Raw genomic sequence first — 57,671 nt, 5'->3', positions numbered from 1 at the left:
CGCCCGACGGTCGATGGCTCGCCACCACCGAGATCGAACGCGGTGCCGCCTCGCTGTTCATCTTCGATCTCGCGCACCCTGAGCGCCGGGTGCTGGTGGTGGGCGCCTCCGTCTCGCAGATGGCGTGGCTGCCCGATAGTGCGACCTCGGTGTATCGCTACGGCAACGACCTCCTCACCGCGACGCTGCAGGTGAGTGACCGCGTGACGATCGCGCGCCGCGACACCTTGGGTGTTGGCAAGTGGGCGTCTATTTCGCCGGGCGCACTGGCGAACGTTGGATCGACGCTGGCCACGATCGACGCCAAGACCGGTACACTGTTGGGATCGGTCTCGCCGGCGGGCTCGAGTATCGCCGTCGTCGTGGTGACCGACTTCCTCGACGAGTTGCGGCGGCGCCTCGCGCTCACGAAAGGGCAATAGCTTCACCATTCGCTTTCGTACCCCATGACCGACCTCTCCCGCCGCACCTTCACCCAGCTCCTCGGCGCCGCTGCCCTCACCGGCGCGCTCCCTTCCGCGCTGTCTGCCGACACTCCGCTCATGCCCGAGACTCCGAGCACCCCCGCCGACGAACTCACATCGCTCTCCGCCACCGAACTCGCGGCGCGCATTCGCCGCAAGCAGGTCTCGGCGCGTGAAGTGCTCGACGCCCATCTTACGCGCATCGACCGCGTGAACCCCAAGGTCAATGCCATCGTCACGCTGGTCCCCGACATGGCGCGCGCCTGGGCCAAGGCGGCCGATGAGAAGCAGGCGCGCGGCGAGGCGCTTGGGGTCCTGCACGGATTGCCGGTTGCCCATAAGGATCTCGTGGACACCGCCGGCATTCGCACCACGAAGGGGTCGAAGCTCTACGCCAACAATGTCCCCACCATCGATGCGCTCATCGTGAAGCGCATCCGCGCCGCCGGCGCGATCACGCTCGGCAAGACCAACACCCCCGAGTTCGGCGCCGGCTCCAACACCTTCAACGAAGTGTTCGGCCCCACGCGCAATGCATTCAACCTGAACAAGACCGTGGGTGGCTCGAGCGGCGGCGCCGCGTGTGCGCTCAATTGCAACCTCGTGCCCATCGCCGACGGCAGTGACACCGGCGGCTCACTGCGCAATCCGGGCGCGTGGAACAACATCGTGGGCTTCCGTCCCTCGCCGGGGCGGGTGCCCGATGATGACGGCTCGTGGAGCCCGCTCTCCACGAGCGGCCCGATGGCGCGCAGTGTGGAAGACGTGGCGCTCTTTCTGTCGGCCATCGCCGGCTTTCACGCTGGCGATCCCACCGCGCTGACCGATGATCCGGCACTCTTCCGCAAGCCGCTGGCGGCGAGCATGAAGGGGAAGCGCATCGCGTGGTTCACCAGCATGGGCGGCATTCCCTTCGAGCCCGAGATCACGCGCGTGGTGAATGCGAACCGTCAGGCGTTCGTGGACCTCGGCTGCCTCGTGGAAGACGCCGAGCCCGATTTCAGCGGCGTGGACGAGGCGTTCCCCACGCTGCGACACCTCTCGTATCACGCGAGCTACGCCAAGCTCTCGCGCGAGAATCCCACGATGTTCAAGGAGACGGTGAAGTTCGAGATCGCCGAGGCCGAGCGGCAGACGGCCGCGGATGTCGCGAAGGCCAGCGCCCGGCAGAACCAGATGTGGCGACACGTCACCCAGTTCTTCGGGAAGTACGACGCGTTCGTCTGCCCGGTCACACAGGTCGAGCCGTTCGACATCACCACCGAGTATCCGACCGTGGTGAACGGCGTGAAGATGCCCACGTACATCGACTGGATGCGAAGTGCCTGGTACGTGACGTTCATGCAGTGCCCGGCCATCAGCGTGCCGGGGGGCTTCAGCGCGAACGGTCTGCCGGTGGGGGTGCAGATCGTGGGCAAGCCCCGCGGCGACTGGGCGCTGCTGCAGCTGGCGCATGCCGTGGAGCAGGCGACGGGCCACGGGAAGCGGCGACCGACATTCTGAAGGGTCGGCGCCTCCCATATTCCCAGCAATATGGGTATATTTCTCACATGAAGACGACCATCGAGCTCCCGGACGACCTGTATCGCCGAGTGAAGGCCAAGAGCGCCCTCGAGGGGAAAACGGTGCGCGAGGTGGCCACCTCGCTCTTTCAGCAGTGGGCCGATGGGACGCTGCCCCAAGGGCAGTATCCCGAAGGATCCGCAGAGGAAGCCGACCGTCTCCGGCGAGCGGAAGAATGGATGGCGTCGTTCCGGGCCCTGGGCCGTGAGATGGGGGATGCGGCGACTGAGGGAAGCGTCGTCGAGCAGCTCTTCGAAGATCGTCGCGCCCGTGACGTCTGATGGTCGATCGCATGGCACCGACCGTCACGCTCGACGCCTCCATCTGGATCGCCGCGCTCCGCCTCAATGAACCGGCACACGAACTCGCGGATCAGCTGTTGCTGTCACTCCTGAAGCAGGGTGCGCAGTTCGTGCAGCCGACGCTCTTCGCGATCGAGGTGGGGGGCGCGATGCGTCGGCGCACGGGCGACGTCTCGCGTGCCCAGCGGGCCGTCGACCGCATCGCCTCGCTTTCGGCACGGCTCGTGGTCATCGATGAGCGCTTGGCTGCCGACGCCACATCGGTTGCGGTGCAGGCGGGCATTGCCGGTGCGGACGCGTGCTACGTCGCGACCTCGCGTCAGCATCGGACGACCTTGCTGACGCTCGACGATACGCTGATCGGTCGCGCCGCTGCCTTGGCCGACGTCTGCCACCCTCGCACGTGGCTCGAGCGCTCGACATGACTCCCGCGAACCAGAGCTCGGCGTGATCATCGACTTCGGCAACGGCCAACCGTCGCTCTCGCTGCTCCCGGTCGATGCGCTGCGCACCGCGGCCGATCACTTTCTCGCGCAACGCGACGCGGCATGGCTGCAGTATGGCGCCGATCAGGGGGAGACCGGCTTTCGCGCGGCCCTCGCGGCGTTCCTCACGCGACGCTACGGCGTGTCGGTGCACGCCGATGCCTTGATGACCACCACCGGCAACTCGCAGGCGCTCGACCTCATCTGCACGCGCTTCACCAAGCCGGGCGACACGATCTTCGTCGAAGCGCCCACGTATTTCCTGGCGCTCGATGTCTTCCGCGATCACGGGCTGCACGTGGTGGGCATCCCCATGGATGGCGACGGGATGCGTCTCGATGCGCTGCACGAAGCGCTCGCGGTGCATCGGCCGGTCCTGCTCTACACCATTCCGTCGTTTCAGAACCCGACGGGTATCACGCTGTCCGCCGAGCGACGGCAACCGATGCTCGAGACGTGTGCGGCGCATGACGTGCTCGTGGTGGCCGACGAGGTGTATCAGCTGCTCGATTTCGGCGCGCCGCCGCCGCCACCGCTCGCGACGTATGGCATCGGTCGCGTGCTGGGGCTCGGGTCGTTCTCGAAGATCTGTGCCCCCGGGTTGCGACTCGGGTGGATCCACGGCGACGCCGCGCTGCTCGATACGCTCATGATGTCCGGACTCGTGCAGAGTGGCGGCGGGCTCAATCCGTTCACGTCGGGCGTGGTGACCAGCCTGCTCGAACTCGGGCTCGCGGATGCGGGCCTCGATGCGCTGAAGCAGGTGTACGCCCGTCGGACCGCCGTGCTGTGTGAGGCGCTTCGCGACATGCTCCCCGATGCGCGGTTCCTGGTGCCACAGGGAGGCTACTTCGTGTGGGTAGAGCTCCCCGCTGGCGAGTCAGCCGTGGAGCTGTTGCCGGTCGCGCGTGAGCTGGGGGTCACGTTCCATCCGGGCACGCGCTTCGTGAATCGCGAGCAGTTCGCCGATACGATGCGGCTGAGCTTTGCGCACTACGACGTGGAGGTGCTCGTCGAGGGCGTGCAGCGATTGGCGCGCGCGCGCCGGTCGGCTTGATCAAGGGGTCAGCGATCAAGGGGTCAGAGTCGTTGATCGGTGACCGATCAACGACACTGAACCCGTTATAGCCGCAAAACCGCGAACCCCAAAGCCACCCCCACCGCCCCCAGCCGCGCATCGAGCGTGAGGAACGTGAGCTCGGCGGGATCGGGCGTGAGATAGAGCGCGGTGGCGAGATGCAGGCAGTCGGCGCCGCGGACATAGCCGGCGGCGAGGACGCGCTCGATTTCGGGGCGGAGGGAGCGGGTGGGCAGCACCGGCCAGACGCGATCGAGCATGATGAACTCGACCGGCATCCGCTCGCGCCGTGCGGCACTGAGAACTTCCGCTTCGAGCAGCACGGACGAGTGCAACTCGTCGAAGGCGGCCAGACGCCCTCGTTGGTCGGTGTCGTTCTGCTGCCCGAAGATGCGCGCCAGGACCACTGAACTGTCGACATACGCGAGCTTCACTCCCGCTCCTCCAGGAATCGCTCGAGTGCACCCGGGATGTACGGACGCGGCGGCAGGTCGAGGAGATCTTTGGGCGACCCCTTCCCCTCCAGGATCTGCCCCGTCGCCTTGAGCTCCGCGATTCGCTCCGCCAGCGTCTGCTTCCGCGGCGGCTTGGGCTCAATGGGCCTGAGCTCCGCCACCGGCTGCCCATGCACGGTGATGGTGTACGACGCGCCGCCCTCGCGCACGGCGCGCACGAGCGCGGAGAGGGTCGCCTTGGCCTGATAGAGCGAGATTTCTTCCGACATACCGTGAATTCTAGTCAGATTTTCTGGTCTGACTAGTCTGACCATATCGAATTCACTGGCCGTTCATCCCATCGCACGACAACTTGGCACGAGTGAATGACGCCCCTTCCCGCCTGACGGCGGCCCTCGGCGAGCGCTACCGCATCGACCGCGAACTCGGCGGCGGAGGCATGTCGCGGGTGTACCTCGCCCACGACATCGCGCTCGATCGCGCCGTCGTGCTCAAGGTGCTCTCGCCGGATCTGGCGGGCGAGATGAGCGCCGAGCGCTTCATGCGGGAGATCCGGCTGGCGGCCTCGTTGCAGCAGGCGAACATCGTGCCGCTCCTCTCGACGGATGTCGCCGCAGACATGCCGTACTACGTCATGCCGTACGTGGATGGCCAGTCCCTGCGACACCGGCTGCAGAGCGGCACACCCATTCCGCTGACGGAGGCCGTCGGCATTCTCCGCGATGTGGCGCGCGCGCTCGGCTATGCGCACGCGCGCGGCGTCGTGCACCGGGACATCAAGCCCGACAACATTCTGCTCTCGCACGGCACCGCCATGGTGGCCGACTTCGGCATCGCCAAAGCCATACGAGCCGCGCGGACCGGAGCGCACCCGTCACCGACGTCGTCGGCCGATGACGCGGTGACCCTCACCCGCGTGGGCAGTTCGCTCGGCACGCCGGCCTACATGGCGCCCGAGCAGATCACCGGCAGTGAATCGGTGGATCAGCGGGCGGACCTCTATGCGTGGGGGTGTCTCGCGTTCGAGCTGCTCACGGGCGCCCCACCGTTCACCGGCACCGTGCAGCGGGTGCTGGCCGCCCATCTCGCCGAATCGCCATCGGCGCTCACCACGCTGCGACACGACGCGCCGGCCGGTCTCGCGCGGGTCGTGATGCAATGTCTCGCCAAGGACCCGGCGCAGCGCCCCGCCGATGCGGCGGCCGTGCTGGCCGCGCTCGAGGAGACCACCACGAGCGAACGTCCTGCTGTTTCGGGACGGGCCCGCATGGTGTGGGTGGCGACGGCGCTGCTGGCGGTCAGCGCGGTCGCGTGGTGGCAGCTTGGTCGAGCCCCTACCAGCGCATCGGGGCGCGAAACGAAAGCCGACGCCGCCGCGGCGACGCGCGCCTCGGTGGCGGTGCTGCCCTTCACCGAGATTGGTGGCTCGGACAGCGCCTATTTCGGTGATGGGATCGCGGAGACCCTCATCAGCGCTCTGGCCAGTGTGCCCGAACTCGATGTGGCGGCCCGCACGTCGGCCTTCTCCTTCCGCGGCAAGAATGAGGACGTGCGCGAGATCGCCAGGCAGCTGGGAGTCGCGACCGTCCTGGAAGGCAGTGTCCAGCGAGCCGGCGACCGTCTCCGCATCACGGCGCAATTGGTGAAGGCCGGCGACGGCGTCTCGCTCTGGTCGCAGACCTTTGACAAGACGGCCGCCGACATCTTCGCGGTGCAGGACGAGGTCGCGCAGGCGGTGATCGGCGCGCTGCGTGGCAAGGTCATTGCGGCGAATCAGCGGACGACGACGTCAACGCGTGACCTGGCGGCGTACGAACTGTATCTGCAGGCGCGGGCGCTGGCCGCACGACGGGGGACGCGGGATCTGATCGAAGCCATCGGGCTCTACCGGCAGGCGATCGCCCGTGATTCGCTGTACGCGCAGGCGTGGGCGGGACTGTCCGAGGCGTACATTCTGCGGGCGTTCTACTCTGATGTCCCACCGGTGGAGACGTTCGCAGCGGCCCGCAGCGCGGTGAACCGGGCGTTGGCCATCGATTCGCTGCTGCCCGAGGGCGTGCTCAACCTCGGCTACCTCAAGCTCGTCCAGGACTGGCGCGCCCATGAGGCCGACAGCATCGTGCGACGCGCGATCACGCTCGCGCCCGGCAACGCGACCGCCCACAAGTGGTTCTACGATATCCGTTACGTCTACGGCGACTCAGCGGGCGCGCGCGAGGCGATCCGGCGCGCGTTCCAGATCGATCCGCGATCGGCCGTGATTCGCGCCAACATGCATCAGATCACCATCCTTGCAGGTGATACGACCGAGGCAGCGCGCTGGGCCGACAGCGTACGGCAGATCGACCCCGACCAAACGCTCTTTCAGCGCGATCGGAGTCTGCGGGCGGCGATGGCCGGCGATTCGACGACCTTCTTCGACGCCCAAACTCGGTTGGAGCGCCGCGTCGACAATTTTGGCGCGCCGCTCGCCGAACTGCGAAGTGCCTGGCAGGTCGGCGGTGCGCGGGCGGCGGCGTTGCGGCAGGTCGCGACCTTCACGCGCGCCCAGCGATGGCTCGATGTGGCCCGCTGGCATCAGGTCACAGGTGACCGCGACGCCATGTTCGCGGCGCTCGCCGAGGTCCGTAAGCGGCACGACGCCTTTGCCGCGTTCCTTGGCGAATTCTGGCTGGTCTCCAACGACCCCCGCTGGGCCGCGCATCGCGCCGCCATGGGGCTCCCTTGTGGTTGCCGCGCTGACGCAACCGCGAAGACCGACGGCACCGTCCGTGACTGACCGGCCCATGTTGGCTGAGCGCCTGACCGCCGCCCTCGCTGACCGTTACCGCCTCGACACCGAGCTCGGCGTTGGCGGCATGGCCACCGTGTATCGTGCGCACGATCTCAAGCACGACCGCGCGGTCGCCATCAAGGTGCTCCGCCCCGAGCTCGCCAATGCCGTCGGCGCCGAGCGGTTTCAGCGCGAGATCCAGCTCGCCGCGCGGCTGTCGCACCCGCACATCCTGCCGCTCTTCGATTCGGGCGGCGTGGGCGACACGCTGTACTACGTGATGCCCGTTGTGCGCGGCGAGTCGCTGCGCGACCGGCTCGACCGGGAAAAGCAGCTGCCGGTGGCCGACGCCGTGCGCCTCGCGCGAGAAGTCGCCGCCGCGCTCGAGCACGCGCATGCGCAGGGCGTCGTGCATCGCGACATCAAGCCGGAGAACATCCTGCTGCAGGATGGGCACGCGCTGCTCATGGACTTCGGCATCGGCAAGGCGCTGAGCGAAGTCGCCACCGACACCATCACGCAGGTCGGCATGACGGTGGGAACGCCGGCGTACATGAGTCCCGAGCAGGCGGTTGGTGACCACGTCGACGGGCGCAGCGATCTCTACTCGCTCGCGTGCGTACTCTATGAGCTGCTCGTAGGGGAGCCGCCATTTACCGGCGCGACGGTGCAGGCGGTCATCGCGAAGCGCTTTGTGCAGACGCCCGCCGATGTCACCGCGTTGCGTGAAGGCGTGCCACGCGCCGTCGGTAAGGCGTTGCAGCAGGCGTTGCAGCGCAGTCCAATCGATCGGCCCGCGATCGCCGATTGGCTGCAGCAGCTTGGCACGGCGACCACCGCCGAGGTGGCCGCGCGCTCGGCGCCACCGCGATCGATTGCGGTGCTCCCGTTCACGAACCTGAGTCCCGATCCGGAGAACGCGTACCTGGGTGATGGCATCGCCGAGGATATCATCGGCCTGTTGTCACGCGTGGAGGGGCTGCACGTCGCCGCCAAGATCTCCGCGTTTTCGTTCAAGGGGAAGCAGGTCGATCTCCGGACCATTGGCGAGGCCCTGAATGTCTCGGCGGTGCTCGAGGGGAGCGTACGCAAGGCCGGCAATCGTGTACGCATCACCGTGCAGCTCATGAGCGTCGCCGATGACTATCAGCTCTGGAGTGATCGGTACGATCGCGAGTTGGTGGATGTGTTCGCGCTGCAGGATGAGATTGCCACCGCGATTGCGGAGCGGCTACAGCTGACGCTGGTGCCGCGGGAAGCACCACCAGCAAAGGCCACAACGAGAGAGGTTGAAGTCTACGAGCTCTGCGTGCGCGCGAGAGCGCTCATCACGCAGCGTGGCTTCGCGGTGTACGAAGCGGTACGCGTACTCGAGCGCGCCCTCGAGGTTGCCCCCGAGGATCCAACGGCGCTGGGTCTCATGGCTGCCGCGAGCCGCCTGCAGTTTCAGCAAGGCGTCGATCGAACGGATGTGCTGCTTCCGCGAGCAATGGCCTTTGCCAAGCGCGCCTACGCGATCGCGCCGACCAATCCGGAAGCACTGGTGGCGTATGGCGGCATGCTGACGTTTGAGAGTATCCGAAACCGAGTCGAGGCGGGGCGCCTCTTCCGAGAAGCACTGGCGATTGATCCGCGCTATTCGGAGGCTCGCACGCTGTATGCCGGATGGATCCTCATTATGGGCGGCGATGGCGCGCAGGATGACGAGGGCGCCGCTGAACTGCGCCGCGCGACCGTTGAGGATCCCCGCAACGTGGCCGTGCTCGGCATCTCCGCCGCCCTGCTGGCGCTGATCGGAGCGCACGAGGAGGCGCTCGCGCTCGCGCGCCGGGCACTCGAGGTGGATCCCACGGCGTTCGTCGCGCATTGGACGGCCGGGTTTGTGGCGCACTGGTCCGGTGCCACACAGTTCGGGCTCGACGTGCTCATTCCTCGCATCGATCGGTTCGGTCGGAATCCTTGGTTGGTCCACACGCTGTGCGGGCTGTATGTGCAAGCGGGCGATCGGGCACGCGCAGAGGCCGCGTACGCTGAATTGCAGGCTCGCGCCCAACTGCAGCTGATTCCGTCCTACTCGCTCGCCTGTTGCGCGACGTATCTCGGTCGTATCGACGAGGCGATGGATCATGCGTTCGAGTCGGTCCGCAAGCGTGACGCCATCAACAGTTTCGCGTTTCACCGACATCCCGGGCTCGAGCCGATCTTCGCCCACCCGCGCTACCCCGAGCTCCGCGCGCTCATGTAGCCGAGTAGACTCGGCCGCCTCGCCGAGCGTAGCTTGGCGGTGCGAGATGATGACGGGCCGGTGACGCAGCGCCGTAGCGTTGCGGCCATGACCCGAACCCGCACACAACGCCGGAGGCCCGCTATGGTGGCCGCGCCTGTTGGAATGACCGCCGAGCAGCTCGTCGGCTACGAGATCCCCGGCAAACGGGTGGAGCTCGTCCGCGGTGTGCTCGTCGTGCGGGAGCCGGCGAGTTTCCGCCACGGCGACATCGCGGCACGACTCGCCGTCGCGCTCCGTCAGCATCTCGTTCGCGAGCGCGACGCCAACGGCTGGTCGCAGTCGCGCGGGCGCCTCGCGATCGCCGATCCCGGCTTCACCCTCGAGCGGCACCCGGACACCGTTCGCGCACCCGACGTGGCGTACGTCTCGCGCGAGCGCTTCAGCGGCCCCTTCCCCGACGGCTTTCCCGAGCTCGCCCCCGATCTGGCGGTCGAGGTGCGCTCCCCGGGCGACCGCCCCGGCGAACTGCTGGCAAAGGTGGCCGACTTTCTCTCGGCCGGCACCCGCGCGGTGTGGGTCGTCGTGCCATCGCACGAGCAGGTGCACGTCTATCGCGCCGATGGCGCCATCGCGGTGCTCGGCGTGGCCGACCACCTCATCGACGCCGAACTCCTGCCGGATTTCGATCTGCCGGTCGCCGAGCTGTTCGCGGACGACTGAGTCGTTCGGCGATTGCCGCGCGCGAGCGGGCGGCGATGTATTCGGCAGCGGCGGGCTGACGCATAGGCCGACGCCTACCGCTACGCTGGCCCGAGTACCTCGGCAAAGAACGCCTCGAGCTCCAGCACGAATGGCGTCTCCGCACCGGCGGGCTGCCAGTGCAGTGCCTCCGCGTGGATGCTCGGGCGGTCGTCTGCTGGCAACCATTGCTCCACCAGGCGCGCGTCGAGATCCACGATCCAGTATTCGATGCCGGCGCGCTGATACCGACCGCGCTTGACCACCCGGTCAAACCGCGCGGTACTCGGCGACAGCACCTCGATGAACAGCAGCGGATGCCCGCGCTCCTCGTCCGTGCGCGGGCGGCGCCCGTCCACGAGCGGAACGACGTACAGATCCGGTTGGACCACCGTATGGAGATCGAGCACCCAGTCAGAGGGGGCGCTGAAGAGAGCGCCGACGCCGGATTCACGTACCCAAGGTCCCAACGCCAACGCCAGCTCCATGACCGCCGACTGATGCGGGGTACGCGGCGATGGACTCACCAGCAGCTCCCCGTCCACGCATTCATACCGGTGCGTCGGATCGTCGGGCAGCGCCTGCACCTCAGCGGCCGTCCAGAGTCGGTGGTCAAGCGCGGGCATGGCCATAGTCTGCCGAGGGAAAGGGGTGAGCGGCAAGAGGGCATGACCGACGATAGGCCTACTGGTCCGGCCGAGTGTCATCAAATCGTCGCGCATCGTGTCATTCCAATGCGAGACACCGGCGAGACACCGTGAAATCGAACCACGCAGCGGCCGCGCGTCCTGCGGTGCATCTTCAGCCGTCATGAGTACGCTCACCCGCCTCACCACCGCCCTCGCTGACCGCTACCGCGTCGACCGTGAACTCGGCGCCGGCGGCATGGCCACCGTGTACCTCGCCCACGACCTGCGCCATGGCCGCGATGTGGCCATCAAGGTGCTGCACCCCGATCTCGGTGCAGCGCTGGGCGGCGATCGCTTTCTGAGCGAGATCCGCACGACGGCACAGTTGCAGCATCCGCACATTCTGGGATTGCTCGACAGCGGCGCGGTGGATGGGCTGCTGTACTACGTCATGCCGTATGTGCGCGGCGAAACGCTGCGGGCGCGACTGACGCGCGAAACACAGCTACCGGTTGCCGACGCCATCGCGATTGCCACCGCCGTGAGCGATGCGCTCGCAGAGGCGCACGCGGCCGGCATCGTGCATCGCGACATCAAGCCGGAAAACATCCTGCTGCAGCAGTCCGCCAACGGCAGTCATCCGCTGGTGGCCGACTTCGGTATTGCACTCGCCGTGCAACAGGCCGGCGGTGCCCGCATGACGCAGACGGGGCTCTCGCTCGGCACGCCGCAGTACATGGCGCCCGAGCAGGCGATGGGTGACAAGGTCATCGACGCCCGGGCCGACATCTACGCCGTGGGCGCGGTGCTCTACGAGATGCTCGCCGGCGAGCCGCCGTACACCGGCGCGAACGCGCAGGCGATTGTCGCCAAGCTGCTCACCGAGGCGCCGCGTTCGCTGATGGTCGTGCGCCCAGCCGTGCCGGAACAGGTCGACGCCGCCGTGCTCACCGCCTTGCAGAAGCTCCCGGCCGATCGGTTCCCCACCATTCAGGCGTTCAAGGCTGCGCTGCTCGGAGAGCAACGCACGCCACGCCCGATCGCCGGAGCGAGAACGCCAGCCGCGCGTGGGAGCGCGACGCGCTGGCTGCCCATCGCCGCCCTCATGGCCCTCGCGGCCGGGATCGGTGGCTGGTTCGTTGGCCAGCGCACGTCGAGCGCCGACGGCACGTCACGCGTGGAGTTCGCCTTCAACGCCGGGCCGCGCGCGTCGGCCAAGGCGCTGATTGCGATTGCGCCCGATGGGCACGCCGTGCTGCAGTCGATCGTGGATTCCGTGAAGGGGCGCCTGCTTGTCCAACGGTCGATGGGGTCATCCGCGATTGTGCCGGTCCCCGGCTCCGAAGGTGGGATCGCGCCGACCTATTCGCCCGATGGGAAGTGGATCTTCTTCAACCGCGACGGCGCACTGTTCAAGATCCCCGTTGAGGGCGGGTCCGCGACCATGATCGCGGAGCACGCCAACACCGCACTCAGCACGATCGGGCCAGACGGATACATCTACTTCTCTGGCGAGGCCTCAAGCGGTCTGTCGCGCCTGAAGGAGGGCGGCGCGATGGAAGTGGTCTCAAAGCCCAACGCCGCGCGCCATGAGTTCGGTCACTGGTATCCCTCGCTGCTGCCCGACGGAAAGACGCTGCTCTACGGCGCCTACTCGGCACCAGTCACGCGCTCGAGCATTCAGGCGCTCGATCTCGCCACTGGCAAGGTGACGGTGATCGTGGAGAACGCACTCTTTCCGCGGTATGTCGCGCCGGGCTATCTGCTCTTCGGTCGCGGCGGGGCGATCTTCGCCGCCCCGTTCGATGCGGCGTCGCTCAAGCTGACCGGTCCGCCCACGCCCGTGGTGGAGGATGTGTTCTCACTGCAGACCGATGGCTCGGTGGCCTTCGACGTGTCTTCGCGTGGCGACCTGGTCTACATCAAGGCCAGTGAGTTTGATGAACGATCGCGAGTGGTCTGGGTGGCCCGCGACGGCACGAATCGCGAAGCCTTCTCGGATCTGGCGGCGTGGGCCGATCCGCGCCTGTCACCCGATGGGCAGTGGATCGCCCTGACACGCACGCAGCCGGAACCGTGGTCGCTCTGGCTCTTCGATCGCCGCCGCGGTTCACTGAGTCAGCTGAGTGCGTTCAACGGGGCCGCGTTTGCGCCGGTGTGGGCACCAGACAGCAAATCGCTGTTCCATGCGCTCGAGACTCCGGCGTATGATCTGGCGCGCATCGCAATCACGGGCACGACGGTCGACACGCTGCTGCGTTCCGGCAGTGATAAGCACCCGACCGGCATCGCCCCGGATGGCTCGACATTGCTCTACACCGAGGTCGAGAAGGGCGACCACGCGTGGACCCTGGATCTCGCCACGCGGAGGTCGCAGGCGCTGGACAAGACACACAGCCTGCAGCTCGGGAGCGTCTTCTCTCCCGACGGGGTCTGGCTCGCCCTCTCCGAGAAGCAACCCGACGGCCGCACGCAGGTCATGGCGCGACGTCGCGATGGCACGGCGCGGGTGCAGGTCTCCATCGACGGGGGTGATCAGCCGCGCTTCACGCGCGGCGGTCGCGAGATTGTCTTTCGCAAGGGTCGCGATGTCTTCGCCGCCGATTTCGATCCGGCGAGCGGGACGCCGTCGCGGCCGGTTCGCCTCTTCTCCCGCAACACGGCCGGACGGATCAACGACCAGCGTACGACGGGGTACGACGTCACCCCCGATGGCTCGCAATTCCTCATGATCGAGCCGCTTGAGCGCGTGGGTGCGCTGCCCTCGCGCGTCATTCTGGGGTGGCGCGAGGAGCTGATGCGCCGGGTGCCGCGACCGTAGCCCACGCCGGGGGCCCACCCGCTGCGGATTGGCGTCGAACCGTGCATCTTGATCCCGCATGAGCACTCGGGATCGTCTCGCCACCGCCCTGGATGGCCGCTACCGCGTTGACGCCGAACTTGGCGCGGGTGGCATGGCGACGGTGTTTCGCGCCCAGGACCTCAAGCACGACCGGGTGGTCGCCATCAAGGTGCTGCGGCCGGAGCTCGCCTATGCGGTAGGGTCGGACCGTTTCCTGCGCGAGATCGCCACCACTGCGGCGCTGCGACACCCGCATATCCTGCCGCTCTACGATTCGGGCGATGCCGACGGATTGCTCTACTACGTCATGCCCTTCGTGGATGGCGAAACGCTGCGCGATCGGCTGCGGCGCGACGGGCGCCTCCCGGTGGCACTGGCGCTGCAGTTCGCGCGCGAGATCGCCGACGCGCTGGGCTATGCGCACGAACGGGGCATCGCGCATCGGGACATCAAGCCGGAGAACATCCTGCTCGAGCGCGGGCATGCGGTGGTGGCCGACTTCGGCATCGCGCGCGCCGTCGCCGCCACCGGCAGCGAACGCCTGACGCAGACGGGCTTCGCGGTCGGGACGCCGCTCTACATGAGTCCCGAGCAGGCCGTGGGCGACACCAACGTGGACGGCCGCAGTGATCTCTACTCGCTCGGCTGCGTACTCTACGAGATGCTCGCCGGCGAGCCACCGTTCACCGGCGAGACGGTGGCCCAGATCACGCAGCAGCATCTCATCGGCGCGGTGCCGCGCCTCTCGGCGGTGCGGCCGGAGGTCTCTCCCGGCGTGGATGCCGCCATCACGCAGGCGCTCGCCAAGGATCCATCGGCGCGCCCGTGGCCGGCTGCGCAGTTCGTGGACACGTTCGAGGCCACGACGTCACAACCGTCGGCACCGTTGCCTCGCCCCAGCACGCGCGGACACGCCCGTCGCCTCGTCGGGATGGTCGCCGCGGCGGCGATCCTGCTGGGCGGTGCCGCCGCGTGGTGGAAGTCGCGAACGCGCACGCTAGCCGCTCCGGCGGCCCCCGGGACGCCGATTGGTCGCATCGCCGTCATTCCGATGGACAACCAGACCGGCGATACCGCGCAACGCTTCTTTGCCGATGGCATGACGCGTGAAGTGATTGGTGTGCTGGCCGACGCCGGTGTCCGCGTACTTGGTTATCGCGCCGTCGCGCCGTACCGCAACTCGACCAAGCCGATTCGCGAGCTGGCGAACGAGCTCGGCGTGGATGCCATCGTGTCGGGGGCCGTCCTGCGCGGCGGCGAGGTCGTCTCGCTCTCGGCCGAACTCATCGACGCCCGCAGCGATGAGACCCTCTGGTCGCGCACGTTCGAACGACCGGCGCGCGACGTGGTCACCCTGCAGCGCGAAGTGGCGCGAGAGATCGCGCGGGGCATTCGCGCGGGGCTCACGCCTGACCAAACGCGCCGGCTCGCCGCCGCGCGTCAGGTCGATCCGCGCGCGTATGCGCAATATCTGCTCGGTCAGGAAGCGGCAGCGTTGCGCACGGCGGACGGGCTGCGGAAGGCCGTCGATCACCTGAGTCGATCGCTGGCCATGGATTCCACCTACGCTCCCGCATGGGCGGGGCTGGCCATCGCGCACGCGTATGCGCTCATCTATCAGACGGCGCCGCGTGACTCCGCCTATCGCACCACCATGCGCGCGGCCGATCGTGCCCTGACACTCGATCCCGACTTGGGCGATGCCTTCTATGCGCGAGGCGTCGCCCGGTTGCACGACCGGTGGGAGTTTGCCGATGCCTTCGCCGACTTCGCCGCCGCCGACGCGCGTCCGTCGTCGTCGCTTGGCGTGGGCATGGCGGTGTGGGCCATGTGGGAATCCGGTGACAGCACCGCGATCTCGCGCGCACGGCGGCTGGTCGATCAGGAGCCCACCACCGCGCAGTGGCGCAGCGATCTGGCATGGGGGCTCTGGTCCTCGAACCGCGCCGCCGAGGCCGTGCAGTCTGCGCGTACCGGCATCGCATCCGACACCACGTTCTACGAGATCTTCGACATCCTCTCGCTCGCGCTCGCCGGTCAGGGGCAGCATGCCGCCGCCGACAGTGCGCACCGCCGCGCGGTGCGCGTCGCCGGGGGGGACTACTGGGTGCGCCTCGTGAATGAAGGATTCCTGGCGTCCTACCGCGGCGACACGGCCGGTGTGCGACGGGCGCTCAAGGCCCTGGACGGGGACCCGCGTCTCGCCCAGCGCGCCAGCCTGCTGCTGTTGCTCGGCGAGCGCGACGCGGCGTACGCCATGTTCGACCGCGCGGTGACGGCGCGCGATCTCGACCTGCTGCAGATGCTCAATGGCATGCCGCCGCTGTTCCGCTTCCGTCAGGAGCCGCGGTATCAGGCGCTGCTGGCCCGCATTGGCATTCCGGAACGCCTGCGCGACTGAGCGCACGCGACGCGTCGCCGAGTAGACTCGGCGCACCCGCCGAGCGTAGGTTGCCCATACGGTGATGACGCCACGGTGACGCGTGGGCGTATCGTACCACATGACCACGACCCGATCGGCCGACCGGAGGCGCCCCATGCGCTCGGTGTCCCATGAGATGACGGCGGAACAACTGTTCGGCTACGAGGTGCCGGGCAAGCGCGTCGAGTTGGTGCGCGGCCAGCTGCTGGTGCGCGAACTGGCGGGCTTGCGTCATGGGAGCATCGGCGTGGAGCTCGCCTATCAGCTGCGACGCCACCTCGATGATGAGCTGAAGGCCGGCATCGTCTCCGCTCGGCGTGGCGCGGTCTTCGGCCCCGACACCGGCTTCGTGCTCACGCGCGGACCCGACACCGTACGCGCACCCGATGTGTCGTTCGTCCTCGCCGAGCGCGTGCCCGATCCCATGCCGGTGGGATTTGGCGAGTTGGCGCCGGATCTCGTGGTGGAGGTGCGCTCGCCGAGTGATCGGTCCGGGGCCCTGTTGGCCAAGGTTGGCGAATATCTCCTCGCGGGCGCGCACCTCGTGTGGGTGATCGATCCCGTTCGGCGCGTCGTGACCGTGTACCGCGCCGACGGGAGTGTGTCTGAGCTCGGTCCGGCGGACGCCCTGTCGGGTGAGGTGCTGCTCCCCGGGTTCTCACTCGCCGTACGTTCCGTGCTGGGGGAGTGACGCGGCGCCGCCGTCAGTGGGAACCCCGCCCCGGCCGTAGGGACTTCGCCGCTTGCCCCTCCCGGGCCCATCCGGTAAATGGGAGGTGGATGTCCGTTGCTCCGTGGGCGGCCCGTCACGGGCGCCGTGGAGCGTGCCCCTTTCGGTTGAGTGCGTTATGCGTCGTTCCGTTGCGTTCGGTCTCGTGTTGCTGACTGCCGTCGGCTGTGATGAAGCCCAGGATTCGGGGAAGGTCCCCCTTGGTGGGGCAGCCCCGATGGGCCAGGCGGCGGGGGCGCTGGCCGCCACGCCGGCCGCCGCGGCGGGGGACAACCTGTCGGGCACCGTGGCCGAGCAGATCGCCGCCCCGCCCTACGTCTATCTCAAGCTCAAGACGGGGAACGGCGAGGTGTGGGCGGCCGTGAACCAGGCCAAGATCGACGTCGGCCAGCAGGTGACGGTCTACGGCGCGATCCTGATGGAGAACTTCGAGTCGAAGACGCTCAACCGGACGTTCAAGCAGGTCTACTTCGGGTCGCTCGAACCGGTCGCCGGCGCTGACCCGAGCGCCGGTGGCGCGGCAGGGGGCGCGAGTGCGATGGGCTCCTCGGTCGGCACGCCGCCAGCGGTAGACGCCAAGGTCGGCAAGGTCGAAAAGGCGAGCGGCGCCGACGCCAAGACGATCGGTGAGCTCTGGGCCGAGCAGGGTGCGCTCGACGGCAAGACCGTCACCATTCGCGGCGTGGTCGTGAAGTACAATCCGCAGGTGATGGGCAAGAACTGGATTCACCTGCAGGACGGCAGTGGCGCCGCGGCGCAGAACACGCACGACATCACCGTCACCACACCCGACGACGCCGCGATGGGCGCCACGATTACCATCCGTGGCACCGTCCGCCGCAACAAGGACTTCGGGGCCGGCTACAGCTACGCGCTGATCATCGAAGACGCGAAGGTCTCGAAGTAACCGTCGGCGCGGCGCTTACTCCGGCGGGGTCACTTCTTCGGTGGCCCCGCCGGATGCTTTTCACACACCGGCGGCTGCTCGGCGCTCCAGGCGAGCGAGGCGATGCGCCAGGCGCTCCCCGTCTTCACGAGCGTGAACACATCCACGCCGCAGTGTGACCAGGCGCCGTTCAGGTAGAGATCGTACGGCATCCACACCATCGCCACACCGCCGCTGACACTCGCGCGCGGTGAGAAGCCGCGCTCCACAATGCCGCTGACCGGCGCCGTCCGCTGCGCCTCACGCGTGCGCACGCGATAGGTCGCCGCGCCATTCACGGTCCCGGTGGGAAACATCACCGCCTCCGGCACCATGAAGTCGGTGAACGCGACGGCGTCACCGCGGGTGAGCGCCGCGAGCGCGGAATCGGCCACCGCAATCACGGCCTTCTCCTCGGCCGATTGCGCGTGGGCCACGAACGGAGCCGCCACGAAGAGCGCGGCGGCGAGCAGCAGGCGGGAAGTAGGCATGCCGCGAATATAGGCGGTAGAATCGGAGATGCTCACCCTCCGCGCTCCGCGTCCCCTCCGCGCCCTCCGCTCCCTCCGCGTCCTCGTTGGGGCGGCGCTGCTCGGCGCTCCGCTTCCCGCGCAGACGCCGGCCGGCCGCCCCAATGTCGTATTGATCATCACCGACGACATGGGCTATGCCGACCTCGGCGTGTACGGCGCGAAGGACATCCGCACGCCCAACATCGACCGGCTCGCACGCGAAGGGGTCCGCTTCACCGACTTCTACGCCAACGGCACCACCTGCTCGCCCACGCGCGCCGGGTTGATCACCGGGCGCTATCAGCAGCGCTATGGCGTGGAGCAGCCACTGCCGGCCACCACGGCGCAGTTCAGCCCGGGGGAACGCGGGCTCGAGGCCTCCCCGTACTCCCTGCCCCGCTTGCTCAAGGCAGGCGGCTATGCCACGGCGCTCGTCGGCAAATGGCACCTCGGCTACGAGCCCTCGCAAAGCCCGCTGGCGCACGGCTTCGACTACTTCTTCGGCCTCAAGAGCGGCTATCACGACTACTGGCATCACACCGACAGCCGCGGCGAGCCCGATCTCTGGGAGAACGAGGCGCGCGTCTCGCTCGAGGGGTACAGCACGGCGCTCATCGCCGACAAGGCCATCGCGTTCATCGACGCGCACGCCAAGGCGCCGTTCTTCATCGATGTGGCCTTCAACGCGCCGCACTGGCCGTTTCAGCGCCCCGATACGCCAAGCAAGGCGGTGGGCAACGCGCGCTTTCTCAAACCCGCCGACTCGCTGACCAGCTCGCGCGCCGACTATGCCAGCATGGTCGAAGCGATGGACCGGCACGTGGGCCGCGTGCTGGCCGCGCTCGAACGGAACGGGATCGCCCGCCACACCATCGTGATCTTCACGAATGACAACGGCGGCGAGTGGCTCTCCGACAACACGCCGCTCTTCAGTCGCAAGTATTCGACGTGGGAAGGCGGGATTCGCGTGCCGGCCATCATGCGCTGGCCGGGGCATATTCGCGCCGGGACCGTCACGCCGCAGGTCGGCATCACGATGGACCTCAGCGCGTCGGTGCTGGCCGCCGCACACGTGCCCGTCCCCGCTGACGCAAAGCTCGACGGGATGAATCTCTGGCCGGTACTCGAGGGGCGCGCGCCGCGCACGCCCCGCACGCTGTTCTGGCGCTCGGTGCAGGCCAAACGGGACATGCGTGCGGTGCGCGACGGGGACACGAAGCTCGTGGTCGAGTCCAACCACATGTTTCTCTATGACGTGCGCCGCGATCCGGGTGAGCGGCGGGACATGGCCCGCCTCCGCCCCGACGTGGTGCGCGCGCTCGCGCTCAAGCTGCAGGCGTGGGAGCGTGACGTGGACGCCGAGTTCGCGACGCGGAAGTAAGCCCCCCCGCCGCGCGCCTACTTGCGCGCGGCGCTCCGCAGTTCGCGAATGATGGCGGCGGTCAGATCGATGCGGGCGTCGGCATCGATGATGGAGCCATCGCTCGCGAGATCGATGACAAGGTCATAGCCCTCGCGCACGCGCACCGTGCGCGCCGCCTGCAGGATGCGCTCGCGCAGCGGCGCCTGCAGTTCGGCCTGTCGCCGCATCACGACCTGCTCGAGATGGGCGACCATCTCCTCCACCATCAGCTCGCGCGCGCGCAGATGCATGGTGGTGGCCTCGCGCTGGCGAGGCGTCATCTGCGACTCCACCTTGGCGAACTCCTCGACGGCCGCGCGTAGCGAATCGGTCGCCGCCCCCAGCATGGTGCGCGCCTTGGCCTGCTCCAACGCGAACTCCGACTCGGCGCCACGCCGCTCCGGCATCGAATCGAGCACGGTGCGTGAGTCGAAGACCGCAATACGCGTGGGGCGACCGGCGGCGCTCTTTTGGGCGTGCACGCGAGACGCCGGGGTGAGGAGAGCCGCGAGCGTCAGGAGGATCGCGGCGGCGTGACGGGCAATGGAGGGGCGGGACATGGCAACGGTCCGGGTATGGCCGCGCCCCACGGCTGCCTCCAGGAGACAACGCGAGCCACGGCACAGGTGTGCAGTGGTCTCGCGCAATGACACGGTGTCCGTGTCATGCCACCGACCGGAGGCCAAGGCCTCGTGTTGACGATCGGCAGCGCCCGCCAACGGCGGGTGGCTACTCCCCAACTGAATGCCGGCTGCGCAGAAGCGCGCAGGACCGACGTGGGAAAGCTGGGCGGGGGCCGGCCCGGGATCAAGGTGCCGGCGCGTCCGTCCGGTCTTCGTTCCGCGCCGTGCGAAAATGACGCCCGCCCGCGCGGCCAGCATTACCCTGCGCGGTTGCCAGCGATAAACTCCCAGCGCACGCATGACCTCTCCCCTCCGCGACCAACTTCAAGCCGCCCTCGGCGCCGCCCTCGTGCTCCAGCGTGAGCTGGGCGGCGGCGGCATGTCGCGCGTCTTCCTCGCGCGTGATGAGGCGCTGGGGCGTGAGGTGGTCGTGAAGGTCCTGTCGCCCGAGCTGGCCGCGGGGCTCAGCAGCGAGCGCTTCACGCGCGAGATCAAGCTCGCCGCGTCGCTGCAGGAGCCGCACATCGTGCCCGTGCTCACCGCCGGCACCACCGCCGATGGACTGCCCTGGTTCACGATGCCGTTCGTGGCCGGTGAGTCGCTGCGGGAGCGGATGACGCGCGGGGCGATCCCCATGGCCGATGCGCTCGGCATTCTGCGCAACGTGGCGCAGGCGTTGGCGTATGCGCACGCCCGCGGCATTGTGCACCGCGACATCAAACCCGAGAACGTGCTGCTCTCGAGCGGCACGGCGGTGGTGGCCGACTTCGGCATTGCCAAGGCCGTCAGTGCCTCGCGGACGCAGGCCCCGGAGGCCACGCTCACGCAGGCCGGCATGGCCATCGGTACGCCGGCGTACATGGCGCCCGAACAGGCCACCGGCGACATCAACGCTGATCATCGCGTTGATCTGTATGCGTGGGGTGTGCTCGCCTACGAACTGCTCCAGGGCGCGCATCCGTTCGCCGATCGCACGACGCCGGCCGCGATGACCGCGGCGCATATCGCGACGCCCGCGCCGGCAGTGACGGTTTCGCAGGTGACGCCGATGGTGCGCACGCTCGTCGCGCGCTGCCTGGCCAAGGACCCAAACGATCGACCAGCGCGCATGGACGACGTGCTCGCTGCGCTCTCGGCGAGTAACGAGCGTACGGCGGAGGCGCCGATCACGCCGCCGTCGTGGAAGCGGCTGGTGCCGATTGCGGCACTGTTCGTGGCGGCGGCGGCCGCCTACGGCTGGTGGCAGACGCGATCCACCGCCGCACCGGTTGCCGCCGCCGGTACCGCGAGCACCGCGCCGTCGCTCGCCGTCATCCCGTTCGCATCCGTGGGCGGCGACACCGCCAACGTCTATCTCGCTGACGGGATCGCCGACGAACTCACGACGGTCCTCTCGCGCGTCCCGGGGCTGCGCCTCGCCGGCCGCTCCACCGCCGCGCGCTTCAAGGGCTCGACACTCACCGCCCGGCAGCTCGGCGACACGCTTGGCGTGCGCACGATTCTCCTTGGCAGTCTCCGTCGAGCTGGCGATCGCGTGCGCGTCACCGCGGAGTTGAGCGACGCGGGCGACGGGCGCGTACTCTGGCAGAACACCTTCGAAGAAGACGCGCGCGATGTGTTCAAGATGCAGGAGCAGCTGGCGCAGGCCATTGCCGGGCAGTTGCAACTGCGGCTGAGTGCGACGGCCACGAGTGCGGGCACGACGAACGCCGAAGCCTACGACTACTACCTGCGTGGCATGCAGGTGTATCGCAATCGGGGGCCGGTGTACGCCGATGCGGCGCGCTTTTTTGATGAAGCCATCAAGCGCGACTCGCTGTTCACTCGCGCATGGGCTGGCAAGGCGCTGTCTGTGAACGGATCACCGTTTTTTCAGCTGGTCCACCCGCGCGACGCCATCCCGATTGCCGAGTCGGCCGCTCGACGCGCGCTGGCCTTGGACTCGCTGAGCACCGAAGGACATACCGCGCTCGCCGCCATCGCCCACGCCCGTCTGGATTGGGATTTGGCGGAGCGCGAGGCGCAGCGCGCGATCGCTCTCGACTCGCTGAACACGATCGCGCACTGGCAGCTCGGATTCCGGGCGGCGAACTACGGTGACATTGCGGCCGCGAAGCGGGCCTTCGAACGCGTCCGGGATCTCGACCCGATGTTCGCCACGGGACTCGTCTATCTCGGCCTTACGGAGGTGCTCGCCGGACAGCGAGAGCAGGGCATCCGCGATGCCGTGCGTGCGCATGAACTGACGCCGTCGGTGCTCAGCGGACAGGGCATGCTGTTGTTGACGCTGCTCGCGGCGGGCGAGAATGCGCGGGCGGCGGAGTACGCCACCCGCTTTGCGGAGACGACCGACGATCCCATGCGCCTCGGTTTGCTGGTGCTGGCGATGCGCCGAGGCGGCAAGGTGGCCCTTGCGGCGCCAATCGAGAAGCGCGTGGACGCGCTACCGGACAACGTCCGCGGTGTCTGGAATAGCCGATTCCTCGCGCGTTTTGCTCGAGGCGACACGGCAGGCGCACTCGACGCCCTCGAACGGGCGAGCGCCGGCGATGGGGATCTGATCTATTCGAACGTCCTCGTGTCGCCGCTGTTCGACCCGATGCGCACGCAACCGCGCTTTCAAGCCGCGCTCGCGCGATTGCATCTGGAGAACTCGCCCGTGCGGGCGGGCCTAACGCCCCGCGCACGCTGATGCGGGCGGCCGCCGAGTAGACTCGGCGCGCCCGCCGAGCGTATCGTTTTTGTGCAGGCCGGTGACGCGGCAGTGACGCCGCGGCCTACCGTGCCCACATGACCACGACCCCGCTGCGGAGCACGCCCGTCATGACCGACGCGCCGGCCTTGATGACCGCCGATGAGCTCTTCACATATCACGTGCCGGGCAAGCGCACGGAGCTCGTGCGCGGTCGACTCGTCCTGCACGAACCCGCCAGCTTCTACCACGGGGTCGTGGCCGGCCGAGTCCTGTTGCGACTCGGCGCATGGCTCGAGAACGATCGCGTGGCACGTGGGGCGACGGAGCCCTTGGGCGACCTGCTGGCCGCCGACACGGGCTTTACGCTGACCCGAGAGCCCGATACGGTGCGCGCGCCGGATGTCGCGTTCGTGTACACCGAACGGCGGCCCCTCGAGACGCGCGGCTTTCCGGAACTCGCGCCCGATCTGGCGGTGGAGGTGCGCTCACCAAACGACCGCACGGGCGAGGTACTTTCCAAGGTCGGCGACTGGCTGAACGCCGGCACGTCCCTCGTCTGGGTCATCGACCCGCAGCGCCGATCGGCGCAGCAGTTCGCCGCCGACGGCACTATTTCTCTCCTGACGGAGCACGACGCGCTCACCGGCGACCCCGTCCTCCCCGGCCTGCGCATCCCCCTCGCCGACTTACTGGCGAACCTTCCCGCCGGCTAGGTAATCCGTCGCCAGGTTGGCCATCGCGCGCACCCCCGTCTCGAGCGCGCCTTCATCCGCAAAGAACAGCGGCGAGTGATTCGGCGCCGCGCTCGCGAGATCCTTGTCCTTGGGCGTGACGCCAAGGAAGACAAAGAGGCTCGGGATCTTCGTCGCGAACACCGGGAAGTCTTCGCTCGCCATGATCGGCCCGACGAGATTGAAGCCCCCGAAGCCGGCCGTGCGCTTGAGGGTGGGGATCATGCGCTCGCTGAGCGTGGTGTCGTTGGCCTGCACAAGCCCGCCCTTGTCCACCGTCACCAGCGCCGTGGCACCGGCGCTCGCCGCGATCTGCTCGGCGGTGCGCTTGATCCGTGACGCGATATCCGCGCGCATCACATCGTCGAACGTGCGCAGCGTCCCCACCATCACCACACTGTCGGGAATGATGTTGCTGCGATTGCCGCCGGTGATCTGCCCGACGGTGAGCACGCTGGGCAGGTACGACACATTCACCTGACGGCTCTCGATCGTCTGCAGCCCGAGCACGATCTGCGACGCCACCACGATGGGGTCGATGCCGCTCCACGGCTGGGAGCCGTGCGTTTGCTTCCCCTTCACGATGATCGTGAAGTTGCCGGCCGCTGCCATCTGCGGGCCCACGCGGATGTTGAGCGAACCCGTGCGCTGCGGCCAGACATGCAACCCGAAGATCGCGTTCGGGGTGGGTTCCGCGAGGGCACCGGCATCGACCATGGCCTGCGCGCCCCCCAACCCTTCCTCGGCGGGCTGGAAGAGGAACTTCACCGTGCCCGGTACCTGCGCCTTCATGCCCGCGAGCACTTCCGCAACGCCCATGAGAATGGCGACGTGATTGTCGTGCCCGCACGCATGCATCACGCCCACTTCCTGCCCCTGCCACATCGCCTTCGCCTTGCTCTTGAACGGCAGGTCCACGAGCTCCGTGACCGGGAGCGCGTCCATATCGGCGCGCAGCGCGACCACCGGGCCGGGCTTCCCGCCCTTGAGCACGCCCACCACGCCGGTGAGCCCCATCTGCTCGTGCACCTCGACCCCCAAACTCTTGAGATGCTCGGCGACGATCTTGGCCGTGCGCACCTCCTGCCCGCTCAGCTCCGGATGTTCATGCAGGTCGCGGCGCCACGCGACGACCTTGGGCATCACCGCCGGCAGTTTCGCCTCGATGAGCTTGGCGAGGTCGGAGGTCGGCGCCTGCTGCGCGGCGGCGAGGGCGGGCGCGAAGAGGAGAGCGGCGGCAAGGGCGAGCGAACGGAGCATGCGGTCGATTCTGGCTGTAAGGAGGAGGCGAAGGTAGCACCTGCTCAGCGCACTTCGACAGACGGGGTTGCCCCCTGGATATACCTAGGTAGATTATTTTCTAGCTTTCTATACGAGATGATGATGGCACTCAGCATCAAGGATCCCGAAACCGACCGTCTCGCTCGTGAACTCGCCGAGGTGACGGGCGAGACCATCACCGAAGCCATCCGTGTCGCGATCGCCGAACGGCTCGAGCGCGCGCGTGGACATCGGTACCCGCCCCTGCGCGCGGCCTTGCAGCGAATCCACGAACGGATGCAGGCGCTGCCGGTGCTCGATGCTCGTTCGCCGGACGACATGCTGTACGACGAGTTTGGGCTGCCCAAGTGATCTCGCGTGGTGTCGTGCTCGACAGCTCGGCGATTGTTGCCATGATCTGCCGGGAAGCGAACGCCATGGCGCTCGCGGATGCCGTGGAGAGCGCGTGGCCGCGGCTCGTGTCGTCGGCGTCCGTGCTTGAGTGCACCCTGGTGCTGCTCCAGCGGTTTGGGGCGAACGGGGATCTGCTGCTTGACGAGTTTCTGCGCGATTTCCGCGTCGAAGCCGTGGCCTTTGATGCCGAGCAGCTGCGTTGCGCGCGTGACGGCGCTCGGCGATTTGGGCGTGGGCGACATGCCGCGGCGTTGAGTTACGGTGATTGCTTCTCGTATGCGCTCGCGACGACCCGTGGCCTTCCGTTGCTCTACGTCGGCAACGACTTCGCCAGCACCGACGTCTCCGCGCTCCCGTACTGAGTCCGCCGCTCAGCGGAGATCGTAAAGCGCGGGTCGCTTCACGGATACCTCCGGCACCGGCAGCTCGCCCGTGATCCGCAACGTGTCTTCCTGGTGCGTCTCACTGCGCTCGTCGGCGGGGATAATTCCCGCGTCATTGAGCATGAGCCCCACCGCATCGGGAATCATCGCCGGCCACAGGAACGCGCCTTCGATGCGCACCAGCCGGCGCGGCCGCCGGTCCGTGCCGGCGTACTTGCGGCGCGCCCACAGTTCATAGACGACGGTGAGGAACCCGCCGAACGCGGCGAAGAGACTCCAGGTGACCACCGCTTCCTTGAACGGCAGATCGATGAGCATCCACACCAGCGTGCTGTAGCTCAGCACCATCCCCATGATCCCCATGCCGCGACGCAGCGCGGCGTTGAGCAGCACGCAGGCGGTGGTCCAGAGGAGGATGCCGAACAGCACGATCGCCCACATCAGATTGATGTTCAGGAACGTCATGCACGGTGGGGCTGGGCGACAGGCGCGCTCGCGTGAGGTGGGAAGATCCGCGCGGGATCTCCCCCACGTTGCAGCGGATCGGGCGGATGCGCCAGCCGATTGGGTGCACACGTATCCTCATGTCAATGTGCGGTTTAGCCTTGACTCGGCATGTCTTACCATATATGGTACCATATGCCTTCGATCAAGACGACGGTCTATCTGGACAGCGCCGACTACCGAGCGCTGCAGGCGCACGCTGAGGTGCAAGGACGGTCCGCGGCCGAGCTCATCCGGGAGGCGGTCCGGCACCTGGTGGCACAGCATGCAGGGCGTACGCCCAGTAATCGCGTCGCCGAAGCGACCCCGTACTACGCGGCTCGTGCTGAGCGGACGGCGAGCGGCTCCCCCCCGATCCCCAGCGCGCCGTTGCCGTCGATCGCCGACCGTCTGGCGGAGATTCAGGCCATGGTGCGTGAGATGCCGATCCTGGATGCGCGCCCCGCCGACGAGATCCTCGGATACGACGCGGATGGTCTCCCGAGATGAGTGGCGTCGTGCTCGATAGTTCGGCGATCATCGCGCTGATCGCCGGAGAAGCGGAGGCGCCACGTCTCGCGTCGGTGCTCGACGCCGCGTCCGATCGCGCGGTGGGCGCCGCCACCCTCGTGGAAGCGGGCATCGTGCTCCGGGCGCGCCACGGCGCGCGCGGCGATCTCGCCCTGGATGCCTTCCTCCAGCGTCTGGAGATCCGCGTTGTGCCCATCAGCGCGCGTGAAGCGATGTTCGCACGCGACGCACACCGGCGGTTCGGGCGCGGCGTCGGATCGCCGGCCGTCCTGAATTACGGTGACTGTCTGGCCTACGCGGTGTCGGCCTCATTGGGGTGGCCACTGCTTTGTGTCGGCGAGGACTTCCCCAAGACAGACGTGCGGCTGGCGGTCTAAACGCCACCAGGGCCAGTGGTAGCCACCAGCCGGTGGCCGCCCCAGATTCGGATGACCCCCTCCGAATTCTGTGACCGATACGCTTGCCCAACTGCAGTCCGCTCTGGAAGACCGCTACCGCGTTGAGCGCGAGCTCGGCGCCGGGGGCATGGCGACCGTGTACCTCGCGCGTGATCTGCGACACGAGCGCGATGTCGCGATCAAGGTGTTGCGGGCGGACGTGGCGGATCGGGTGGGGCGCGAGCGCTTTCTGCGCGAGATCCGTGTCGCGGCCGGATTGAGTCATCCGCATATCCTGCCGCTGCTTGATTCCGGCGAGGCCGCCGCGCAGCTCTTCTATGTGATGCCCGTCGTGCGTGGCGAGTCGCTGCGCGTGCGCCTCGAGACCGGCCTGCTGCCCGTGGCCGACGCGGTGCGCATCGTGAGCGAAGCGGCACGCGCCCTCGAGCACGCGCACAAGGCCGGCGTCATCCATCGGGACATCAAGCCCGAGAACATCCTCCTGCAGGATGGGCAGGCGCTCGTCGCCGATTTCGGTATCGCGCGCGCGATGGACAGCGCGCAGGGCGATACGCTCACGCAGGCCGGCATGAGTGTGGGCACGCCCGCTTACATGAGCCCTGAGCAGGCCGTCGGCGATATCGTGGACGGGCGCAGCGATCAGTACGCGCTCGCGTGTGTGCTGTATGAATGTCTGGTGGGCGAACCGCCGTTCACCGGGCCAACGGCGCAAGCCGTGATCGCCAAGCGATTCGTGCAGACGCCGGCCGATGTGCAGGCGCTGCGCGAAGGCGTGCCGCGTCCAGTCGCGCTGGCGCTGCAGCGGGCCTTGCAGCGCACACCCATCGATCGATTCGAGTCGTCGGCCGCATTTGCCACGGCGCTGCAGGAAGCGGCCGCGACACCAGTGGCCACGCGCGTCGCCGCGTCGGCACCGGAGCAATCGGTGGCCGTGCTCGCGTTCGACAGCCCAAGTGGCGACCCCGACGACGAGTTCTTCGCCGACGGCATCACGGAAGAAATTCTGACCGCGCTCGCGCAACACCCCGAGCTCAAGGTGGCCGGGCGGGCGTCCAGCTTTTCGTTCAAGGGCAAGAGCATCGACACCCGACTGATTGCCGAGCAATTGGGGGTGCGGACCGTGCTCGAAGGCTCCGTCCGGCGCTCGCGGGACCGCGTGCGGATTACGGCGCGCCTGGTCGATGCGGCCGATGGCTATCAGCTGTGGTCGGAGCGTTACGATCGGCAGATCGAAGACGTGTTCGCCGTGCAGGACGAGATTTCGTCGACGATTGCGCAGCGGTTGCGCGCGACGCTCGCGGTGGACGCGCCGACTCGGCGCCAGCGCACCACGGCCAGTGTCGAGGCGTACGAGGCGTATCTCAAGGGGCGGGCGTTGCAGTATCGGCGCGGCCGACACATTCGCGAAGGGCTCGCGCAGCTGCAGAAGGCGCTCGCGGCAGATCCCACGTACGCGTTGGCGTGGGCCGGCATTGCCGATACCTACACCCTGCTGGCGTACTATGGTGTGATGCGGGCGAGCGATGCCCAACCGCGCGCCGAAGAGGCGTCACGTCGCGCGTTGGAGTACGGCCCCGACCTCGCCGAGTGCAACGCCTCACGCGGCCTCTACGAGTTGTTCCTCGCCTGGAACTGGGCCCGGGCCGAGGAGCTGTTGAGTCGCAGCTACGCACTCGACCCGAGCTACGCCCAGGGCACGGCGTGGTACTGCTTCTTTGCCCGCGGCAGCATGCTCGGTGAGTGGCAGGAGGCCGTGAACGGCATGACGCGGCTGGTGGCCCGCGATCCGCTCTCCGCGTATGCCCAGGCGATCAGCGCGGCCTGTCATGCCGGGGGCCATATCGGCGACGGCGGCGTGGCGGCCGCCGAACGCGCGGTCGCGCTCGATCCGGATGCCTTTGCCTCGTGGCATTGCGGGCTGATGGGGATCCTCGCGACGAACTCGCCGAGCGAGGTGCGGCGTTATCTCGACGGCGCGTTCGCGACGTCTGGGCGTTCAATCGTCTCGCTGGGACTCTATGCCTTCTGGTGCGTGGACCAGTGCGATATCGACGGAGCGCAGCTGGCCTTTGCGGAGCTCGAAACACGCGCCCACCGCGAGCCGGATCTCCCCTGTCTCCGTGGCGCCCTCGCGTTGCTGCTGGGGCATGAGACGCGGGGTCAGGCGCTGCTGCTGGAGGCCGAGCAGCGCCGGGATCCGCAGATCTGTCAGTATCTGCATCTCGATCGGATGTTCCCCTGTCTGCAGCGCGCCCGAGCCCATCCCGCGCTGCGCGCGCTGGAAGATCGTGTGGGCCTGACGGACTTCCTGCGCACGCGCGCCTCCCGGAGTTCGCTGTGAACCCAGTCGATCAACTCACCGCCGCCCTCGCCGATCGCTACCAGGTCGCCCTGTTGCGCCCGGTCGGCGGCGAGGCGAAGGCGCTCATCGTGCACAACTGGCGGCGGGAGCGGCGGGAGCGGCTCGCGCGGGGGGCGGCCAAATGAACGCGAATTACTCCGTTTAGGGCATATTTATCCCTTTATAGCTTATCTTCTTGGCGAAATACCATTAGATTTCGCCGCATGGACCTCCCCGCCCTCGGCCTCCTGCTCCGCAACGCCCGCCGCGCCGCCGGCGAGTCGCAAGCCGACCTTGCGGCCCGCACGGGGGTGGGGCTGCGCCTGATCACCGAATTCGAGCGCGGCGCACGACCGAACGTGAGTCTGGAAACCGCGGTGGGGTTGCTGACGGCAGTGGGAGTCACGGCCGTCTTCCAGGCCGCCGATGGCACCGAGTGGCGCGCCGAAGATGCGCCAGCGGCGGCGCGCGCACGGGCGGCGATGCGGCGCCGGAGCTGGACCGGTCATGTGAGCGCCCTGCATCGCGACGCGCATGACCCGCCGGCGTCGAGCGATGACATGGCGAGCAATCTGGAGCGTACCGCGCGTCTCTCCACGACCGTCGCCGCCCTGAGACCGACGGCGTGACTCGCGCGCCGCGGACGCACACGAACGCTCGGCTCTCACCAGACTTTCAGGACTTCGCGCGCGCCCTCGCCGCTCATGGCGTGGATGCCCTGCTGGTGGGCGGGTATGCGATGGGTGCGTACGGTGTCATTCGCGCCACGGAGGATATCGACTTCTTCTATCGCGCCTCAGCGGCCAACGTGGCGCGCCTCTGCGCGGCCCTCGACACCTTCGGTGCCCCGCCGGCCATCATCGATGCCGCGACCCTCAGCCGTCCCGACACGGTGGTCATGTTCGGGGCGCCACCGCAGCGCATCGATCTCCTGTCGTCCATCAGTGGCGTGTCCTTCGATGAGGCGGCGACCGGCGGCCCCGTGATCGTCGTCGATGGCGTTGCGATCCGCCTCATCGCACGCGACGCGCTGATCCGAAACAAGCGGGCCGCCGCGCGCCCGAAGGATCTGACCGATGCGGCCGCGTTGGAGGCGCTCGACGCGAGCTAGTGGTATCGCGCCCGCCATCCGCGTCGCAGATTCGAAGCACCCCTCCGGAATATCGTGACCGACACGCTCGCCCGTCTCCAATCCGCCCTCGCCGACCGCTATCGCGTCATCCGTGAACTCGGCGCCGGTGGCATGGCCACCGTGTACCTCGCGCACGATCTGCGGCATGAGCGCGATGTCGCCATCAAGGTGCTGCACCCGGATCTGGGCGCGGCGCTCGGCGCCGAGCGCTTTCTGGCGGAGATCAAGACCACGGCGAAGCTGCAGCATCCGCATATTCTGCCGCTGCTCGATAGCGGCGCGGCGGATGGGTTGTTGTTCTATGTGATGCCCTTCATTGCCGGCGAGACGCTGCGCGCGCGGCTCGATCGGGAGAAGGTGTTGCCCATCGCCGAAGCCGTGCGCCTGGCGCGTGAAGCCGCGGCGGCGCTGGACTATGCGCATCGGCAGGGTGTCGTGCACCGCGACATCAAGCCCGAGAACATCCTGCTGCACGACGGCAGTGCGCTCGTCGCCGATTTCGGCATCGCGCTCGCTGTGCAGCAGGCGGGCGGCGCGCGCATGACGCAGACGGGGCTCTCGCTCGGTACACCGCAGTACATGAGCCCTGAGCAGGCGATGGGCGAGCGGACCGTCGACGCGCGGAGCGATCTCTATGCGCTCGGCGCGGTCACGTACGAAATGCTCACCGGGGATCCGCCCTTCACCGGCAACACGGTGCAGGCGATCGTGGCGAAGGTCCTCACCGAGCGGCCGGTCGCACCCACCACGGTGCGCGACACGATCCCGCTGCACGTGGAGCAGGCGGTGATGGCCGCGCTCGCCAAGTTGCCGGCGGATCGGTTGGAGAGTGCGAGGCAGTTTGCGTAGGCGCTGAGCGGGCAGGCAGCGGTCAACGCCCCAACGGTATCGGGCGCGCGGGCCGCGGCGGCGCCAGTGCGGGGCTCGCGCCTGCCGCTGATGGTGATGGGCGTCGTGACGGTCCTCGCGCTCGCCTTTGGCGTGTGGCACGGCGCTGGTGGAACCATCTCGGCGAATACCGAGCGGTATCGCCTGCAGTTCGATCTGTCGCGCGATGGCAGTGCAAAGCTGCACGCCAGCACCGCCTTCGCGGTGTCTCCAGACGGACGCCTCGTCGCGTACGTGCTGACCGATACGAGTGGACATCGGAGCCTCTGGTATCGTCGCCTGGATTCGCTCCAGAGCACGTCGGTAGAAACCGTCGATGATGTCGACCAGCCGTTCTGGTCGCCCGACAGCCGCGAGCTGGGCTTCTCCGCTGGTGGCGAGCTGCTCCGCGCGGATCTTCGGGGCGGACGGCCCGTGGCGATCGCCAAGGTCGCACGGCCAGGCGCCACGCCGCTCTGGATGGCGGACGGCTCGATTGTCTTGACCACGCCCAGTAACGACCAGCTCCTTCGGATTCAGCGAGACGAACGAACACCCAGCGTCATCGCACGCGCCGACACCGCCCGCGGGTTTCAGTCGCTGTCACCGATCGATGCGTATCCGGACGGTCGTCATGTCCTGGTCTCAATGTCGCATCCCTCCGGTTCACCGTGGGAGCTGCACGCCGTCGATCTGCAGGCCACAGCCCCGGCACTCGATCATCCGCTGCCGAAGCTGCTCGCGACGGCGAACGTGACGGGCATGCGGATTGTCGGCGCGCAGTACATCATCAACCGCGGCGGCGATCTCTGGAGTCAACCGTACGGCGACGATCTCGACGCCACGGGCGATCCGACCGTGTTCGTGAGCGGGACCTTCGTGCGCTCGTTCTCCATCTCGGCGGGCGGTGTGCTGGCCTATTTCGTGGCGTCCGATACGCGCGCCCGTCGGATGGTCCTGGTGGATCGATCGGGGAAGGTCATCCGGCAGCTTGGCCCGCAGGCCGACGGCACCGGCTACGACTACTACGCGCCGCGCTTCGCACCTGACGGGAAGTCCATCGCCTACGAGTATCACAGCGGCAAGGGTACCGGTGACCTCTTCGTCTACGATCTGACCGCGGATCGCGCGCTCCGACAGACACTCGACGAAACCCATCACAACGCCTTCGCGGCGTGGTCACCTGACGGGAAGGACGTGGCGTTCCAGTCCACACGCAATGGCGGTGACATCTTCATCAAGGCCGTCAATGGCGGCCCTGAACGTCGCCTGCCTCTGAAGGTTGCCCGTTCCATCGTCTCCGATTGGAGCCCCGACGGTCGCGTGATCCTGTTCAACAACCGGAACTCCGGGGGCGACGTGTGGCAAACGACGCCGTCGGGCGATAGCGCGGCGCCCGTCCTGGCGTCGCCCGCGAACGAGTTGCACACGTCGTTTTCGCCGAACGGCAAGTACATCGCCTACGCCTCGGACGAACAGGGCGGTCGCATGCAGGTCTATGTGCGCCGGTGGCCCCTGACCGATGAGAAGTGGCTGGTCAGTGCCGGGACCGGCGAGGCCCCGCGCTGGCGACGGGATGGCAAGGAGCTCTACTACCTCAAGTACGAGCAGGGGGATGCGCGCGCCGAGGTGCTGGCGGTGGACGTTGACGTGAACGGATCCACCTTTGCGTCGCGTCCGCCGCGTTCACTCTTTCGAGCGCCGATCAAGACGCCGTCGGTCGCGCTCCGAAGCGGGATCTCGTACGACGTCGCGCCCGACGGCCAATCGTTTGCGGTCGTGATGTACGATGACGTCACGACGCCGGTCGCCCCGACGCTGCAGATCTACATCAACTGGACGGCGGCACTCACCGCCGGTGCGTCGGGCCGCTAGTTACACCCCCACCACCGTCCGCTCCACCGGCAGCAAACTCTTGTGCATCGCCATCGCCGCCACCGCACCCGCGGCGGCGGCCCGAATGGCGAGCTGCGGCCCCGGCGTGATGTCGCCGGCGGCGAAGACGCTCGGCACCGTCGTCGCGCCGTGCACCGACACCATCACATGCCCGCCGCGATCGCGGGCGCACCCGAGCTGCGCCGCCAGATCGTCGGCCGGCCGCTGCGCCACGTTGAAGAAGAGCTTGTCCACCGCCAGCACGTCGCCGTTCGCCAACGCGAGCGCCTGCAGCCGGGGGCCGTCGTGCACGACCCGCTCGATGGCCTCGCTGCGGAGCGTGATGCCGTTCTGGCGCAGACGCTCACGCGCCGCCGGCGAGAGTCGTGCGGGGCGCCCGTTGGTCGCGATCGTGAGCGCCGCACTCCACGTCCGCAGCGCGAGGGCCATCGCCATCGCCCGGCGGCCGGCGCCCACCACGGCGATGCGCAAGCCCCGCGATTCATGGCCGTCGCAGTCGGGGCAGACGTGCGCGCTGGTCCCGTACACCCGTTCCAGGCCGGGGATGTCGGGCCAGACGTCCATCAGCCCGAAGGCGAGCAACACCCGACGCGCGTGCAAGGTGTCGCCGCCTGCAATGTGCAGCGCGAAGCACGTATCGCGCGTGGCATGCCCGCACGGCTCCACGCGCAACACGTCGGCGTCGGCGAGCAGCACGTCATATCGCGCGGCCTCGAGGCGACCCGCTTCCCGGAGCGATCCCGGCCGCACGCCGGCGAGTCCGAGATAGCCGTTCACGCCACGCGTGGCCCAATTGCGCGGGTCGCCGCGATCGACGAGCAGCACCTGGCGCCCATAGCGACCGGCCCAGATCGCGGCGGACAGTCCGGCGGGGCCACCGCCAACGATCGCGATGTCGTACGGCTTTCCCGATACCCCGAGCAAATCGATAGGCGTCATGCCGCGCGGCCACAGCAAAGACGCGGCCACGGCGTGATCCGCCCCGCCGACGCGCGGGACGATCGTGGCGGACTCGTCTCCCGAGCCGTACACTTGGAGGTGCTCTTCCTTGCGAGGCGTTGCGTGGCGACCCGTCGGATTGTCGTGTCGGCTGGTGTGTGGGCGTGTATGGCAGCGATGGCCCTTCCCCTTCAGGCGCAAGCGCGCCGGAGTGCCGCCCCCCCGCCGCGGTGGCTCGCGACGTGGGCGCCGAGTCTGCAAGCCGCGGCGCCGCGCCCGCCGGCGGACTCCGTCGATCGGGTCATCACGGTCGTCGATCGCACGCTGCGCCAGGTCGCCCGCGTGTCGATCGGCGGCCAGCAGATGCGCCTGCGCCTCTCGAACGAGTACGGCGATCGCCCGCTGATCATTCGTGCCGCGCATGTGGCGCTGCGACGCGGCGGCGCAGCGGCGGGCCCCGCGATCGACCCGGCGACCGATCATGCGGTCACTTTTGACGGGCGAGCCGCGGTGACCGTGCGCCCGGGCGGCTACCTCATCAGCGATCCGGTGGCGTTTGCGATCCCCGATCGCGCCGACGTCATGATCAGCCTCGCCATCGCCGACTCGGCGCGCACCACGACGCGGCACAGCCTGTCGGTGCAGCGCAGCTGGATCTCGCCGCCGGGTGATCACGTCGCCGAGGCGACATTCCCCCCCGACACGTCGTTCGTGGCGTGGGCCTTCGTGGCCGGCATCGACGTGGTGAACCCGCGGGCGAGCGGCGTGATCGTGACCATCGGCAACTCCATCACCGATGGCTTCGGCGCGCCGGTGGACAGCAACGCGCGCTGGCCCGATGTGCTCGCCGAGCGACTGGTGGCGGGCCGCGGAGCGCCCATGGCGGTGGTGAATGCCGGCATCAGCGGCAATCGCGTGCTGTCCACGGTGACCGGCCCCAGTGCGCTGCTGCGCTTCGATCGCGACGTGCTGATGCAGCCGGGGGTGACGCACGTGATTGTGCTCGAAGGGATCAACGACATCTCGCGTGGCACGCCCGCGACGAATCCGCGCGACGAGATGCCCATCGAGGAGCTCATCGCCGGCCACCGGCAGCTCATCGCGCGGGCGCATGAGCGTGGGCTCAGGATCTTTGGCGCGACCCTCACCCCCGTAGGCGGCATGAACCGACCGGCGCAGCGCGAGGTGCAGGAAAAGCACGCGGCATTCAACCGCTGGCTGCGCACGAGCGGCGAGTACGACGGCGTGATCGATTTCGAGAGGGCCACGTGGGATCCGGCGGATACCACGCGCATGCTGCCGGCGTACGACTCGGGCGATCATCTGCACCCGAGCGGCGCGGGGTACGCGGCGATGGGGAAGGCGATTGCGTTGGAGTTGTTCCGGGCGGAGCGCACGAAGGGAAAACGGTGACGGCGTGAGTACCGGCCCTGAGGCGCTCCGCGCCGCGCTGGCGGATCGGTATGTCATTGTACGCGAGCTCGGCGCCGGCGGCATGGCCACCGTGTACCTCGCGCGCGACGTGCGGCATGCGCGCGAGGTGGCGGTCAAGGTGCTGCACCCCGAGTTGGCCGCGGTGCTGGGCGCGGAGCGGTTCCTGAGCGAGATCCGCACCACCGCGAGTCTGCAGCATCCGCACATCCTCCCGCTCTTCGACAGCGGCGAGGCGGCCGGGCAGCTGTTCTATGTGATGCCCTTCGTGGATGGCGAAACGCTACGCTCGCGGCTCGAGCGCGAGCAGCAACTCCCCATTCCCGACGCGTTGCGGATTGCCCGCGAGGTCGCCGATGCGCTGCAGTACGCGCACGACCGCGGGGTCATTCATCGCGACATCAAGCCGGAGAACATCCTGCTGCAGGGCAGCCATGCGCTGGTGGCCGACTTCGGGATCGCGCTCGCCGTGACGAACGCGGGCGGTGGGCGCATGACGCAAACGGGGCTCAGTCTTGGCACGCCGCAGTACATGAGTCCCGAGCAGGCGACCGGCGAGCGCACCATCGATGCACGGGCCGATGTCTATGCGCTCGCCGCGGTGACCTACGAGATGCTCGTCGGCGAGCCGCCGTTCACCGGGCCCAACACGCAGGCGATCGTCGCCCGGTTGCTGACCACCGCACCGGCCTCGCTCATCGCCACGCGCAATACCATTCCCGCGCACATCGACGCCGCGGTGCTGGGGGCGCTGGCGAAACTGCCCGCCGACAGGCCGGCGAGCGCGGCGGAGTTCGCGGGGCAGATCAGCGGCACATCGCCGGTGACACTGGCACTCACGGGAGAGGCGGGGCTCCAAGGTGGCGGCGCCAGGGGCGCGACCACCGACGATCCGCGACGACTCACGCGTGCGCTGCAACGGACCCGCGTGGCGCTCTGGCTCACCGCCGCCACGGCCATCGCGTCGTTGAGCGCACTCGCCTGGCTTGCGCAGCGACCGGCGCCCGCCTCGCCGGCGCGGACCTTCGTGATGGCGCTCCCCGACAGCCTGGCGCTGCTGGATGCGCCGGTGGGTCGCCGGGTCGCGCTGTCGCGCGACGGACAACGCGTGTACTTCGTCGGCGGGACACCGTCGAATTACGGGCTCTTTGTACGCGAGCTCGCGGATACGCTCGTCCGTCGCCTGCCCGGCGGCGAGCGCGGCGGCGGTCCGGTCACCTGCCCTGATGGCAAGTGGCTGTATTTCACGCGCGTGAACCTGGGCGTCTGGCGTATGCCGCCAGACGGTGGACAGCCAACGCTGGTGGCAGACTCCGCCACCGTGACCGACTGCGATGCCGACGGTGCACTGCTCATGCTTCGCGGTCCGCGCCTGTTGCTGTGGCGAGAGGGACGACCGCTGCAGCTGGTCGCCGCGCCCGACAGCAGCCGTGGTGAGTCGGCGGTCGGGTCCGGCACCTTTCTGCCGGGAGGCACCCATGTGGTGTTCTCGGTGCGTCGCATCGGCGAGCCCATCACCCGCAGCATCCTCGGGACGGCGCCGCGCACAGGTGGCGCCATCACGTCACTTGGCGTCGTGGGGCTGCGCGCGCGATGGAGCAATGGACAGCTGCTGTATGTGCGGAACGGGGATCTCGTCGCGGCCCCCTTCGATGCGGCGCAGCGCGTCCTCTCGAGCGCCGCGCAGACGGTGGCGCGGAACGTCGCGACCCGCTTGACGGGGAGCGACTTCGATGTCAGCGACGACGGCACCCTCGTCTATGGATCGGGGAATTTCGGCTCCCGATTCCATCTGGTGCGCGTGGACCGCGCCGGACGCGAGGCGCTGCTCGATCGCGAACCGGGGTTGTACAGTTGGCCGCGTGTCTCGCCCGACGGCAAGCGGATCGCCGTGGAAGTGCAGGCCATGGATAACGCCGGATACGACGTGTGGCTGTTCACCCTGGCCAGCCAGTCGCTGGAACGCCTGACTCGTGGCTATTCTGGTGTCCGACCAGTCGGGTGGAGCGCGGACGGCCGGCGCGTGGCCTATCTCACGGTCCGAAAGCCCGGCCCCACGGTGGCGACACGCACCCTCGCGTGGATTCCAGCCGACCTCAGTGGCGCGCCGGAGGAGATTCCGCTCCGCGCCCCCGGCGGGGCGGCGCTGGAGGATGCCACACTTCGCGGCACCACGAATCTGATTGCGTTCCGCACCGGTGGGTACGGCGCGCCGGGTGATCTCTGGATCGCCGCACCCGCGCCGGGCGATAGCGGGCGCGTCGTGCGCCCCTTCGCAGCGACCGACGCGGATGAGGAGACGCCGCGCCTGTCGCCGGACGGACGCTGGGTCGCCTATGCCAGTAATGAGACGGGTCAGTTCGAGGTGTACGCCCGCGCCGCAGATGGTACGGGTGGCCGGATCTCGATCTCTGCCGGCCCCGGTGCGGAACCCGTCTGGACCGCCGACGGCCGCGGCCTCTACTATCGTGGCGACGGCCGCATGTACTTCGCTGCCTTCGCCAACGGCACCACGCTGCAGGTCGCGCGGCGCGACTCGCTGTTTGCCGATGTCTATCGCCGCGAAACGTTGGCGGTGTCGTATGACGTCTTCCCCGACGGCCAGACCCTGCTGATGCAGAAGCCCGGCGGCCTGAGTGGACGGTCACCGATCGTCGTGCTCAACTGGCCGGCGCTGCTCAAGGCCGGGCCGGAGAAACGGTGAGTACGGCGCCGATCGCGGTGCACTCGCCCAGGGACTCGCGCTCTCCGACTATCTCCGCGCGGAGCTCGAACGTTCCGTCGCGCAGCTCACGCCGGACGAATTGCGCGCGGCCCTCGCGCGCCTCGACGCGGTGGCCACGTCGGAGACGGCCGCCGAGGCGATACGGGCGGAGCGCGAGGGGCGGTGATCGTCGTCGATGCCTCCGCCATGATCGAGCTGCTGCTGCGCACCCCCTTGGGTCAGCGCATCGAGGCGCGGCTGTTCGACACCCCGAGTGCGTTGCATGCCCCAGAGCTGCTCGACGTGGAAGTCGTTCAGGTGTTGAGACAATTCGAGGCGCGTGGCGAGCTGTCCGCCACGCGCAGTGCCACCACGCTCCGACTCCTCGACGAACTGCCGGTGCGCCGTTACCCCCACGCGCCCCTCGTCTCCCGCATGTGGCCGCTCCGCTCCCACCTGACGGCATACGACGCGACCTACGTCGCACTGTCCGAGGCCCTTGCTGCGGTGCTGATCACGTGTGACGCGCGCCTTGCTCGCGCGCCCGGCGTTCGCGCGGTGGTCGAGGTGGTGTGACCGGCGCCGCCGTAAGCGCCACCCCGTCGAACTGACGTTGTTCGGGCCGGCCGGGGACTCGCCGCCGGAGTAGCACGAGCAGGAGTCCGGCAGCGGCTGCCTCCCCTCATCCCCCTCGCGTCTGCAGGGCCCGCATTCGGTCGCGCACCGCGCGGACCGCGGTCTGCATTGCCGGCTCCGCCTCCTTCCACATGTCCACGAAGTCGCCGTAGCGCTGCAGGGCGTCCCGCGTGTGGCCCGCCTGCTCGTGCAGCTCGCCGAGTCGGCGATAGGCGCGCGCCAGATACTTGGTGAGCGGCAGCCCCGAGCGGGAGCGGGGTTGCCGGTGCATGTTCTCCGTCATGACCGTTCCCGAGACGCTGCGCACCGCCCTGGCCGACCGCTACGAGCTCCTGCGCGAGCTCGGTGCCGGCGGCATGGCGACGGTCTATCTCGCGCGCGATCTCAAGCACAACCGGCAGGTCGCGGTGAAAGTCCTGCGTGCCGACCTCGCCGCCGCCTTGGGGCAGGAGCGCTTTCTCCGCGAGATCCGCATCGCCGCGGGGCTGCAGCACCCGCACATTCTGCCCCTGTACGATTCGGGGGAGGCGGCGGGCGCCCTGTATTACATCATGCCCTATGTGAACGGCGAGACGCTGCGGGCGCGAATGACCCGGAGCCTCGTCCCGGTGGCGGAGGCGCAGCGCATTCTGCGCGAGATCGCGCGGGCGCTCGCCTATGCGCACGCGCGCGGTATCGTGCATCGGGACATCAAGCCGGAGAATGTCCTGCTGGAACCCGGCGTCGCGTACGTGGCCGACTTCGGTATCGCCAAGGCCGTCGATGCCGCGCGAACCGACGATGGGCACGGCCTCACGACCGCCGGTCTGGCGATCGGCACCCCCGCGTACATGGCGCCCGAGCAGGCGCTCGGCGCGCCGGTCGATGCCCGCACGGATCTCTACGCGTGGGGCGTGCTCGCCTACGAGCTGCTCTCGGGCGCGCATCCCTTTGCCTCGCGCACCACCGCCCCGCAGCTGGTGGCGGCGCACCTCAGCGAAACGCCGGCGCGCCTCACGCCACGCCCGGGTCTGTCGCCCGCGCTGATCGCGCTCATTGCGCAGACGCTCGCCAAGTCGCCGGATGAGCGCCCGGCGTCGGCCGACGAACTCGTCGCCGCGCTCGAAGCGACGCACACCGCCGGCGCGATCGCCGAAGGCAGTGCCGGGTCGCCGCGAACCGCCGGCACGCGGAGGACGGCCGCGCTCGTCGTCAGCGCGCTCGTGGCTGGCCTCGTGCTGTTCGCCGTCCTGCGCGGGCGGACCGGCAACGGCGTGCCGTCGACTCGCGCCGAGACACCACCCGGTGAGCGCGCCGCGCCATCGCTGGTGGTGCTCCCGTTCACCAACTACGGTGGCGTCCCCGAGAACGAGATCTTCGCCGACGGCATGACCGAGGATGTCATCACCCATCTGTCGACCGCCGGGGGGCTCACGGTGATCAGTCGCACCTCGGCCATGGCCTACAAGGGGAGCACGAAATCGGTCACCGATATTGCAGCCGAACTCGGCGTCACCTCGGTGCTCGAGGGAAGCGTCCGCCGAGTCGGCTCACGCGTGCGCGTCGTGGCGCAGCTGGTCGATGCCCAAACGCGCGCCAATCGCTGGGCGGGCACCTTCGATCGTGAGCTCGTGGATGTCTTCAGTATCCAGAGCGAGGTGGCGCAGGCCATCGCCGACACGCTGCGCGCCACGCTGCACCCCGAGGCGCGGCGGCAGATGGCGCTGGTCCCTACGCGCGACACGCTTGCCTACCAACTGTACTTGCAGGGTCGTGCGCTGGCAGAGCGGCGCACATCGGGCGCAATCCGCCAGGCGCTCGTGCTGTACGATTCGGCCGTCGGGCGGGACTCCTCGTTCGCGCTGGCCTACGCACAGAAGGCGTTGGACCTCGCCGTGTTGCCTTCGGTGGACACGACGGATCCACGTCCTATGTACATGCGCGCGCGTGAAGCCGCAAAGCGCGCGGTCGCACTCGACCCAAGCCTGACCGAAGCGCACCTGGCATTGGGCGTTCTGGAGATCGTGGGCGGCTACGATTGGGCCGTATCGCTGCGTGAGCTTGACCTTGCTGTTGCGAGTGGCGCGGGCAACAGCCGCGTACACCTGCGCCGCGCCATGCTGATGTGTGCCCTGCGACGCGATTCAGCCGTCGCTGCCGAAGTGCAGGAAGCCGTGCGTCTCGATCCGATGTCCGGCGCGACGCTGCAAAGCGCGGGATCGTACCTGTTCTGCGCGCGTCGCACCGCGGACGCGCTCGCCATGATGCAACGGGCGGCAGCGATCGATCCCGGGAATCGACTCATTTATGCGACCCTGCAGCACGCCGCATGGACCCTCGGTGATGTCGAACAGATCATCGCATCGACGAATAGCATGGCGCGCGCGGAGGGTGGCCAGGGCATTGACCCCGTTCGGGCCCGAGCGGCCGCGCGCCATGGGCTGGCGGCGCTCGCGCGCTTCATGCTGGCCGAGAACCGCGCGCCGCAGGCCGTGCGATCGCAAATCATCTATCATGCCGTGTTGAACGATCGGGATGCAGTGATGGCTGACCTGCGTCGCCGCTACGCCCGGCGAGATCCCGCGCTGTACTGGGTGGTGCGCGTCCCGATACTCGATCGGCTGCATGACGACCCCCGGCTGATCGCGTTGCTGCGCGACATGCACCTCGACCCGTGAGCGCGCCCGTGCAAGCGTTACATGATGCCCTGGCCGACCGCTACGAGCTCCTCCGCGAGCTCGGTGCCGGCGGCATGGCCACCGTGTATCTCGCGCGCGATGTCCGCCACGCGCGCGAAGTGGCCATCAAGGTGCTGCACCCCGAGCTCGCGGCGGTGCTCGGCGCCGAGCGGTTCCTGAGCGAGATCCGCACCACGGCCTCGTTGCAGCATCCGCATATCCTGCCGCTCTTCGACAGCGGCGAGGCGGCGGGGCAGCTGTTTTACGTCATGCCGTTCGTCGACGGAGAAACACTGCGCAGTCGCCTCGAGCGCGAAAAGCAGCTGCCGATTGCCGATGCCGTGCTGTTGGCCCGCGAAGTCGCCGATGCCCTGCAGTACGCGCACGATCGCGGCATCATCCATCGCGACATCAAGCCCGAGAACATCCTGCTCCAGGGCGGGCACGCGCTCGTCGCCGACTTCGGCATTGCGCTCGCCGTCACGAACGCCGGCGGCGCCCGCATGACGCAGACCGGGCTCTCGCTGGGTACGCCGCAGTACATGGCCCCCGAGCAGGCGATGGGCGAACGCACCATCGATGCGCGGGCCGATGTCTATGCACTCGGTGCGGTGACGTACGAGATGCTCGCCGGCGAGCCGCCGTTCACGGGGCCCACGAGTCAGGCGATCGTGGCGCGCGTACTCACCGTCGCCCCGGCGCCGCTCATGGAAACGCGCCCGAGCGTGCCCGCCGCCGTGGAGCAGGCCGTCTTCTCGGCGCTCGAGAAGCTGCCGGCGGATCGCTTCTCGAATGCCCGCGCCTTTGCGGAGGCGCTGGAGGCCAACACGCCCGCAACGACCGGGCGCCCCTCCACCACAGCGGGATCGAAGCCGCGACGCGGCCCGGGCTGGCCGCTGGCCGCGGCCCTGGTAGTGGCAAGCGCGATCGGCGGCGCCTTCATCGCGACGCCCACCGCGACGCCGACAAGACTCGCGCAATCGCCAACGCTCCTCGCGACGATCGAACTGCCCGACACGGTCCGGATTCCCACCGGATTCGGCCGCGTCTTCGACATCGCCCCCGACGGCTCACAGCTGGTGACCGTGATTCGACACGGGAAGATGCATGCGCTGGCACGTCGACGCTTCGATGATGAGCGCTTCACCGAGATTGCCGGTACGCAAGGCACGATGGCGCTCACCGAGCCCCGGCTCTCGCCCTCGGGCCGATCGCTGTTGTATCTGGGGAGCGGCGTCTGGCGGGTGATCCCGACTGATGGCGGGACCGCACGTGAGGTGCGCCTCGGTGGAACGCCGACCTGGGTCAGCGAAGATTCCGCCATCGTTGATCGCAACGGGGTCTTGTGGATTGGCAACATCACGACGGGCCAGTTCCGCCAGCTCCCCAAGCCGGCCGTCTCCGGCATCTACGGACTCCGCCACCCCGCGCTGCTTCCCGGCGGAAAGGACGCCATCGTCACCGTCGCGCATGTCAACAATCGCGATGCGCGCGACTACCTCGCGGTGTACTCGCTCAGCGATGGCGCCATACGATCACTGGGCATTCGCGGGTACGACGCACGTCTCATCGCTGCCGGCTACCTGCTGTTCACCCAGAGCGGCACCGATCTTTTCGCCGTGCGCTGGTCCGCGTCGCGCCGCGCGCCTGAGGGCGAGCCCCTTCGACTCGCCGACAGCCTGCTCGTCGCCACGGACCCGGGGGGCGCCAGCTTTGCGGCGGCGCAGGATGGCACCCTGATCTTTCTGCAGGGACTTCGCGGCGGTGAGCCGGTGGTGGTGAGCGAGTCCGGCGAGGAGCGCGAGCTTCCTGGTCCGCACGCGTTCGGCTACTTCCCGCGCGTATCGCCTGATGGGCGGCGCATCGCGACCAGCGTGTCCTCCGCGTGGCGCGAGGGATTCTGGGTGAAGGACGTCGAGAGTGGCGTAGTGCAGCAGCGCGTGGCTGACAGTCTGGCACACCACGTCGAGTGGTCGGTCGACGGTCGTCGGCTGCTGTTCGTGGAGGCGCCAAGTGGCGCGCTGGTGAGCCGTTCCGCCGATGACGCCACCGATGTGCAGCGGCTCGGCGGTACCGGCTTCGGTCGACATGTGCCGTCCTTTGCGACCGCGACGGTCATCCAGTGCGGAGGGAACAGCCAGGGTGGTATCTCGGTGGCACCGATGCGTGCGCTCGATTCCCTGACGGTTCTGACCACGACGCCCGGCGGACGCTGTGTGGCGCCGACGCTGTCGCCCGACGGGCGATGGCTCGCCTATACGTTGAACGGCGACGAGGCCCTGGCCGTCTACCTCGTCCCTCTCGCCGACCCAACCCGACGCACGCGGGTGTCGATGGTCGAAGGGAGCAGCCCCCGCTTTTCGCCGGACAGCCGGACGCTGTTCTTCCGTGGCGCAAGACGCATGCTCGCGGCGCGTCTCGACGCCACCGGGGCGGTGTCGCGGGTGGACTCCCTCTTCGATGCTTCGGAGTATGTCAACGCCGGCAACATCGGCCGCGCGTGGGACCTCTTCCCCGACGGCCGCCGCTTTCTGATGCTGCGCAAGGCCCGCGTTCAGCGTCTGAGCCTGCTCACGAACTGGACGTCGCGGCTTGCGGGAGCGATCAGGTGAGAACTGTCGACTCGCTGCGCACCGCCCTGGCCGACCGCTACGAGCTCCTGCGCGAGCTCGGTGCCGGCGGCATGGCGACCGTGTATCTCGCGCGCGATGTCCGCCACGCGCGTGAAGTGGCCATCAAGGTGCTGCACCCCGAACTTGCGGCGGTCCTTGGCGCCGAGCGGTTCCTGAGCGAGATCCGCACCACGGCCTCGTTGCAGCATCCGCACATCCTGCCGCTCTTCGACAGCGGTGAGGCGGCGGGGCAGCTGTTCTACGTCATGCCGTTCGTGGACGGCGAAACGCTGCGCTCGCGCTTGGAGCGCGAGAAGCAGCTCCCTATCGCCGACGCCGTACAGCTCGCGCGCGAAGTCGCCGATGCCCTGCAGTACGCGCACGATCGCGGCATCATCCATCGCGACATCAAGCCGGAGAACATCCTGCTGCAGGGCGGCCATGCGTTGGTCGCCGACTTCGGCATTGCGCTCGCCGTCACGAACGCCGGCGGCGCGAGGATGACACAGACTGGCCTCTCGCTGGGCACGCCGCAGTACATGGCGCCGGAACAGGCCATGGGTGAGCGCACCATCGACGCACGCGCCGATATCTACGCGCTGGGCGCCGTCACGTACGAGATGCTCGCGGGCGAGCCGCCGTTCACGGGGCCCACGAGTCAGGCGATCGTCGCGAAGGTCATGAGCACCGAGCCGCAACGCCTTGATGTGTTGCGACGCAATGTTCCGGCGAATGCGGCCGACGCGGTGCACCACGCGCTCGAGAAGCTGCCGGCCGACCGGCCGGCGTCGGCCCGCGCGTTGGCGGAGGCACTCGTGGGGGCGGGCCCCGCGAGGCGCGCCAGTGGTGCGGCTCGCGATCGCACGACGCCCGCTCCAGTGGAACGATCGCGCCCCGCCTGGCGTGCGGCGCTCCTCAGCGTGGCCGCCGTGGCACTCGTGGGAGTGGGCACGCAGCTGCCGGTCACGAAACGCCTCGGCACCACGGCGACGGTCGCGGCCGGGGGCAACGGCGTCATTCGCGCCCCGCTCCCGCTGGCGACCGACGAACAGTTGAACAGCAATGGTCTGCGCATGCTGGCGGTCTCGCCCGCCGGCGACCGCATCGCGTATGTCACGGTGGGTCCCGACGGCCTCCGTCTCTACGTGCGCGATCAGCAGGACGTCGTGCCGCGTCGGCTCGAGGTTGACGGCGTCGGTGGACAACTCGTGTTCTCTCCCGACGGGAACGCACTGGCGTACGCCATCGGCGCCGAGATTCGTCGCATCGGCGTGCGTGCCGGACGCAGTGAGCGCATCGCGCTCTCGCCCGAGCGGACGTCGCTCACCATGCGCGGACTGCTCTGGCTGCCAGGCGATACACTGCTCATGGCGGTCGATCATCGCGGACTCTGGCAGGTGACGCCGGGGGCAAGCGACGCAACGCCGGTCGATACCAGTGCGGCGGTGCGTGTACTCAGCTTTCCGGTGCTGGCCGGGAGTCCCCGCTGGCTCGTGGCCACCCAGCAGGACAGCGCGAAGAAGTTGATGCTGACGGCGTACGATCGGACCACGCGACGGCTGGTGCCCATGCCCACCCTCTCCGGATACCCGGCGGGGCTGGTCGGCGACCGGCTGCTCTTCGTGAATGGAGCCAACACCCTGCAGATGGTGCGCGTCGACACCGTCACCTGGCAGCCCCTCGACTCACCAACCGCGGTGAGCGACGACCCGGTGCTTCGGAGTGGTTCGATCACGACCATGGCCGCCGTGTCACCGAGTGGCACCGTGCTCACGGTGCACGGCACCAACGACCGGGAGCTGGTGCTGGGGCGCGCCCGTGGCGATTCGCTGCTGCTTCCCGAGGCGCGGCTGTACGCCAACCCGCGCATCTCCCCCGATGGCAAGAAGATCGTCGTCACGGTGCGCGGCGAATCGGGACCGTCCATGTGGATCCTGGATCGTGGCACGGGCCTGCTGACGGCGGTCACCGACGGAAGCGGCCGATCACCGGAGTGGAGTCGAGATGGACGCGTGCTGCAGTTTGTCCGTTCCGGCGCCGATGAACGCAGTGCCTGGACCTTCTGGCGCGTGCCCGCCGACAACAGCGCCGCGCCGACATTGATCGAAACGCCACCGGAGCTCGCCGACGAAATGTTGGACACGCCCGACGGCCGATTGCGGATCTACCGCACCACGCCTGCCGCGCCGCATCCGACAGATGTGCTGGTGCGGCCCATCGACGGCAGCGCACCGGCGCGGGTCCTAGAATCGGGCCCGGATGTCATGCGACACCTGCGCCTGTCTCCCGACGGTCGCTGGCTGGCGTTTCAATCCAACCGCAGCGGCAAGGATCAGGTCTACGTGCGCCCCTTCCCCGGACCCGGCGGTGCGGTACCCATCACCGGGGAGCCAAGCCGGGAGCCCATGTGGACGCCCGACGGTGCGTGGCTCTTCTACCGACTGAACGCCGGCATCGTACGGCGACGCTGGTCGTCGTCCACCGGCACGCCGGGGCCCGAGGAACTCCTGCTCACGGGCGACTACGCGAGTGAGCCGCGCTGGGCCAACTATGACGTGCTCCCCGGCGGTGATGGGGTCGTCGCCTTGCGCCGGGCGGGCGGTCCGCCACGCGGCGTGATCACGTTCAACGTGCAGCGTCTGTGGGAGACCGCGCGATGACGGCGATGTTCGAGACGCTGCGCGCCGCCCTGGCCGACCGCTACCAGCTCCTGCGCGAGCTCGGCGCCGGCGGCATGGCCACCGTGTATCTCGCGCGCGACCTCAAGCATGAGCGCGACGTGGCCATCAAGGTGCTCAAGCCCGAACTGGCGGCCGTCCTCGGCGCCGAACGGTTCGTGCAGGAGATCCGCACCACCGCGCAGCTGCAGCACCCGCACATTCTGCCGCTCTTCGACAGCGGCGTGGCCGATGGCTTCCTGTACTACGTCATGCCCTACATCGAGGGGGAGACGATTCGCGAGCAGCTCCATCGCGAGACGCAGGTGGCCGTGGAGGACGCGGTGCGGCTGACCCGCGAGGTGGCCGACGCGCTCGACTACGCGCACCGCCGCGGGATCATTCATCGCGACATCAAGCCGGAGAACATTCTCCTGCATGACGGGCGCGCCATGGTGATGGACTTTGGCATCGCCCTGGCCGTGAGCGCGGCGGCCGGTGGGCGCATGACAGAGACGGGGCTCTCGCTCGGCACGCCGCACTACATGAGTCCTGAGCAGGCCACCGCCGACAAGGAGCTCACGCCGCGGAGCGACGTGTACTCGCTGGCGACGGTGTGCTACGAAATGCTGGCTGGCGAGCCGCCGCACCTCGGCAACTCGGCGCAGCAGATCATCATGAAGATCATCACCGAGCCGGCGGCGCCGGTCGCAAAGCTGCGGCGCACGGTGCCCGCGCATGTGAACGCGGCGCTCGAGACGGCGCTCGAGAAGTTGCCGGCCGATCGGTTTGCCACGGCCAAGGCGTTTGCAGACGCGCTGGCGAATCCGGCGTATGTGCGCGATGCGGCCGCACCGCGGGTCACGACGGCCGTGGCGCCGGTGCGTTCGCGGTGGCGTGATCCGGTCGTGTGGGGCGCGCTTGCCGTGGCCGTCTCGGCGGTGGCTGGGCTGCTCTCCTCGTGGCCGAAGCGTGGCGGCACCGTGGCCGACAACGGATCGGTCACGCGCGTGATACTCGCCACGGCTCCGGGTCAGGACTTCATTCGCGGCGCCACCTGGCGTGATTTCGATCTCAGTAGTGACGGGCGATTCGTGGTATACGTGGGCCATTCACCCGCGGGGCCGGCGGTCCTGTGGAAACGCTCACTCGACGCGCTGGAGGCGACGGTCGTACCGGGGTCGGAGGGCGTCTCCGGGACGCCGCGTATCTCCACCGATCTGCGCCGCGTCGCGGTTCGTCGCCGAGACCGCCTCGTGGTGCTCCCGCTGGATGGCGGTACGGCGCAGGAACTGGGGCTCGCCCCAACGTCGCTCAAGTGGGGCGACGATGGCGCGATCTACTTCCGCGACGATGCCACGGTGCTCTATCGGTGGATGCCGGGGGCGCCGGCCGCCGACAGTCTGTTCCGGCTCGGTGGGCGTCAGCTCACAGAGGTACTGCCAGGCAGCAGACGCTTCCTCGTGAGCAACGGCGGGCAGTCGCTCCTCGGGCTGCTCGATCTCGATCGAGGCATCAACGATCAGTTCGGCACCGGGACGTCGCCGCGTTTCGTGCCGCCGAATTGGCTCCTGTACACGCGCCCCAGCGATCGATCGATTGTCGTTCAGCGTTTTGACCCGGCGTCTGGTCGGCCGGACGGCGAAGCCCGAGTAACCGGTGATGCTCCATCACCGCTCGGGATGTTCACCGTTGCAGCGGATGGATCCTTGCTCTACGAACGCGCGGCGGTCGGCAGCGACAGTAGCCGGCTGGTGTGGCTCGATCGAAAGGGCGTGACGACGGCGATTGGCTGGATTGCGCCCCAGGCATTTGACGCGCCAGCCCTGAGCCCTGACGGTACGCGAATCGCGGTGGCACTGCCGACGTCGCGCGGCATCCAGAGTGGAGATCTCTGGGTGTATGATCTTCGGCAACAGTCACGGCTCCCCTTCGGACGTGATGGACTCGCCAATCGCCCATCATGGCATCCGGATGGACGCCATCTGCTGTACGTCAGTGCGGAAGCCGAGAACGCCTTCCTGCAGGAAATTGCCGTCGATGGATCGGGTACCTCCCGTCGACTCACCACACTCTCCAGTGCGCTCGCGGAAGGGTTCTGGTCGCGGGACGCCAAGGAGATCGTGATCCGCATGCCGGGCGTGACCGTGCGGAACATCTTTCGCTTTGTACCGGGAGTGGACACGAAGCCGACGCCGGTGCTCAACGAGGGTGTCGCGGAACACGCACCGGCCTTGTCGCCCGATGGGCGCTGGTTGGCGTATGCGACCGACCGACCTGGACGCAAGGAGGTGTTCATACGACCGCATCCTGGCGGCGGCGCACCGATCGTCGTTTCGCTCGAGGGCGGCCATTCGCCGCTTTGGTCTCCCGATGGGACGCGACTGCTGTACGTGAGCGCCGACTCCGCATTCTGGGAGGCGAGACTGCGTTCTGACGGCGGAACACTGTCGGTGGAATCACGCACGCGGCTGTTCAAGGCGCCGCCGAACATCGTGCTCGACCAGTATCGGCCGCACCATGCGTGGGCGCCCGATGGACGCATCCTGGCGGTGCAGCGGACGCCGCGGGCGGACGGGCGGCAGAATGACTATCTCGTGCTGGTTCGCGGCTGGCTGCAGAGCGTAACCGCTCCACCCGAGGTGCGACGGTGAGTACCGTGGAGCGCCTCACTGCTGCGCTTGCCGACCGCTATGAACTGCTCCGCGAGCTCGGGCAGGGCGGCATGGCCACCGTGTATCTCGCCCGGGATGTTCGCCGCGCGCGCGAGCCGTAAGCCGGACCGGCGACCCTTGACCGGATCAAAGAAAGGTATATTTTTTATACCGAATCTGGAGATGCGGTGGAATTCGAGTTCGATCCCCTCAAGAGCGCCAGCAACCGCGACAAGCACGGCATCGACTTCGAGGCCGCGCAGGCGCTCTGGCGGGACGACCGTCTGCTGGAGGTGCAGGCTCGGACCACCGACGAGCCGCGCTGGCTGGTCGTGGGACGCATCGACGGAGTGGCGTGGTCGGCGGTGATCACCTATCGCGCGCACCGCATTCGTCTGATTTCGGTGCGCCGATCGCGCGCTGAGGAGGTCGCGTTGTATGAAGGCGAAGGACTTTGACCGCAAGTTCGAGCGAGACGTCGATCTCACGCACGATCTGGACCTGTCCACGGCGCGCCGCCCCGCGCTCGCCCCGCGTCGCGTGAACGTGGATTTCCCCGCGTGGATGATCGAGTCGCTCGATCAGGAAGCCGCGCGACTCGGCGTCACGCGGCAGTCCATCATCAAGGTGTGGATCGCCGAGCGCCTCGAGAAGCGGGCGTCGTAGCGAGTGTGATGCGGCCGAACGATCGGCCTGCCCCTACACCGTCCGCACCGGCCCTGGGTACTTCGCGACTGTCGCATCGGCATCGAGGAGCGTGAACCCGTCGTGCCCGGTCCACGCCGTGCACCAGCGCGCGTGGACGGGGCCCATTCGTGCAGGAGCGGGCTCGACGGTGCATGTTCTGCCGTATGAGACTCCCCGAGGCACTGCGCGCCGCCCTGGCCGACCGCTATGAACTGCTCCGCGAGCTCGGGCAGGGCGGCATGGCGACCGTGTATCTCGCGCGCGACGTGCGCCACGCGCGCGAAGTGGCCATCAAGGTGCTGCACCCCGAGCTCGCGGCGGTCCTTGGCGCCGAGCGGTTCCTGAGCGAGATCCGCACCACGGCGTCGTTGCAGCATCCGCACATCCTGCCGCTGTTCGACAGCGGCGAGGCGGCGGGGCAGCTGTTCTACGTCATGCCGTTCGTGGATGGCGAAACGCTGCGCTCGCGGTTGGAGCGCGAAAAGCAGCTGCCGATTGCCGATGCCGTGCTGCTGGCAAGAGAAGTCGCCGATGCGCTCCAATACGCGCACGATCGCGGCATCATCCATCGCGACATCAAGCCCGAGAACATCCTGCTCCAGGGCGGGCACGCGCTCGTCGCCGACTTCGGCATTGCGCTCGCCGTCACGAACGCCGGCGGCGCCCGCATGACGCAGACCGGGCTCTCGCTGGGTACGCCGCAGTACATGGCCCCCGAGCAGGCGATGGGCGAACGCACCATCGATGCGCGGGCCGATGTCTATGCACTCGGTGCGGTGACGTACGAGATGCTCGCCGGCGAGCCGCCGTTCACGGGGCCGACGAGTCAGGCGATCGTCGCGCGCGTGCTCACCGAGCGCCCGCGACCGCTGACGAGTCAGCGCGAGACCGTCCCGGAACCGGTGGATGTCGCCGTCCTGACGGCCATGGCCAAACTGCCCGCCGATCGCTTCCCTTCGGCGCGCGCGTTTGCCGAGCAACTGCGCGCCGAAGCGGGAACCAGTCGAACAACGGCACCGACACCGCACGGGCGCGCGGCCGGTGTTCGCTCGACGGCGTCCCGTTGGCGAGCGGCCCTGCCCTTCCTCCTCGGCGGCGTGGCACTCGGCGTGAGCGTCGGCGCGTTTGCAGCGTCGCGCGCCACGCGCTCCTCGGCGACGAGCCCCGCGGCGCTGCCGCTGATGCGCGTCACGCTCGACAACGCCATCATGCCCAACGGCGTGATGGTCAGCCCGGACGGGAACCGGCTGGTCGTGCACGAGCAGAATTCGGTGAGCGGGTTCCTCCTCAGTGAGCGCCAGGCGGCCGACACCGCCTTCCGTCGGGTCAGTGCCATCCCCTGGGCGACGTCCACCGGGACGACGTTCTTCTCCCCCGATGGGCGGGAGCTCGTCGGGCTCGAGTGCTGCGCGCGTCTCGTGCTCGTGACCCGTACCGGCACGCGCAAGGTACTGGTCGATTCCGTCGTCGGTCTCGCGAGCGGCGGGACATGGAGCGAGCGTGGTCAGATCGTACTGTCGCTCAACGGGGTGCTGATGCGCCTGCCAGCCTCGGGTGGCGCGCCGACGCCGTGGGTCAGTCCGCGCGATTCCACCGAACGCCTGCTGCGGCCGCACTTCCTCCCCGGTGGTCGCGAGCTCGTGGCCATTCGCGGGCGGCGGCGGGAGTTCGAGGTGGTGCTGGTGAACGAGGCCGGCGAGGTGCGACCGCTCGGCATGAGCGGCAGCAACGTCAGCTGGGTCGACGCCGGTTACCTCGTCGTGGGCGATGGCAACATCATCCGCGCCTACCCGTTCGACCGAACGACCAGCCGTGTTGCGGGCGATCCCATCACACTCGCCACCGACGCCGCGGCACCGCTGGTGGCCGGCTCGTATCTCACCGCCGCGCGAAACGGGACGGTCTGGTATCTCCCCAGCGATGCCTCGCCGAACGAGGCGACGCTCTTCGATCGAACCGGTCTTGGCCGCACGCTGCCGCTGCCGTTGGGCCAGTACTACGGTCCGACGCTCTCCCCCGACGGGCGGTGGCTGGCGGTCGGCATTGGGGATCTCTCGGTGCGTACGGATATCTGGACCGTCAATCTCGCCTCCATGACGCTCTTCCGGCTCACGCGGGACTCCCTTAACACGGCGCCCGTATGGCTCCCGGGCGGGCGGGAGGTGGCCTACTCCGCCAATCCGGGGGGCGCCGGGATTCGGACCTTCGTCGCGGCGCCCGCCGACGGCAGCCGTGATCCCAATACGGTGCTCGGCATGCGCGACCTCATCCTGTACGATCTGAGCGTGTCGGCCGACGGCGCCCTCGCCGCCGTGTCGGCGATTGGACGCAGCGACACGAACCGCGATCTGTACCTCGTGCCGCTGGCGCATCCCGAACAGGCGCGACGGATTGCCGGACCGACCACGACCGAGACTCAGCCCCGACTCAGCGCCGATGGGCAGTGGTTGCTCTACGTGTCCGATCGCTCCGGCAATCCGGAGGTCTACGTGCGCAGCACCGGCAGCGACAGCACCGTTGTGCGGCTCTCCACCGCCGGCGGTCGCTTTCCCCGTTGGACGCGGAACGACCGAGAAGTGGTCTACGCGATCGGCGATTCCCTCATGTCGGTGGCGGTGTCCACCGGCGGAGCGTTCACGCATGGGGCACCGCAACTGCTGTTCCGCACGCAGCTCCCCATTCGCGGACTCGGCGCCAGCGATGACGGGGAGCGCTTCGTGGTGGTGCGCGAGCCCACGGCGCGACGGCGTATCAACGGGATCCTGAACTGGATTCCGCGATGAGTCCGTCGTGCCGACCCATGGCTCCAACTTCGCCCTAAACTATATCTGCTCATAGACTTGTAAATTGTCCCACGACACGGGATATTTTATCCCATGCTACGGGACAACGAACCCTACCGCCCTCGGCTCGCTGAGCGGCACCTCACGGCCGTGCTCGGCATCCAGCCCGTGGCGGTGATCATGGGTGCCCGACAGACCGGCAAGAGCACCCTGGTGAGTCACGCCGACGCCACGCGGCACTTCACCCAGCTCACGCTGGACGATCTGGCCACCCGCGAGCAGGCGCTACGCGATCCGGAAGGGTTGGTCGCGCGCGGCGATCATCTCGTGATCGATGAAGTGCAGCGCGCCCCGGAGCTGCTCGTCGCGATCAAGCGTGCGGTGGACCGCGATCGCCGCCCGGGGCGCTTCGTACTGACCGGATCGGCGAACCTGCTGAGCATGCGGCGCGTGCAGGAGTCCCTCGCCGGACGTGCGTCCTACATCTCGCTCTGGCCGCTCACCCGTCGCGAACGCGCCGGTGACGGCAGCGCCGGTCGCTGGGATCTCCTGTTCGACGCCGCGCCGCATGCGTGGCGTGATCTCCTCGACGCCGCCGGCGGCCAGCCGGACGATTGGACCGCGCTGGCCGCGCGCACGGCCTACGTTCCCCTGGCCCTGGGCGCGGCCACGCGCGATCAGCAGGCGGACTGGCTGCAGGGCTACATCGATGCCCTCGTGGCGCGAGATATCCCCGCGCTCTCGGCGATCGATCGACCGTTCGATCTGCTTCGGCTCATGCGCGCGGCGTGTACCGCCATTGGCCAGGTGGAGCATCAGGCGGCGTGGGCGCAAACCACCGGACTTCCGACCTCCACGGTCTCTCGGTGGCTCGATCTGCTCAGCATGACGTTTCAGTTGATTCGGGTGCCGGCCTACAGCGTGAACCGGACCAGTCGACTCACACATCGACCGCGCCTGTACTGGTCCGACACCGCGATGGCGCTCCATCTGTCCGGATCACCGGCCCCCACAGGGGCGCACCTCGAGAACCTGGTCCTGCAGGATCTGCTCGCGTGGAGTCAGGCGCGCTCCCAGCGACCGATGATCCATCACTGGCGCACGGCGGCGACGCAGCGCGAAGTGGATTTCGTCGTGGAGCAACCAGATGGCCGAGTGCTCGCGATCGAGGTCAAGGCGACGCGCTCGCCGGGCGTAGGAGACACCGCCGGTCTCCGAGCCTTCCTCGCCGAGTACGCGGATATCGCCGTGGGAGGGCTGCTCCTGCACGGTGGACACGACACGATGACGTTGGGGGAGAAGGTGGTGGCGGTCCCGTGGTGGCGGGTGCTCTGAGCGCCGGTCACGTGACCTGCGCGCCATCAGCGTGCCGGCGACGACTCAGCACCAGCAGCGCCGATAGCGCCCACCCGCGTGTCACGGGCTCCTCACGTCGTGCGAACCCGGTGTGAGCGGTGCATGTTGTGGAACGATGAGTGCCCCGGAGCCGCTGGTCACCGCCCTGCAGGACCGCTACACGTTGCTGCGCCAACTCGGCGCCGGCGGCATGGCCACCGTGTACCTCGCGCGCGACGTGCGCCACGCGCGTGAAGTGGCCATCAAGGTGCTGCACCCCGAGCTCGCCGCGGTGCTCGGCGCCGAGCGGTTTCTGAGCGAGATCCGCACGACGGCGAGTCTGCAGCATCCGCATATCCTGCCGCTCTTCGACAGCGGGGAGGCGGCGGGGCAGCTGTTCTACGTGATGCCGTACGTCGACGGCGAAACGCTGCGGTCGCGCTTGGAGCGCGAGAAGCAGCTCCCCATCGCCGACGCGGTGCAACTCGCGCGCGAAGTGGCCGACGCACTCCAGTATGCGCACGACCGCTGGGTCATCCATCGCGACATCAAGCCCGAAAACATTCTGCTGCAGGGCGGGCACGCGCTCGTCGCCGACTTCGGCATTGCGCTCGCCGTCACGAATGCGGGCGGCGCGCGCATGACGCAGACGGGCTTGAGCTTGGGCACGCCGCAGTACATGGCGCCGGAACAGGCGATGGGCGAGCGTGCCATCGATGCGCGCGCCGATGTCTACGCACTGGGCGCCGTGACGTACGAAATGCTGGCCGGCGAGCCGCCGTTCACAGGGCCCACGAGTCAGGCGATCGTGGCGAAAGTGCTGAGTACCGATGCGCCACGCCTCGATACCCTGCGGCGCAATGTCCCGGCGGCCGTCGCACAGGCGGTGCATCACGCCCTCGAAAGGCTTCCCGCCGATCGGTTCGCCTCGGCGCGGCAGTTCGCCGAGGTGCTCGAGGGGCGTGCGATGGCACCGGCGCATCAGATGAGCGGGCGCGCGGCGGCGGTCCCGTCACGTGCACCGACATTGACGATCGCCTACATCACGGCGGCAATTGCCGTGGCGTTCGGCCTCTGGAGTGCGCTACGCGCGCGCCCATCGGTCGACGCGGTCCCGCTGCAGGTCGCGGTGGCGCTTCCGGACAGCGAGGGGCTGCTGCCCGCCCCATCGGTGACCAATCGCCCGCGCCGGCTCGCCATCTCTCCCGACGGTCGCACGCTCGTCTACTTCGGTCCTGGCCCAGGCGGCCGGGGGCTCGGACAGCTGTGGCAGCGACCGCTCAATCGGCTCACCGGAACGCGAATTCCCGGCACCGAAGGCGCGCTCAATCCGACCTTCGCACCCGACGGGTCACCCCGCCTCGCCTATATCACGCGGCTTCCCGGCGGCGCGTTGCGCATCGTCGATCTCAGCACCAACAGCAGCATGACCGTGGCCGACTCACTGCTGGACGATAGCGGTGTGGCCTGGAGCGACGATGGCTGGCTGTACGTCGTGCGCCGGATGTTTGGCTCCGGCATTCACCGCGTCCGCGCGGCCGCCCGCAGCGTCCCCGAGCCCGTGACCACGCCGGATACGAGCGCGGGTGAACTCTTCCATACGCTCCCCTCGGCGTTACCGGGTGGCCGCGGTGTGCTCTTCACCATCGTCAACAAGACCGCCGATGTGGAGAATCGGCAGATTGGCGTCTGGGACGCAAGAACTCGATCCCATCGCGTGCTCATGAAAGGCGCGGCAGCCTGGTATGCCGCACCCGGCCATCTGCTCACGTTGCTGGCCGATGGGACACTGGTCGCCGCTCCCTTCGACGTGCCGTCGCTGCAGGTGACCGGGGCGGCTGTACCCGTGGCTGACGGCGTTCAACTGTCCGCGCTGGGCAGTGCCGATGTGGTCAGTGGTCCCGACGGCCTGATCGGATACATCGCGGGCGTCCATGCGGGCGTGCAACAGGAGCTCGTGATGGTGGCGCGCGATGACGTTACGACGCATCTCGACTCGGCGTTCAACGGTCGCTATCCGCGCGGGTTCGAGCTGGATCCGCGCGGCGAGACGTTGATCGCGCTGCGAGAGCCCCTTGGGCAGGATGTCGGCCTCGAACAGCTGCGCCTGGACAACACCAGCATCCGCCGCATCGCCACTGACGCGTGGGATCCGTTCTGGTCGACCGACGGCTCGCTGATCTATTTCGTCCGCCAGACCGATCGGCGGCAGCTGTTCGTGACGCCCGCCGATGGAAGTCGCGGCCCGCGACTCGTGAGAACCTTTCCGTTGTCCCGCACGTCCATGACACGTATGGCGTCGGACGGGAAGACGCTGGTTGTGCTCGGCAACGAGGATCTCTTCATCACGTCGCTCACCGGCGATACCACGCTGCGCCCACTCGTGCGCACCCCGGAACGCGAGCGCGAGTTCGCCCTCTCCCCCGATGGACACTGGATCGCAATTACCCGGGAGGAGGGGAGCGCGACATATGTCGACGTGCACCCCTTCCCCGACGTGGACCGCCAGCGCTTCCGCGTGTCAGATGGGCGAAGCGGCCGATCGCCTAGGTGGTCGCGCGATAGCCGCAGCCTGTTCTATCGCAACGTGTTCAACGATCTTATGCGGGTGGCGGTCAGTCCTGGCGCCGTCGTCACGTTCGGCAAATCGGTACCGGTCATGCGCGGGAACGCCGCCGGATTCAACGGCCAGATCGGCGAACTGTACGACCTGTTCCCGGATGGCCGCATCCTGCTCGCCCGCCCGCTGCAGGTCGGCGGCGACGCCCGCGAGCGCTTGATCCTCAAGCAGCAGGCCCTTCCCCGCCCTCGCTGACGCCGCATGCTTCCCGACCGTCTCCGCGCGGCCTTTGCCGACCGCTACGAGCTCCTCCGCGAGCTCGGCGCCGGCGGCATGGCCACCGTGTATCTCGCGCGCGACGTGCGCCATGCGCGTGAGGTGGCCATCAAGGTGCTGCACCCGGAGCTCGCCGCCGTGCTCGGCGCCGAGCGGTTCCTGAGCGAAATCCGCACGACGGCGAGTCTGCAGCACCCGCACATCCTGCCGCTGTTCGATAGCGGCGAAGCGGCCGGGCAGCTGTTCTACGTCATGCCGTTCGTCGACGGGGAAACACTGCGATCGCGCTTGGAGCGCGAGAAGCAGCTGCCGATTGCCGATGCGGTGCTGTTGGCGCGCGAGGTCGCCGACGCGCTCCAGTATGCGCACGACCGCGGCGTCATTCATCGCGACATCAAGCCCGAAAACATTCTGCTGCAGGGCGGCCATGCGTTGGTCG

Annotated in this window: 47 protein-coding genes (2 of these 47 running past the window's edge); 38 read left to right on the top strand and 9 right to left on the bottom strand. The window is 68.4% G+C overall.

Going from position 1 to position 57,671, the window contains the following annotated elements:
- The 5 genes in view from K2R93_18640 to K2R93_18620 are tightly spaced (at most 47 nt apart) and all read left to right on the top strand, a layout consistent with a single transcriptional unit that may run on beyond the window.
- On the top strand, positions 1-422 hold the final stretch of the coding sequence (locus tag K2R93_18640; protein ID MBY0491865.1) for a serine/threonine protein kinase. Its footprint begins 2,281 nt before the window's first position; only the last 422 of its 2,703 coding nucleotides appear in the window; its start codon lies beyond the left edge, outside the window; it ends in the stop codon at positions 420-422.
- Between the two features lie 24 nt (positions 423-446).
- The gene (locus K2R93_18635) at positions 447-1,967 is read left to right on the top strand and encodes a hypothetical protein (GenBank protein MBY0491864.1); all 1,521 of its coding nucleotides are present in this window, start codon (positions 447-449) and stop codon (positions 1,965-1,967) included.
- Positions 1,968-2,014: 47 nt separating this feature from the next.
- Positions 2,015-2,308: a hypothetical protein gene (locus K2R93_18630; protein MBY0491863.1), complete on the top strand. Its 294-nt coding sequence runs from the start codon at positions 2,015-2,017 to the stop codon at positions 2,306-2,308.
- 11 nt (positions 2,309-2,319) lie between these two features.
- The gene (locus K2R93_18625; GenBank protein ID MBY0491862.1) at positions 2,320-2,754 is read left to right on the top strand and encodes a PIN domain-containing protein; all 435 of its coding nucleotides are present in this window, start codon (positions 2,320-2,322) and stop codon (positions 2,752-2,754) included.
- Positions 2,755-2,776: 22 nt separating this feature from the next.
- Complete coding sequence (locus tag K2R93_18620; protein MBY0491861.1) at positions 2,777-3,871, top strand: PLP-dependent aminotransferase family protein; 1,095 nt, start codon at positions 2,777-2,779, stop codon at positions 3,869-3,871.
- Positions 3,872-3,936: 65 nt separating this feature from the next.
- Here the strand turns inward: K2R93_18620 and K2R93_18615 are convergent, their stop codons facing one another.
- Positions 3,937-4,326, bottom strand: a complete 390-nt coding sequence (locus K2R93_18615) for a PIN domain-containing protein (protein MBY0491860.1) — start codon at positions 4,324-4,326, stop codon at positions 3,937-3,939.
- Positions 4,323-4,616: a type II toxin-antitoxin system prevent-host-death family antitoxin gene (locus tag K2R93_18610; protein MBY0491859.1), complete on the bottom strand. Its 294-nt coding sequence runs from the start codon at positions 4,614-4,616 to the stop codon at positions 4,323-4,325. The genes K2R93_18615 and K2R93_18610 overlap by 4 nt, the downstream gene beginning before the upstream one ends.
- 92 nt (positions 4,617-4,708) lie before the next feature.
- Here K2R93_18610 and K2R93_18605 point away from each other — a divergent pair, with 92 nt between their 5' ends.
- The 3 genes from K2R93_18605 to K2R93_18595 all read left to right on the top strand — a co-directional run bounded on the left by K2R93_18605 (position 4,709) and on the right by K2R93_18595 (position 10,067).
- On the top strand, positions 4,709-7,126 hold the full coding sequence (locus K2R93_18605) for a protein kinase (protein ID MBY0491858.1): 2,418 nt from the start codon (positions 4,709-4,711) through the stop codon (positions 7,124-7,126).
- Complete coding sequence (locus K2R93_18600; GenBank protein ID MBY0491857.1) at positions 7,119-9,365, top strand: protein kinase; 2,247 nt, start codon at positions 7,119-7,121, stop codon at positions 9,363-9,365. The genes K2R93_18605 and K2R93_18600 overlap by 8 nt, the downstream gene beginning before the upstream one ends.
- A 123-nt stretch (positions 9,366-9,488) precedes the next feature.
- Positions 9,489-10,067 (top strand): Uma2 family endonuclease, encoded by a 579-nt coding sequence (locus K2R93_18595; GenBank protein ID MBY0491856.1) that lies wholly within the window; start codon positions 9,489-9,491, stop codon positions 10,065-10,067.
- Between the two features lie 80 nt (positions 10,068-10,147).
- On the opposite strand, the gene K2R93_18590 is transcribed toward K2R93_18595, so the two are convergent.
- Positions 10,148-10,711 carry a Uma2 family endonuclease gene (locus K2R93_18590; GenBank protein ID MBY0491855.1) on the bottom strand — a complete coding sequence of 188 codons (564 nt, stop codon included), beginning with the start codon at positions 10,709-10,711 and terminating at the stop codon, positions 10,148-10,150.
- Between the two features lie 184 nt (positions 10,712-10,895).
- Between K2R93_18590 and K2R93_18585 the strand changes: the two genes are divergently transcribed.
- From K2R93_18585 to K2R93_18570, 4 genes are all read left to right on the top strand, one after another.
- Positions 10,896-13,535 carry a serine/threonine-protein kinase gene (locus tag K2R93_18585; protein ID MBY0491854.1) on the top strand — a complete coding sequence of 880 codons (2,640 nt, stop codon included), beginning with the start codon at positions 10,896-10,898 and terminating at the stop codon, positions 13,533-13,535.
- Between the two features lie 58 nt (positions 13,536-13,593).
- Positions 13,594-15,957 (top strand): protein kinase, encoded by a 2,364-nt coding sequence (locus K2R93_18580; protein ID MBY0491853.1) that lies wholly within the window; start codon positions 13,594-13,596, stop codon positions 15,955-15,957.
- A 136-nt stretch (positions 15,958-16,093) separates the two neighbouring features.
- The gene (locus K2R93_18575) at positions 16,094-16,669 is read left to right on the top strand and encodes a Uma2 family endonuclease (GenBank protein ID MBY0491852.1); all 576 of its coding nucleotides are present in this window, start codon (positions 16,094-16,096) and stop codon (positions 16,667-16,669) included.
- A gap of 157 nt (positions 16,670-16,826) precedes the next feature.
- Positions 16,827-17,615: a hypothetical protein gene (locus K2R93_18570; protein ID MBY0491851.1), complete on the top strand. Its 789-nt coding sequence runs from the start codon at positions 16,827-16,829 to the stop codon at positions 17,613-17,615.
- Between the two features lie 29 nt (positions 17,616-17,644).
- Here K2R93_18570 and K2R93_18565 read toward each other — a convergent pair whose 3' ends face one another.
- Positions 17,645-18,124, bottom strand: coding sequence for a nuclear transport factor 2 family protein (locus tag K2R93_18565; protein ID MBY0491850.1), 480 nt, complete (start codon positions 18,122-18,124; stop codon positions 17,645-17,647).
- Between the two features lie 28 nt (positions 18,125-18,152).
- Between K2R93_18565 and K2R93_18560 the strand changes: the two genes are divergently transcribed.
- A complete protein-coding gene (locus tag K2R93_18560; protein MBY0491849.1) occupies positions 18,153-19,526 on the top strand; it encodes a sulfatase-like hydrolase/transferase in 1,374 nt (457 codons plus the stop codon).
- Positions 19,527-19,543: 17 nt separating this feature from the next.
- Here the strand turns inward: K2R93_18560 and K2R93_18555 are convergent, their stop codons facing one another.
- A complete protein-coding gene (locus K2R93_18555) occupies positions 19,544-20,107 on the bottom strand; it encodes an OmpH family outer membrane protein (GenBank protein MBY0491848.1) in 564 nt (187 codons plus the stop codon).
- A gap of 361 nt (positions 20,108-20,468) precedes the next feature.
- Here K2R93_18555 and K2R93_18550 point away from each other — a divergent pair, with 361 nt between their 5' ends.
- Together K2R93_18550 and K2R93_18545 are read left to right on the top strand one after the other, a co-directional pair.
- Positions 20,469-22,862 (top strand): protein kinase, encoded by a 2,394-nt coding sequence (locus tag K2R93_18550; protein ID MBY0491847.1) that lies wholly within the window; start codon positions 20,469-20,471, stop codon positions 22,860-22,862.
- A gap of 98 nt (positions 22,863-22,960) precedes the next feature.
- On the top strand, positions 22,961-23,578 hold the full coding sequence (locus K2R93_18545) for a Uma2 family endonuclease (GenBank protein ID MBY0491846.1): 618 nt from the start codon (positions 22,961-22,963) through the stop codon (positions 23,576-23,578).
- Here the strand turns inward: K2R93_18545 and K2R93_18540 are convergent.
- On the bottom strand, positions 23,552-24,856 hold the full coding sequence (locus K2R93_18540) for an amidohydrolase (GenBank protein MBY0491845.1): 1,305 nt from the start codon (positions 24,854-24,856) through the stop codon (positions 23,552-23,554). The genes K2R93_18545 and K2R93_18540 overlap by 27 nt on opposite strands.
- Positions 24,857-24,979: 123 nt before the next feature.
- On the opposite strand from K2R93_18540, the gene K2R93_18535 reads away from it, so the two are divergent.
- Positions 24,980-25,228, top strand: a complete 249-nt coding sequence (locus tag K2R93_18535) for a type II toxin-antitoxin system VapB family antitoxin (GenBank protein MBY0491844.1) — start codon at positions 24,980-24,982, stop codon at positions 25,226-25,228.
- Entirely contained in the window at positions 25,225-25,632 is a 408-nt protein-coding gene (locus tag K2R93_18530; protein ID MBY0491843.1) for a type II toxin-antitoxin system VapC family toxin, read from the top strand. The genes K2R93_18535 and K2R93_18530 overlap by 4 nt, the downstream gene beginning before the upstream one ends.
- A gap of 9 nt (positions 25,633-25,641) precedes the next feature.
- On the opposite strand, the gene K2R93_18525 is transcribed toward K2R93_18530, so the two are convergent.
- Positions 25,642-26,118: a hypothetical protein gene (locus K2R93_18525; GenBank protein ID MBY0491842.1), complete on the bottom strand. Its 477-nt coding sequence runs from the start codon at positions 26,116-26,118 to the stop codon at positions 25,642-25,644.
- A 174-nt stretch (positions 26,119-26,292) separates the two neighbouring features.
- Here K2R93_18525 and K2R93_18520 point away from each other — a divergent pair, with 174 nt between their 5' ends.
- The 8 genes from K2R93_18520 (at position 26,293) to K2R93_18485 (ending at position 33,280) form a co-directional block, all read left to right on the top strand.
- Positions 26,293-26,646 (top strand): ribbon-helix-helix protein, CopG family, encoded by a 354-nt coding sequence (locus K2R93_18520; GenBank protein MBY0491841.1) that lies wholly within the window; start codon positions 26,293-26,295, stop codon positions 26,644-26,646.
- Entirely contained in the window at positions 26,643-27,044 is a 402-nt protein-coding gene (locus K2R93_18515; GenBank protein MBY0491840.1) for a type II toxin-antitoxin system VapC family toxin, read from the top strand. Before K2R93_18520 ends, K2R93_18515 begins: the two co-directional genes overlap by 4 nt.
- Positions 27,045-27,114: 70 nt before the next feature.
- Positions 27,115-29,406 (top strand): protein kinase, encoded by a 2,292-nt coding sequence (locus K2R93_18510; protein ID MBY0491839.1) that lies wholly within the window; start codon positions 27,115-27,117, stop codon positions 29,404-29,406.
- Complete coding sequence (locus K2R93_18505) at positions 29,403-29,552, top strand: hypothetical protein (protein ID MBY0491838.1); 150 nt, start codon at positions 29,403-29,405, stop codon at positions 29,550-29,552. Before K2R93_18510 ends, K2R93_18505 begins: the two co-directional genes overlap by 4 nt.
- 78 nt (positions 29,553-29,630) lie before the next feature.
- Positions 29,631-30,035, top strand: a complete 405-nt coding sequence (locus K2R93_18500) for a helix-turn-helix transcriptional regulator (protein ID MBY0491837.1) — start codon at positions 29,631-29,633, stop codon at positions 30,033-30,035.
- The gene (locus K2R93_18495) at positions 30,032-30,517 is read left to right on the top strand and encodes a nucleotidyltransferase (GenBank protein ID MBY0491836.1); all 486 of its coding nucleotides are present in this window, start codon (positions 30,032-30,034) and stop codon (positions 30,515-30,517) included. The genes K2R93_18500 and K2R93_18495 overlap by 4 nt, the downstream gene beginning before the upstream one ends.
- A 54-nt stretch (positions 30,518-30,571) precedes the next feature.
- On the top strand, positions 30,572-31,387 hold the full coding sequence (locus tag K2R93_18490; GenBank protein MBY0491835.1) for a serine/threonine protein kinase: 816 nt from the start codon (positions 30,572-30,574) through the stop codon (positions 31,385-31,387).
- Positions 31,388-31,453: 66 nt separating this feature from the next.
- Entirely contained in the window at positions 31,454-33,280 is a 1,827-nt protein-coding gene (locus K2R93_18485) for a hypothetical protein (GenBank protein ID MBY0491834.1), read from the top strand.
- Here K2R93_18485 and K2R93_18480 read toward each other — a convergent pair whose 3' ends face one another.
- Entirely contained in the window at positions 33,281-34,270 is a 990-nt protein-coding gene (locus K2R93_18480) for an NAD(P)/FAD-dependent oxidoreductase (protein MBY0491833.1), read from the bottom strand.
- Between the two features lie 147 nt (positions 34,271-34,417).
- On the opposite strand from K2R93_18480, the gene K2R93_18475 reads away from it, so the two are divergent.
- The 3 genes from K2R93_18475 (at position 34,418) to K2R93_18465 (ending at position 38,951) form a co-directional block, all read left to right on the top strand.
- Positions 34,418-35,653, top strand: coding sequence for an SGNH/GDSL hydrolase family protein (locus tag K2R93_18475; GenBank protein ID MBY0491832.1), 1,236 nt, complete (start codon positions 34,418-34,420; stop codon positions 35,651-35,653).
- A gap of 4 nt (positions 35,654-35,657) precedes the next feature.
- On the top strand, positions 35,658-38,375 hold the full coding sequence (locus K2R93_18470; GenBank protein MBY0491831.1) for a serine/threonine-protein kinase: 2,718 nt from the start codon (positions 35,658-35,660) through the stop codon (positions 38,373-38,375).
- A 183-nt stretch (positions 38,376-38,558) separates the two neighbouring features.
- Positions 38,559-38,951 (top strand): type II toxin-antitoxin system VapC family toxin, encoded by a 393-nt coding sequence (locus tag K2R93_18465; protein ID MBY0491830.1) that lies wholly within the window; start codon positions 38,559-38,561, stop codon positions 38,949-38,951.
- A gap of 106 nt (positions 38,952-39,057) precedes the next feature.
- Here K2R93_18465 and K2R93_18460 read toward each other — a convergent pair whose 3' ends face one another.
- Complete coding sequence (locus K2R93_18460) at positions 39,058-39,282, bottom strand: hypothetical protein (protein MBY0491829.1); 225 nt, start codon at positions 39,280-39,282, stop codon at positions 39,058-39,060.
- Positions 39,283-39,292: 10 nt separating this feature from the next.
- Between K2R93_18460 and K2R93_18455 the strand changes: the two genes are divergently transcribed.
- From K2R93_18455 to K2R93_18410, 10 genes are all read left to right on the top strand, one after another.
- Positions 39,293-41,668: a protein kinase gene (locus tag K2R93_18455; protein MBY0491828.1), complete on the top strand. Its 2,376-nt coding sequence runs from the start codon at positions 39,293-39,295 to the stop codon at positions 41,666-41,668.
- A gap of 8 nt (positions 41,669-41,676) precedes the next feature.
- Complete coding sequence (locus K2R93_18450) at positions 41,677-44,280, top strand: serine/threonine-protein kinase (GenBank protein MBY0491827.1); 2,604 nt, start codon at positions 41,677-41,679, stop codon at positions 44,278-44,280.
- Entirely contained in the window at positions 44,277-46,940 is a 2,664-nt protein-coding gene (locus K2R93_18445; GenBank protein ID MBY0491826.1) for a protein kinase, read from the top strand. Before K2R93_18450 ends, K2R93_18445 begins: the two co-directional genes overlap by 4 nt.
- Positions 46,937-49,591: a serine/threonine-protein kinase gene (locus K2R93_18440; protein ID MBY0491825.1), complete on the top strand. Its 2,655-nt coding sequence runs from the start codon at positions 46,937-46,939 to the stop codon at positions 49,589-49,591. Before K2R93_18445 ends, K2R93_18440 begins: the two co-directional genes overlap by 4 nt.
- Before the next feature lie 188 nt (positions 49,592-49,779).
- Positions 49,780-50,049, top strand: a complete 270-nt coding sequence (locus tag K2R93_18435) for a BrnT family toxin (protein ID MBY0491824.1) — start codon at positions 49,780-49,782, stop codon at positions 50,047-50,049.
- The gene (locus K2R93_18430) at positions 50,030-50,257 is read left to right on the top strand and encodes a BrnA antitoxin family protein (GenBank protein ID MBY0491823.1); all 228 of its coding nucleotides are present in this window, start codon (positions 50,030-50,032) and stop codon (positions 50,255-50,257) included. The genes K2R93_18435 and K2R93_18430 overlap by 20 nt, the downstream gene beginning before the upstream one ends.
- A 185-nt stretch (positions 50,258-50,442) precedes the next feature.
- A complete protein-coding gene (locus tag K2R93_18425) occupies positions 50,443-53,061 on the top strand; it encodes a serine/threonine-protein kinase (GenBank protein ID MBY0491822.1) in 2,619 nt (872 codons plus the stop codon).
- Between the two features lie 93 nt (positions 53,062-53,154).
- Positions 53,155-54,396, top strand: a complete 1,242-nt coding sequence (locus K2R93_18420) for an ATP-binding protein (GenBank protein ID MBY0491821.1) — start codon at positions 53,155-53,157, stop codon at positions 54,394-54,396.
- Between the two features lie 136 nt (positions 54,397-54,532).
- A complete protein-coding gene (locus K2R93_18415; protein MBY0491820.1) occupies positions 54,533-57,211 on the top strand; it encodes a protein kinase in 2,679 nt (892 codons plus the stop codon).
- Positions 57,212-57,217: 6 nt separating this feature from the next.
- Positions 57,218-57,671 carry the start of a serine/threonine-protein kinase gene (locus K2R93_18410; GenBank protein ID MBY0491819.1) on the top strand. 2,288 nt of this gene lie beyond the right edge of the window, so only the first 454 of its 2,742 coding nucleotides appear in the window; its start codon is at positions 57,218-57,220; its stop codon lies off the right edge, out of view.

This window comes from Gemmatimonadaceae bacterium, from assembly GCA_019752115.1.
Lineage (GTDB): Bacteria > Gemmatimonadota > Gemmatimonadetes > Gemmatimonadales > Gemmatimonadaceae > Gemmatimonas.
This window is presented reverse-complemented; position numbering and strand designations above follow the sequence as displayed.

Excerpts from the sequence above, each read along its gene's own strand:
- K2R93_18550 (MBY0491847.1), top strand. The coding sequence starts at position 20,469 with ATGACCTCTCCCCTCCGCGACCAACTTCAAGCCGCCCTCGGCGCCGCC.
- K2R93_18635 (MBY0491864.1), top strand. The coding sequence starts at position 447 with ATGACCGACCTCTCCCGCCGCACCTTCACCCAGCTCCTCGGCGCCGCT.
- K2R93_18590 (MBY0491855.1), bottom strand. The coding sequence starts at position 10,711 with ATGCCCGCGCTTGACCACCGACTCTGGACGGCCGCTGAGGTGCAGGCG.
- K2R93_18595 (MBY0491856.1), top strand. The coding sequence starts at position 9,489 with ATGGTGGCCGCGCCTGTTGGAATGACCGCCGAGCAGCTCGTCGGCTAC.
- K2R93_18500 (MBY0491837.1), top strand. The coding sequence starts at position 29,631 with ATGGACCTCCCCGCCCTCGGCCTCCTGCTCCGCAACGCCCGCCGCGCC.
- K2R93_18420 (MBY0491821.1), top strand. The coding sequence starts at position 53,155 with ATGCTACGGGACAACGAACCCTACCGCCCTCGGCTCGCTGAGCGGCAC.
- K2R93_18610 (MBY0491859.1), bottom strand. The coding sequence starts at position 4,616 with ATGTCGGAAGAAATCTCGCTCTATCAGGCCAAGGCGACCCTCTCCGCG.
- K2R93_18430 (MBY0491823.1), top strand. The coding sequence starts at position 50,030 with ATGAAGGCGAAGGACTTTGACCGCAAGTTCGAGCGAGACGTCGATCTC.
- K2R93_18580 (MBY0491853.1), top strand. The coding sequence starts at position 13,594 with ATGAGCACTCGGGATCGTCTCGCCACCGCCCTGGATGGCCGCTACCGC.
- K2R93_18525 (MBY0491842.1), bottom strand. The coding sequence starts at position 26,118 with ATGACGTTCCTGAACATCAATCTGATGTGGGCGATCGTGCTGTTCGGC.
- K2R93_18515 (MBY0491840.1), top strand. The coding sequence starts at position 26,643 with ATGAGTGGCGTCGTGCTCGATAGTTCGGCGATCATCGCGCTGATCGCC.
- K2R93_18520 (MBY0491841.1), top strand. The coding sequence starts at position 26,293 with ATGCCTTCGATCAAGACGACGGTCTATCTGGACAGCGCCGACTACCGA.
- K2R93_18625 (MBY0491862.1), top strand. The coding sequence starts at position 2,320 with ATGGCACCGACCGTCACGCTCGACGCCTCCATCTGGATCGCCGCGCTC.
- K2R93_18535 (MBY0491844.1), top strand. The coding sequence starts at position 24,980 with ATGGCACTCAGCATCAAGGATCCCGAAACCGACCGTCTCGCTCGTGAA.
- K2R93_18540 (MBY0491845.1), bottom strand. The coding sequence starts at position 24,856 with ATGCTCCGTTCGCTCGCCCTTGCCGCCGCTCTCCTCTTCGCGCCCGCC.
- K2R93_18585 (MBY0491854.1), top strand. The coding sequence starts at position 10,896 with ATGAGTACGCTCACCCGCCTCACCACCGCCCTCGCTGACCGCTACCGC.
- K2R93_18460 (MBY0491829.1), bottom strand. The coding sequence starts at position 39,282 with ATGCACCGGCAACCCCGCTCCCGCTCGGGGCTGCCGCTCACCAAGTAT.
- K2R93_18425 (MBY0491822.1), top strand. The coding sequence starts at position 50,443 with ATGAGACTCCCCGAGGCACTGCGCGCCGCCCTGGCCGACCGCTATGAA.
- K2R93_18440 (MBY0491825.1), top strand. The coding sequence starts at position 46,937 with ATGACGGCGATGTTCGAGACGCTGCGCGCCGCCCTGGCCGACCGCTAC.
- K2R93_18475 (MBY0491832.1), top strand. The coding sequence starts at position 34,418 with ATGGCCCTTCCCCTTCAGGCGCAAGCGCGCCGGAGTGCCGCCCCCCCG.
- K2R93_18415 (MBY0491820.1), top strand. The coding sequence starts at position 54,533 with ATGAGTGCCCCGGAGCCGCTGGTCACCGCCCTGCAGGACCGCTACACG.
- K2R93_18570 (MBY0491851.1), top strand. The coding sequence starts at position 16,827 with ATGCGTCGTTCCGTTGCGTTCGGTCTCGTGTTGCTGACTGCCGTCGGC.
- K2R93_18565 (MBY0491850.1), bottom strand. The coding sequence starts at position 18,124 with ATGCCTACTTCCCGCCTGCTGCTCGCCGCCGCGCTCTTCGTGGCGGCT.
- K2R93_18555 (MBY0491848.1), bottom strand. The coding sequence starts at position 20,107 with ATGTCCCGCCCCTCCATTGCCCGTCACGCCGCCGCGATCCTCCTGACG.
- K2R93_18575 (MBY0491852.1), top strand. The coding sequence starts at position 16,094 with ATGCGCTCGGTGTCCCATGAGATGACGGCGGAACAACTGTTCGGCTAC.
- K2R93_18455 (MBY0491828.1), top strand. The coding sequence starts at position 39,293 with ATGACCGTTCCCGAGACGCTGCGCACCGCCCTGGCCGACCGCTACGAG.
- K2R93_18560 (MBY0491849.1), top strand. The coding sequence starts at position 18,153 with ATGCTCACCCTCCGCGCTCCGCGTCCCCTCCGCGCCCTCCGCTCCCTC.
- K2R93_18630 (MBY0491863.1), top strand. The coding sequence starts at position 2,015 with ATGAAGACGACCATCGAGCTCCCGGACGACCTGTATCGCCGAGTGAAG.
- K2R93_18545 (MBY0491846.1), top strand. The coding sequence starts at position 22,961 with ATGACCACGACCCCGCTGCGGAGCACGCCCGTCATGACCGACGCGCCG.